The sequence below is a fragment of the Micrococcus sp. GPGPB33 genome (assembly GCF_037853785.1).
Taxonomy (GTDB): Bacteria; Actinomycetota; Actinomycetes; order Actinomycetales; family Micrococcaceae; genus Micrococcus; species Micrococcus luteus.
Map to the genome: position 1 here is coordinate 1017299 of NZ_JAQMWO010000002.1, position 57671 is coordinate 1074969.

The following is a 57671-nucleotide window of genomic DNA, read 5'->3' on the forward strand; positions in this document are numbered from 1 at the left end:
ACATGGTCGGCGCAGAAATGGCAAAAACATAGAGCCTTTTCAGCGGGGTCGGGATCAGGAGCGCCCGGCACGGAAGCCGGACAGAATGGGCGGATGACCGTTCCCTCCGGCTCCCCGGCCGCCCCCTCCGCCCCCGCTTCCCGACGACGGCGCCGCGCCGTGGCGGCGGCGCTGGTCGTCGCCGTCGTGGTGCAGCTGGTGGTGCTGTACCTGCCGGGCGAGCAGGTGCCGGAGGCCGGGTTCGCCGTGCCGGGGCTGGACAAGGCGATCCACGTGGCCGTGTTCGCGCTGCCCGCGTTCCTCGCCGTGGGGCGGGGGCGGAGCGCGTGGTGGGCCCTGCCGTTCGCGGTGCACGCGCCGGTGAGTGAGCTCGTGCAGCACGCGTGGGTGCCGCTGCGGACGGGGGACCCGGTGGACGTCGTCGCGGACCTGGCGGGGGTGGTGCTCGGCGTGGTCGCCGCGCGCAGCCGCCGGATTGGAGGATCGGGGGCGTCGGGCGTATGATGGTCCGGTGCGCTCCTGCGGGAGGGCATGACCTGGGGCTATAGCTCAGTTGGTAGAGCGTTTCGTTCGCAATGAAAAGGTCAGGGGTTCAATTCCCCTTAGCTCCACGGACCGTCCCGGTCCGCGATCCTCGTGGTCGCGGGCCGGGACTTTCTCGTGACGGGGGCGTGTGCGCCTTCCCCGCCCTCACCCGGGAGGGGGGTCGGCGCTTCCGGGGGGACCCCCGGGTGTCTACAGTGCCGGGGTACGTCAGCGCGGACGTGATGCGGCCGTCTCACCGCAGGTCAGTCGCGCTTCTGCCGCCCCGCACGGGGCCGTTCGGCCCGGCCCGGGCCGGGAAGGGGACGCCGATGCGCATCAGCGTGCTCACCCACATGCTCCACCCCATCCGTTCGCCCTACGAGGGCGGGCTGGAGATGCACACGGCCATGACCGTGGAGCACCTCGTGCGCCGGGGCCACGACGTCACCGTCTACGCGCGGGAGGGCACCCGGCTGCCGGGCGACGTCGTCGCCGTGCTGCCCGCCGAGGGCGCCGGCCCGGGCCGCGCGGGCGCCCGCGTGCGCGAGGCGGCCGCCCGCCGGGCCTGCGCGCTGATCCTCGACGACGACTCCGACGCCGTCCTGAACAACTCCCTCTCCCCGGCGCCGCTCGAGCTGCTGCGCGCCCGCCCCGTGGTCACCGTCCTGCACACGCCGGCCACGCTGGCGGAGGTGCTGGCCGTCGTCGACGCCCCGGGCTGGACGGCTCCCGACCACCACCGGTGGGCCTCGGTGTCCGCGTCGAACGCGCTGGCCTGGCAGCACCGGCTGCCGCGCGTGGACGTGGTGCCCAACGGGATCGAGCTGCACCACTGGGTCTCCGACGCCGTCCCCGTGCGCGGCCGCGCCGTGTGGTCGGGCCGGATCACGGCGGAGAAGGGCCTGCACGTGGCGATCGACGCCGCCCGGATCGCGGGCATGGAGCTGCACTTCGCCGGGCCGATCTCGGACGAGGAGTACCACGCCCGGGAGGTCGTGCCGCGGCTCGGTCCGGACACCGTCTACCACGGCCACCTCGACCATCACGCGCTGCCGCACATGCTGGCCACGGGCGAGGTCTTCCTGGCCACCCCGCTGTGGGCCGAGCCGTTCGGGCTCGCCGTGGTCGAGGCCATGGCGCTCGGCGTGCCGGTGGCCGCGCTGCTCAGCGGCGCGATGGGGGAGATCGTCGCCCCGCAGGCCGGCGCGCTGGCCGTGCACCACACGGCGCAGGAGCTCGCGGTCTCGATCCGTCACGCCCGCCGCAAGGACCGGGGACGCGTGCGTGCGTGGGCCTGCCGGTTCAGCGCGGAGACCATGGTGGAGGGCTACGTGGACCTGCTCGAGCAGGCCGCCGAGGACGCCCGTGACCTCGCCGCCGCCGAGGACGCGTATGGGTTCGACCCGCAGGGGGTCCCGCGCCCGTCCGCCGAGGCGGCGGACCTGGAGTCCCTCTGATGGCTCCGGCCCGCAGGCGGGTCCTCTACTACGCCCACCAGCACGGGGCGGGGCATCTGCGGCACGCCGCCGGCCTGGCGTCGACCGGGGCGTTCGACGTGACGGTCGTGACCGCCCATCCCCGGGCGGCCGCACTGCTGCCCGCGGACGTCCCCGTCATCCCGCTGCCCTCGGACCTCGTGCCCGGCCACGAGCAGCCGGCCCGCTCGCCCCTGCACTGGTCCCCGGTGGGGCCCGAGATCCGGGCGCGCTTCGACGCCCTCCACGCGGCGGCGCGGCGGGTGGACCCGGACGTGTGCGTGGTGGACGTGTCCGTGGAGGCCGCCCTGTTCCTGCGCCTGGCGGGCTGGCCCGTGCTGCACCGCCGCATGCACGGCGAGCGCACCGACCCCGCGCACGCCCTCGTCTACGCCGAGGCCGACGGCCTCTTCGCCCACTACGCCGCCGAGCTCGAGGTCCCCGCCTGGCGCGCCGCCCACGTCGGCCGGGTCACCTACCTCGGGGTCGCGGACGTCACCGGCCGGCTCGGCACCCGCGCCACGACGACGGCGTCCGCCGGCACCGCCCCGCGCGTCGCCGTGATCGCCGGGACGGGCGGCGGCGGGGTGCGGGCCGCGGACCTGGCCCGGGCGGCATCCGCCGTGCCGGAGGCGACGTGGGAGGTGTACGGCCCGATCGCCGGGGTGGGCGAGCCGGAGGCGCCGGGCGGGCTCGCGGCGGAGGCGATGCCCGCCACTGTGACGCTGCACGGCTGGGTCCAGGCGCCGGCCCGCCGGGCCGCGGACGCCGACGTCGTGGTGGTCTCGGCCGGGCACAACGCCGTGGTGGACGCCGCCCGCTCCGGCCGCCCCGTGGTGCTCGCCCCCGAGCCGCGGCCGTTCGACGAGCAGCGCGTGTTCGTCCGCGAGATCCACCGGGCCGCGGGCGTGCCGTGGTGCGCGTGGGAGGACCCGGACGCGGACTGGGCCGGCGCGGTGCGCGGCGCCCTCGCGGACCCGGCCGCCGCCGATCGGCTCGCGGGCCTGCTGCTCGTGGCGCCGGACGAGTACCGGCGGCGCTGGGAGGCGGCGATCGAGGGCGCCCTGGGCTGAGTCCGCCCCCGCCGCCCCCGGCCGTCACGGTGCTCAGTACGCGGCGTCGTCGCGGCGGGCGGCCGTCAGCTCCGCCTCCGTGGGGTGACGCAGCAGCTCGAGCCGCTCGCCCTCGGGGTCCCACGCGATCAGCCCCGCGTCCGCGAACGCGCGCAGCCACCCCTCCATGGCCCATCGGCCGTGCACCTGCCGGAAGCGGCGGGCGTTGACCAGGATGTCCTCGAGGTGGTGCAGCGGCGGGACCATCACCCCGTGGTGCTGGTGGAACGCCTCGGCGGGGCTGAACCGCAGCGTCAGGCCGGCGTCGCGGGCGCGGAAGGCCAGGTCCGTGTCCTCGGCGCCGTAGCCGGTGAAGCCCGCGTCGAAACCGCCGATGCGGGCCAGGTCCGCGCGGCGCAACGCCAGGATCAGCGTCCACACGAGGTGCCACTCGTCCGAAGGGCCGGCGGTCAGGTGCGCGCGCGCCCGGTGGGGCACGGAGAGGCGGCGCAGCAGGGCGTCGGCGCGGTGCGAGGTCAGATCGGCCTCCCCGACGTCGCGGGTCCAGCCCGGCCGCAGGTAGCGGGGCCGGCCCATCACCACGGACCCGGGGTGGGCCGCGACCTCGGTGGCCAGCACGCCGACGGTTTCGGCCGCCGGGATGCAGTCCACGTCGAGGAAGACGAGGATCTCGCCGGTGGCGAGCTCGGCCGCGCGGTTGCGGGCCTGCGCCAGCGGCAGGCCGGCCTCGGCGGACACGTGTCCCACCGTGATGGGCAGGTCCGTGGCCGGGACGCGGCCGTCCGGCTGGCCCATGAACACCACGACCACCTGGTCCGGGCGGCGGTGGGAGCGTTCCAGCCCGGCGATCACGCGGGCCAGGTGCTCGTCCCGGTGCCCCGTGATGACCAGCACGGACACGCCCGGCAACGCCCCGCGCGCCCGGGCGAGGGCCTCGCGGTAGACGGCCACGTGGGCGGCGGCCACGCGACGACGCTGCCGGGCCCGGGCGGCCGGGTCGGCGGGGGCCGTGCGCGCGCGGGCGCGCACCAGCGTCTCGAGCGCGTCGGCGAGGGAGTCGGGGTCCTCCGGGTCGAACGCGGCGAGCGAGTCGGGGGTCAACCAGGCGCCGGACTGGTCCGCGATGTGCCCGATGTCCGCGACGGCCACCGGCACCCCCAGGTCCCGGCACATCTCCACCCAGCCCGAGTGGGTGCCGATGCGGTACGGCAGCACGGACACGTCCACGTCGCGCAGCAGCGCGTGCAGGGCGGGGTCGTCGAGCCGGTCGTGCTGCCACAGCTCGAAGCCGTGGTGGGCACAGCCCGCGCGCAGCGCGGCCAGGGCGTCCTCGTCCTGCACGGTGTCCTGGACCTCCACGGTCACCCGCGCGTCGACACCGCGCTCGGCCAGCGTCCCGACGGCGGCGGCGAGCACCGGCAGCAGCGCCACCGGGGCCACCTGGGCGCGCAGGTCCTTGGCGTGCACCAGCAGGCGGGCGGGGGCGGCCGCGCCGTCGCCGTCGTCGGACGCGTCGGGGGGCAGCGCGCCGGGGGCGTCGTCGTCGCCCTGCGCCACGAGGTCCTCGAGCGGGACGATGTGCGGGTGGGGGACCACGAGGGCGCGCACGCCGTAGTCGCGGGCGAGGGTCGCCGCGGCGCCGGGGGTGAGCGTGAGCACGGCGTCCGCGCGGCCCAGCAGCACGGCCAGGCGGTCCCGGTGGGGGCCCTGGTCCGTCAGGTGCGGGTTCTCGAGGTCGTGCACGGTCACGACGACGGCGCCCCCGTGCGCGTGCTGCGCGTCCAGGGCGGCGGCCAGCTGGGCGGGGCTGAAGTGCTCGAAGCCGAAGTGCACGTGCAGCACGTCCGGGCGGTGCTCGGCCAGCCACTCCGCGTGCAGGGCCCGGGGCGGCCACCACTGGTGCGCGGGCGCGCCCGGCACCGGCGGGTCCGGCAGGAACTCCACGTCCGGCGCGGCGCCCGGGTCGAGGGGGCGGATCGCGCGGGTGTACGGGTGCTGCGCGGGCACGTGCTGGACGGTGATGCTCACGGGGGAGGGCCTCCTGACCTGGGGGATGCGATGCCGCGCGGGCGGCGTGTCCCCGTCCCGGGTCGGGGGTCGCGAAATCTAGTCTGTCAGGGCAGGATCGGAGAATCGGAGCAGCGGCATCCTGTCCGTTCCGGCGCGCCGCCGCGTCGAGGAGCGCCGCCGCAGGTGAAGGGGATCGTGGACGTGGACTCGCAGCCGCAGGGGCGTGTGCTGTACGTGACCGTGGGCGCGCCGGAGCACGGCGTGGTGCGCCATGGCCGGCAGACCGCCGCCGCCCTCCGTCGGGTGGGCGCCGAGGTGGAGCTGCTCACGGCGGAGGACGTCGCGGCGTTCCGGGGCCTCGTGCCCGTGCTGGAGGAGGCGCGCGCGCTGGGCGCCGCCGTGCACCTGGACGTCACGGACGCGCTGTTCGGCCCCACCGCGACCGCCGCTGCGGACCTGCTCGTCGACGTCCTGCCCGCGGGCACCACGCTCACCCTGCACGACATCCCGCAGCCCGCCGAGGGCGACGGCCGCTACCGCCGCCGCGGCGAGGCATACGCGCGGCTCGCCCAGGCGGTGGACGGCGTCGTGGTCTCCTCGCAGCACGAGCGGGCGCTGCTGGCGGACCTGGTGGACGTGGCCGCGGACGTGGTCCCGTTGCCCGTGGAGGACCGCCGGGCCGCGGCCGCCCGCGCCGAGCCGGTGGTGCCGGAGAGCATGGCCGGCCTCGACCGGGACCTCGTGCTCTTCGGCTTCGTCTACCCGGGCAAGGGGCACGCCCTCGCCCTGGAGGCCCTCACCGAGCTGCACCGCCAGTGGGGCCCGGATTCCGGGGCGCCGCGCCGGCTGACGGCGCTCGGACCCGTCAGCATCGGGCATGACGACCTCGTGGCGGAGCTGACCCGCGACGCCGAGGCGCGCGGCCTGGAGTTCCGCGTCACCGGGTTCGTGCCGGACGAGTTCGCGGACGCGGCCCTGCTCTCGGCGGGCATCCCGTTCGCGGCGCACCGCAACGTGTCCGCGTCCGGGTCCCTGGCGGCGTGGACCTCGGTGGGGCGGCGGGCGATCGCCTCCGCGGGCCGCTACACGGAGGAGATGGAGCGCCTGCGCCCGGGCACCCTGCGGCTCGTGCACCCGAACGGGTCGCCGGCCTTCGCGCTGGCCGAGGCGATCGCCGAGGCGGTCGAGGACCCCGAGCGCACGTGGCTCGACCCCGCCGTGGACCTCTCGCCCGGGGCCGAGGACTGCGCGCGGATGCTCTTCGACGTGCTCCGCCGCGTGCACAGGTGGACGTGAGCGCTGCCGTCTCCGTGGTGGTGCCCTACTACCGGGCCCAGGCGGACCTCGACCGGCTCACGGCCGCGCTCGCGGCCCAGCGCGGCCTGACCGGCGGGCTGCAGCTCGTGGTGGCCGACGACGGCTCGCCCGTCCCGCCCCGGGTGGACCCGGGCCTGCCGTTCGACGTGGTGACCGTGCGCCAGCGGGACCGCGGGTTCCGCGCCTCGGCGGCCCGGGCGCTCGGGGCGGAGGCGGCCGACGGCGACGTGCTCGCCTTCCTCGACGGGGACATGCTCCCCGAGCCCGGGTACCTCGCCGCGGCGCTGGCGGCGGTGGCCACGGCGCCCCGGGACGCCGCGGTGGTGGGTCGGCGGCGGCACCTGGCCGAGGCCTGGCTGGAGCGGGCCTGGGCGGACGGCTGGCGGCCCGGGGACGAGGTGCCGGAGAGCTCCCGCCTGGCTGAGCCGGCGTGGCTGGGTGACGGGTACCGCGCGACGGACGACCTGCGCCGCGCCGACTCCACCGGCTACCGGTACGTCATCTCGGCCGTGCTCACGATGGCGCGCGAGGTCTACGAGGACGCCGGCGGCTTCGACCCCGCGTTCGTGGGCTACGGCGGGGAGGACTGGGAGCTGGCGCACCGGCTGTGGCGCGTGGGGGCGGCCCTGCGCCACGCGCCGGACGCCGTGGCGTGGCAGGCCGGCGCCGACTTCGGCGGACGCGGCGACACCGCCGAGGCCGCCCGGGTGAAGGCCCGCGAGGCGCTCGTGCTCGCCTCGCGCATCCCCGCGACGACGGCCCGCGGCCACGGCCTGTCCCTGGCCGGCCCGCTGCGGGTCGAGGCGCGCGTGCGGGTGCCGGAGGGCGCGGACGGCGCGGCGGCGGCCGTGGTGGCGGTGGACGCCGTGCTGCGCGCGGCACCGGGGGCGCGGGTCGGCGTCGTGGGCGGCCTCGACGAGGCGGCGGCGCGGGCGCTCGGCGACCCCCGCGTGCGGCTGCTGGGCGAGCCCGACGGCGGCGCGGCGGCGTCCCAGGACCTGCCGCCGACGCCGGCGCGCGGCGACCTCGACGCCGTGCGGTCGGTGCCCGACTGGTCCGTGGACGTGCACGTGCCGCTGCGGCCCGCCGCGGCCGGAGCCCGGCCTGACGCGGACGCCGTCGCCGCGTGGCTGCTGCGCCTGGAACGGGCCGGCGTCGAGCGCGTGGAGGTGCTGGGCGAGCCGGGCGAGCGGGCCGAGCGCGACGTGCTCGCCGTGCTGACGTGCGCCCGGGCGCGGTGGCGGCGTCGGCGGGGCGGGACGGCGCGGGTGTGGCGGGTGCCCGCCTCCCGGCTGGGCTGGGCGCCCGTGGCCGCCGTGCCGGACCTCGAGGCGTGGTGGGGCGGCTGGGGCTGAGCGGGCCGGTGTCCGCGGGGCTGGCACAATCGCGGACAGGACGGAGCACGGGAGGACCGATGAGCGAGCTGGACGAACTGGACTTCGCGGCGCTCTCCGCGTTCCTGGCCTGGTGGTTCGGGACGGCGGGCGTCGGCTGGATCCGTCGCGAGGACGGCTGAGGAGAGAGGACGCAGGCGTGCACGAGGACGAGGGACGACGCCGGCACTACGGCCACTTCTACGGGCTCGAGGACCTGCCCGAGGGTGACCTGCTGCTGGTGTGGGGCAACTGCCAGGGCGAGTCGTACCGGCGGCTGCTCGGCGGGGAGCCCGGCACACCGCTGCACGGGGCGGACCTGGTGAGCGTCCGCGTGCCGCCCGCCTTCGAGGCCCAGCCGGACGAGGTCGAGCACCTGGAGCGGCTGCTGCCCCGCGTGAAGGCCCTCGTCACCCAGCCGATCCCGCACGACTACCGGGGCATGCCCATCGGCACGGACCAGCTCGTGGCCCGGTTGCCGAAGGACGCCGCCGTGGTGCGGATCCCCGTGGTGTACGACGTCTCGCGCTTTCCCTGGCAGGTCACCCTCCGCAACTGGAAGTTCGCGCCCGGGGCGGCCGAGCGGCCGGGGAGGACCCGCCCGTCGTGCCGTACCACGACCTGCGCGTGCTGGCCGAGGCGGCGACGGGCCGTCGTCGGGAGGTGGCGCCGGCGGCGATCCGTGAGGCCGCCGCCGCGTCCGTGCAGGCGCTGCGGGCGCGGGAGGAGGCGAAGGGGACGCTGTCCATGGCGGATCTGGTGGCGGCGGAGCGGGGCGTCGGCTTCTACACCGTGAACCACCCGACCAACACACTGCTGACCCGCGTGGCCGAGCGCGTGGCCGAGCGCCTGCCGGGCGACGTCGCCGTCCAGCCCGTGCCCGCCTCCCGCGTGCTCCTCGGCGGGGTGCGCGCGCCCCTCGAGGCGGTCGTGGTGGAGGCCCTCGACCTCGACGCCGAGCCGACCGAGGACTGGACCGTGGCCGGTCAGACCGTCCCGGCCGAGCAGCTGCGACAGACCCACCTGGACTGGTACGCGCAGAACCCGCAGGCCGTGGAGGTCGGGATGCGCAAGTACGCCGACCAGCTGCGGCTGCTGGGCCTTACGGGCTAGCGCCGGCCCCGGCCACCAGTGGAGGATGGGCGGCACGTCCCGTCTGCCGCGGAGCACGTCTGCGGGGGCGGTCGTACCGTTTCCTTGACCCCGTCACCCCACGGAGGACCACGTGACCGAGCAGTACGACATCCTGATCGTCGGCGGCGGCAACGCCGGCGTGTCCTTGGCCGCCGCACTGCGGCGGAAGCGGCAGGGTCGGGTCGCCATCGCCGACGGCCAACAGCTGCACCGCTACCGGCCGATGCTGAACTACGCGGCGGGCGGGCAGGCGGACATGGCCCGGTTCGAACGGCCGATGCGGGCCGTCATCCCGGACGGGGTCGAATGGATCCCGGACCACGTCGTGGCCGTGGACGCCGAGGAACGGACCGCGGTGACGACCACCGGGCTGACCGTGGGCTTCCGCCACCTCGTGCTCTGCCCGGGGCTGACCCCGTGGTGGGGTGCGATCGACGGGCTGCGTGAGGCCTACGCCGCCGGATGGGCGGCGAGTGCGCACGTGCCCGAGCACGTGGACGCCGCCCGGGCCCTGCTGTCGCGTGTGGCCGCGGGGGACCGTGTGGTGGCGAATGTGCCGGCTGAGCCCTCCTCGTGCGGCGGCACCGTGCTCAAGGCGCTGTTCCTGGCCTGCGCGGCATGGGAGCGCACGGGGATCCTGCCGGACGTGGACGTCCACCTGGTGACCCCCTACGGCCGGATCCTGGACCGGCAGACCATCGACCCCGCTCTGGCCGAGGCCGTGGCGAGGTACGGCATCCATGTGCACGCCGGCGCAGAGGTGAACGCCGTGGACCACGAGGCCCGCGAGGTGGTGCTCAACACCGGTGAGCGGATCACCGACGTCGCGGCCGCGTACATCACGCCCGTGGTGCGGGCCCCGGAGTTCATCGCCGAGGCAGGCCTGGCGGACGACGGCGAGGCCGGCCTGGCGGCCGTGGATCCCGCGACCCTGCGGCATCCCGTGCACCCGCACGTGTGGGCGCTGGGCGACGCCGCCGCCCTGGGCACACGGCCCTCCGGCGGAGCCCTGCGCCGGCAGGTCAAGATCCTGACCCAGAACATCCAGGCTGCGGACGCGGGGAAGCCGCTCCAGAAGTACGACGGCTATACCGTGATCCCCGTGATGGTCAGCCGGGACGAGCTGGTCCTGGACGAGCACGTCCGCGACGGCTCCGAGGACCGGTCGATCCCCGGCGTGGACCTGACGAAGCCGCGGAAGAGCACGGCGGCCTTCGACCGCTTCGGCCAGCCCCGGATCTACTGGCACCGACTGCTCAAGGGCAAGGTCTGAGCCCAGCGTTCTCGCTGCCGCGACACGTGCGGCGGACGTACTGTCCCTCGCGGGGCGCGCCCCGCCCGATCCGGATGACGGCGCCGGCCCGCCGAGCGTTTTCGTTCGGGAAACGGCGCCCTGCCGACGACGCCGGCCTCAGTCGTCGCGGCCCCGCACCGGGCGCTCCTCGAGCGTGGTCTGCACGACCCGCCCGCGCTCCCAGCTGTTCGCGCCCGGCACCACGTCCGGGACCGGGATGTCCGCGCGGTTGCGTCGCTGGGCCGCGGTGTCCACGCCCACGCGCTCGTCGCGGGCGCGCAGGAGGGCCTCGTCCACCTGGCCGTCGCCGGTGAGGCCCATCATCAGCTGGGGAATGCCGTACGGGAAGTCGTCCCGGTCGTACTGCCAGGTGTGGAACGTCTTTCCGTAGGTGTGGATGAGGTCTTCGAAGTAACTGTGCTCGGCCAGCTCGGGCACCCCGGGGGCGGTGAGGGCGCCGGAGCTCACCTCGTAGTGGTGGCTGTGCCACAGGCGCCGCTCCTCGTCGGGGAGGCTGCGGAACCGCTCCTCGCTGATGATGTACTCGATGCCGATCAGCCGTGCGTCCGGCGCGTTGCGGTCGAAGATCACGCACTGGTGCAGGTCGTGGCGCAGGTGGATGCAGAAGTGGCTGGCTTCGACCTGCCGGCCGAGGTCGTCGGCGTAGAAGTGCAGTCCGTTGAGGTAGGTGCTCATCGCGCCCATGGGGTACTTCGGCTGGACCAGGCCGGATGCCGCGTCCAGGAGGCGGTGCTTGAGCGGGTGGCCCTTCCCGACGGCGGCCATGAGGGCGATCCTGCGGGCTGCGGTGACAGCGGCCGCGGTGCCCAGTCCGGCGGCGAACCCGAGGGCGGTGGAGGACAGGCGATGGGTGCTCATGGCCCCACGCTAGGAGTGCGGGGCGGACTCTGCCAGGGTGGTGGAGCTGCCGGGGCTGCCGGGGCTGCTCAGGAGGCGGGGACGGCGGATCGTCTGCGCATCTGACCCTTCTGAGTGGGCGCGTGGTCGCCAGAAGGGCCAGAGATGAAGAAGATTCCGGGCAGGGGCGGACTCGGCCCATACGACACGCGACAATGCGCAAAATGCATTTGCGCTAATTGCCTATCGACTAAGGCTCACCCCTCTTGTGCTATTCGTGGGCCGGAGTAATCTCGATTCCAGCAGCACCGTCCCAGCCCGGGGCGGGCCCGAACCGGGAGGATCACGCCATGACCACCGCCGTCCGCACCTGCGCCGCCAGTGCCTGCGCCTTCAATGCCGAGACGTCCTGCAACGCCCTGGCCATCACCGTCGCCGGCTCCGACCGAACGCCCGGCTGCGGCACCTTCGTCCAGCTGGACGTCCGCCGCCCGGTGACCGAGGGCGCCTCGACCGTCGGTGCGTGCCACCGCCTCGAGTGCACCTACAACGTCGACCTCGCCTGCACCGCCGAGGGCATCGAGGTCACGGACGTGGCCACCTGCGCCACCTACACGATCGACTGACGCCGCCCCTCAGGGGTGGGCGACCCGCGCCGGAATCGCGTCCAGCAGTCGCCGCCAGGCGTGCCGGGGGCTGTGGTCGAGCCGGCCTGCACCGGGCAGGGCCACGTGCACCGCGGTGGTCTCGCCGTCGCGGACGCGCAGCAGGGTCACCCCGGCTTCGTCCACGTCGAGGGCGTGGGCGGGGGACTCGGACAGGGGTTCGGTGTCGACCTGCAACGGGGTGCTCTCGCCCGGCAGCAGGCCCAGGGCGACGGCGTCGGCCAGGTCCGCGAGCACCTCGGGGGCGGTGCCCAGCACGTCATCCGCCAGGTCTGCGAGCTCGGCCTGGTCGACGAGCCCGCGCGACGTGAGCGGCAGGGTGTGGCAGCAGAACACGGCGACGCCGTCGACGTCGTGCAGCAGGATCCGCTGGGTCTCGACGACGCCCACGCGCACCCGCGGGCCGACGTCGGCCACGAGGTCCGCGACGCGACCGCGCAGCTTCAGCTCCGCGACCTCGGCCGAGTCCCGGCACCAGCGCAGGGTGCCGAGCAGATGCACGGATGCCAGGCGGGTGGGGAGCGTGAGGTCCAGGGCGTCGCGCAGGACGTCCACGCGCACGTCGAGCGGCGCGAGCGTGTGGAACGCGCCGAGCGACCCGAGGAGGTTGGGGACGTGGGCGACCACGAGGCGGCCGTCCGCGCTCACGCCGTGGACGGCCGTCGTGAGCGTCTCGCCGGCGCGGAAGGCCGTGACCTCGACGGAGCCCTCGCCGCGGAGCAGCCGCTGGGCCAGCAGCAGGCGACGGGGCGCCACGGGCGGCAGCGGATGAGCGGGGTGCGTGGAGGCGTGGGCCATGGGGGTCCTTCCGGCGGGGGTCCGAGAACCAGTAAGGCACACCTCAGTGAGATACGCAAGGTGAGTGTTGTGTATTTGTCGTACGCGGGGCGGTGGGGGCGTGTGGTCCTGGGCTACGGTGACGGGACTCACATGCCGTCGTCGAGGGAGCCAGCCGATCATGACCTTCCGCCCTACCCACTACCGACTCACGACGGCGGCCCTCGGCGTCGCCCTGGCGCTCACCCTCACCTCCTGCGGCACGGCGCAGGATGCGGGCAGCTCATCGGAACCTGCCACCGCCACTGTCGTCGACTCCGCGCTCACACGCATCAAGGAGGCCGGCACGTTGCGCGTCTGCTCCACCGGTGACTATCCGCCCTTCACCGAGCAGACCGAGAGCGGCGACTGGAAGGGCATCGACGTGGACATGGCCCGCGACCTGGCCGAGACCATGGGCGTGGAGCCGGAGTTCGTGAAGACCAGCTGGAAGACGCTCATGGACGACTACACGTCGGGGGCGTGCGACGTCGCCGTCGGGGGCATCTCCCTGAACCCGGAACGCGCCGAGCAGGTGTACTTCACCGTGCCCACGCAGGAGGACGGCAAGACGCCGATCACCCGCTGCGAGGACGTCGAGAAGTACGACACCGTGGCGGAGATCAATCAGCCGGGTGTGCGGTCGATCTTCCCGGAGGGCGGCACCAACGAGAATGGGCTGACCCCGTTTCGTAGGTCCAGTCGTTATGAGAGTCGTCCTGTTGCCCGCGGTCGCGGGCAGGGAGACTGGTCAGATCATGACGAACAGCAGGAAGCGTCACACCCCCGAGCAGGTCGTCCGTAAGCTCGGGCAGGCCGACAGGATGCTCGCCGATGGTCAGGACGTCGCGGCGGTGTGCCGGGAGCTCGGGGTGTCCGAGCAGACGTACTACCGGTGGCGGAACCAGTACGGCGGCCTCAAGGCCGACGACGCAAAGCGCCTGAAGGAGCTGGAGAAGCAGAACGCGACCCTGAAGCGTCTGCTCGCGGAAGCGGAGCTGGAGAAGGCCGCGCTCAAGGAGCTGGCTGAGGGAAACTTCTAAGCCCGGACAGGCGCCGCGCCGCCGTCGATCACCTCAAGGGCAAGTTGCGGGTGAGCGAACGGATGGCGTGCCGTCTGGTCGGGCTGAGCCGCTCCGCGTACCGGCGACCGCTCAAGGGCGACACGGTCACGGACCCGGATCGGGCGCTCAGGAAGTGGCTGCGCGCCTGGGCGAAGGACCATCCCCGCTACGGGTATCGGCGGGCGTATCACGACGCCCGCGCCGAGGGGTGGGTGGTGAACCACAAGAAGATCCAACGCCTGTGGCGTGACGAAGGGCTCCGGGTCCCGCAGCGGCGTCGACGCAAGCGCGTCGGGTCCTCGACCGTCGACGCGCCGACGGCGGACGCGCCGAACGTGGTGTGGGCGGTGGACTTCCAGTTCGACGCCGACGAGCACGGACGACCGATCAAGATCTGCTCGATCGTCGACGAACACACCCGGGAGTGCATCGGCGGCCTCGTGGAGCGCTCGATTACCGCCGACCGACTCACCGCCCACCTCGAGGACCTCGTCGCCGCCCGGGGCGCCCCGGCGGTGCTCAGGTCGGACAACGGGCCGGAGTTCATCAGCGAGGCGATGGCCGACTGGGCCGGCACCCGCACCGGCCTGTCCTACATCCCTCCGGGCTCGCCGTGGCGCAACGGGTACGTCGAGTCGTTCAACAGCCGGATCCGCGACGAGTGCCTCAACATCAACAGCTTCTACTCGCTGCTGCACGCACAGGTCATCATCGGCGACTGGAAGGACGAGTACAACCACCACCGCCGGCACTCCTCGCTCGGCTACCTAACCCCAGCCGAGTACGCTCGGCAGTGCACCCATCAAATGGAAACCGACGACTCACAGAACGTCCGGACCGAATGAAGGGGGCGGCTCAAGAAGTTCGCGCGGGAGCACTACCCGCAGGGCGAGCTGCTGACGCACGACAACCTCACGGTGTTCGACGCTCTCGCGGCCGGCGAGGCGGACGTGATGACCACGGACCGCTCCGAGGTGCTCTACATCGACCACGAGTACCCCGAGCTGTGCGCCGCGAACCCGGACGAGCCCTTCGACTACTTCCAGAAGGGGTACATGCTCCCGCAGGGCGACGAGGTGTTCAAGCACTACGTGGACCAGTGGCTGGCCATCGCGCTCAAGGACGGGACGTACGAAGGATTCGCGGAGCCGTGGGTCGGGGACGTCGAGCTGAGCCTGGAGGACTGAGCCGCAAGGGCGATCCCGTCCCCGCTGGGTCGCCGCCCTTGTAGACGTCCGTGGCGGTGACGCGCTTCAGGTCCTCGAGTGCGGGAGTCGTCAACCGGTGACCTCGAGCTCGAGGCCGAGCACCTCCATGACGGAGAGCACTGACTTCAGGGTGCTCTTGCCGGTGCCGCGCTCGATCTGGCGGACGGTCGCATCCGAGACTCCTGCCAGGTCTGCGAGCTGCTGCTGGGTCAGCAGGAGCTCTTTACGCATGGCGCGGACGCGGTCGCTGATCTTCATCAGCGCCGCGGCGGAGGAGACTGCGCGTGTGGTGGCCACAGCCCCAGCGTGGCAGATGAGCAGCTGAAATCCGAAGGATTCGTCGGAATCGGTGACGTTCGACTGCTGCGGTGACGAGTCGACATGGGAAACCGAAGAAGACTTCGGATTCGAGCCTCCAGAGGTCGGTCGAAAAGGTGCCGGCCTCCTCATCCGAAGAATTCTTCGGAACCCGGCTCTCAGGCATCAGGCGTGCGACTTCTCAGTGCCAGAATGAGGCCGACTGCCACACCGCCGTGCTCCGAAAGGCTCCGCCACCATGCCCTCTCCCCAGAACCTCTCGAACTTCGTGTGGGGGATCGCGGATCAGCTCCGGGGCGTGTTCAAGCCGAATCAGTACGGCACGCTCGTCCTTCCGCTCACCATCCTGCGCCGCATGGAGGCGGTCATGGCCCCGCACCGGCTCGTTCTCGCGGGATCCCTCGTAGTGATCGAACAGGCTTGGCGGGATGGTCTCGACGGCGGCGAGCACCGACTCGACATCGTCCGGGGTGGGGGTGCGAGAAATCACGAGATGACCCCCTTCGCAGGGCTGCGAGCAGCACCCCTCCAGCCGCGGGCTGTGAAGTGCGGCTGTGGCAGGTGAAGTGGCCGTTCACCCTTCCGACGCGGAAACGCGACATGAGCATTCCTGCTCGACTCTCACATGTCCTCGGCGTGTCGCTCAATGGGTGCGTTGCTGTGCACAATATGCAGTTGAGGGCCTTCTCACCCTTCCTCGACAGACTCTCACTGGCACCCATTTCAGCCGCAAGAGCGCTTGGTTCGAGGCTCGCACATCAGTCACGGAGAGTTTTCTTATGCGCGCTCAGCGACTCCTCCTCTTCCTGCCCCTCCTGCTCGTGGCCACCGGCTGTTCCGGTCAGGAGGGACCGGGGCCGTCTAGCTCCCAATCCTCATTGTCCTCGTCTTCTTCGGCGGTGTCGCCGACGCCCGCCGCCTCGGAGAGCCCCATGCAGCTGACGGCCACCGAGACGTGCGAACAGCTGGCAGGCAACCGCGGTGGTCTTGCGTTAGACGTCCTGGACTTCAGCGTGGACTTCTACATGGAAGACCTCGTCATGAGCGATAGGGATCGTCGCGTGGCGGGGTTGGTGGAGCAGGGCGATCAGCTGCGCGCGGTCGCCCATCCCAAGTATCTCGACACCTTGGACCGTCTGATGGCCGAGCCTGAGGAGATCCAGCGCATTGTGAAGTCGGGCGGTGGCAGGTACACGATGCCAATGCAGGACATCGTGCAGTCTGTGACCGGTGCAGCCACCGACTGCTACCAGCCCGGTGAGGAACTCAACAGGTTCGTTGAGAACATGACGCCCATCATTAACCGCATCCCGGAGTATGCGGCGCTGGAGGTGGACGGCGCGTCCGAGGGCGCATCCTCCACGCCGGCTGCATCGTCGACCTCGACCCCTACTGCGGGGTCTGCTCCTGCATCGGAGCCCACGCCCACCCCTGAGCCCACGCCGACGCTCTCGGAGGAGACGGAAGCGGCAGCCGAGCATGAGGCCGGGGATGTGCCGATGGAGTACCAGTCGGCGCTTCGCAAGGCGTACAGCTACGAAGAGAACATGGACATGTCCAAGATGGGCATCTATGGCCAGCTGGTCTCCGAGTACGGTGAGCAGTTCTCACCAGAAGCGGCGCAGTACGCGATCGACAACATGACGGACGTGGACTGGAATGCCAATGCGCTGGCCAAAGCGAAGAGCTATCAGGAGATGATGGACATGTCGCCGTCTGCGATCTACGACCAACTGGTCTCGGAGTACGGTGAGGAGTTCACGCCCGACCAGGCGCAGTACGCGATCGACAACCTGTCCCAGTGACGCCCGGGCATGCCCCGCGCGTTGAATGAACGCGTCGGCAACGGTGTCGCCAGGTGGTCCACCCGCCGCCCGCATATTCTGGTCCTTCGCAGCCCGCGGAGGACCAGAATATGCGGGGCTGTGTTCCGCCTGACGCAGGGCCGGGGCGATCTCTATCAGCGGCGCCAGGTCTTAGTGTCCCGAGCGCCAGATCTTCGCCATCTTCTCCGCCGCCGCGGGGTCCACCGAGGCCCCCAGAAGCTGTCCATACGGGGTCGGGGCAAGCCGCCGTTCGCGGTGGAACAGCTCAGAGTGGTTGAAGTCCTGCACGCCGCGGTTCCACAGGTGCAGTTTAGACTCGTAGGTGAAGCTGCCCCTCATGGATGCCAGCCGCTGGGGGTCGGTGACCCAGGCGTACTTGGACAAGTCGTTGAGCTGGTGATCGACAGCGCGTGTGACGGCGGCGGCGACCCAGTCGGCGAACTGCACGTTGGAGCTCAGCGAACTGTCCACGTGCATGGGCGGTTCCACGATGCACCGCATCTCCGGAAAGTCGCCGGCTCGGCTGAAGATGTGGGCATACATCGATGCAACGCGTTCGACTCGCGTCTTCTCATTGATTTGATCGATGATCACCATGAGGTTATGTCCGTGATGGTGGGCATGGCGGGCCAGACGGTTCAGAGTCTCTCGCATGGCGTCGGCTTCGCGTTTCTCGACGTCGAGGCCGATCTGCTTGGGCGTCCCACGCTGCTTCTCGTCGGCGTAGTAGAACAGCTTGCCGGCGTGGTCGGCGACGACGGACCGCACGAGCGCATCGAACACGCGGAGCTGCTGCGGAAAGCGCGCGGGGGTATCCGGTCGGAACAGATTGGCCCCCTTGAACTCCCACCGTCCGGGGTGTTCCGCTCGGTCGATCTCCGAGGCGAACAGCTGACGCTTCAGCGCGGTGAACTTCGCCCCAAAGCCTCGTGCGGCAGACTCCGGCATGACGAATCCGGCATAACCGAAGGCTGGGCTTGTCCGGAAGCGAGGATGGTCCGGGCCGACGTAGGCGCCCGGCTCGCCGATCTCGTCGATGTACGCCAGCAGCATCTGACCATTGTGCAGGGCACAGCGGACACTGCAGACAAGCGCAGAGGCCCACGCAAGCGTGGGCCTCTCGAATTGGTGCTCGGGGCACTGTCTCAGCCCTAGCTACCACACGCGAGCGTACTCGCGCGCGCAGAGCATAGGCAAGTGTGGTTGTGTATGATCCGTCGCCCTGTCGGGTCGCTGCGGGGTCGGAATGGGTCCCGTCCAGCGGCCCGCCCCCACCATTCGAAGGACCCCATGACCACCCCCGCCACGCGCGGCGCTGCCTCGGCGCCCCACCGCTCTCCCCAGAACCTCTCGAACTTCGTGTGGGGGATCGCGGATCAGCTCCGGGGCGTATTCAAGCCGAACCAGTACGGCACCCTCGTCCTTCCGCTCACCATCCTGCGCCGCATGGAGGCGGTCATGGCCCCGCACCGGGAGTTCTTCGCTGAACTGGCGGCCAAGGGCCATCCAGACTTCATGCTGGACAACCTGGTGGAGTCGCGCACGGGCCTGACGTTCTACAACCTCAGCCCCTTCACCCTGGACCGCATCCTGCAGGAGCCGGACCTGCTCCGCACGAACCTGCTGGCCTACGTGGACGGGTTCTCCCAGAACGTGGCGGACCTGTTCACCTATTACGAGTTCGACAAGACGGTCGCCAAGCTGGACGAGCACGACCGCCTCTTCCTGGTCCTCCAGCAGTTCGCCTCCATCGACCTCTCCCCGGAGGTCGTCTCCAACGCGGAGATGGGCACCCTCTTCGAGGACCTGATCCGCCGCTTCGCCGCCGCCTCCAACGAGACCGCCGGTGAGCACTTCACCCCGCGCGACGCGGTGAAGCTCCTCGTGGACCTGCTCACCGCCAACGACGACGACGTCCTCACCGGCTACCCGGTCCGCACCGTCTATGACCCCACGGCCGGCACCGGCGGCATGCTCTCCGTGTTGGACGAGCGCCTGCGCCGCATGAACCCGAACGCGGAGGTCCGCCTGTTCGGGCAGGAGCTCAACGACCAGTCCTACGCGATCTGCAAGTCCGAGCTGCTCGGCAAGGGCCAGGCCGCGGATGGCATTGCCCGCGGGGACACCCTCAAGAACGACGCCCACCTGACCGAGCGCTTCGACTACGTCCTCTCCAACCCGCCCTACGGCGGCGACTGGAAGGCCTCCCGCACCGCGGTGGAGAAGGAGATCGCCGCCGGCGGCGCCACGAACCGCTTCCCGGGCGGCACCCCCGCCATCAGCGACGGCCAGATGCTGTTCCTCCAGCTCGTCGCCTCGAAGCTCCGCCCGGTCTCGGAGGGCGGGGGACGGGCCGGCATCGTCCTCAACGGCTCCCCGCTGTTCACGGGCGGGGCGGGCTCGGGCCCGTCCGAGATCCGCCGCTGGCTGCTGGAGTCAGACCTGGTGGACGCGATCGTCGCGCTGCCCACGGACATGTTCTACAACACCGGCATCGCCACCTACGTGTGGGTGCTGGACAACAACAAGCCGGCAGAGCGCCGCGGCAAGGTGCAGCTGATTGACGCCCGCACGTTCTTCACCAAGCTGCGCCGCAACGTGGGCTCGAAGAACAAGGAGCTGTCCACGGCGGACCGCCAGCGTGTGCTGGACATCTACCGGGACTTCGACGCCCAGCCCGAGGACAACGCCGAGTTCTCCAAGGTCCTCACCGCCCAGGACTTCGGCTACCGGGAGATCACCGTGGAGCGCCCGCTGCAGCTGCGCTTCGAGGTGGAGGACGCCACCATCGCGGCGGCGCTCGCCACCAAGCCGGTGGACAAGCTTCCCGACGACGGCCGCTCGGCTCTCGAGGCCGCCCTCGCCTCCCTGCGTGGCCGGGTCTGGGACCACCAGCCGACATTCCAGCTGGACCTGAAGAAGGCGCTGCAGGAGCACGGCGTGACCGCCGGTGCTCCACTGGTGAAGGCCCTGACCGGGGCCATTGGCGTGCACGACCCGGCAGCGGAGGTGGTGACGAACAAGAAGGGCGAGCCGGAGCCGGACACCGCGCTGCGGGACACCGAACTGGTGCCCTTCGGCCGGGACATCCACGAGTACTTCGAGGCCGAGGTGGCCCCGCACGTGCCCGGCGCCTGGATCGACGAGTCCAAGACCAAGATCGGTTACGAGATCCCCTTCACCCGGCTCTTCTACACGTACGTGCCGCCGCGTCCGCTCGAGGAGATCGACGCTGAGCTCAAGCAGCTCACGGCCGAGATCATCGAGCTGTTGAGCGAGGTGGAGCGGTGAGGTTTCAAGCTGTGGCGAACCCCATCGACGTCCGGAAAGGAACCAGGGACCTGCCTCTCTTGAGTGTCTCGCAGCATTCGGGAGTCCGACTTCGGAACGAACTCACTGACGAGCAGGAACGCGCGGAGGACCTCTCCAACTACAAGGTAGTTTCACCCGGAAACATCGTGGTCAACAGGATGAGCGCGTACCAGGGGGCTCTGGGGCTTTCGGCTCGTGATGGAGTTTGCAGTCCTGACTACATGGTTCTTCAACTGCGTGCCAATCAATATGGGCGCTTCTGGCACTACTACATGCGGTCGAGGACATTCGTCGCTGAGATGACAGCTCGCGTGCGTGGCATTGGCAACGTTGGTAACGGCGGTGTACGTACGCCTCGCATCTCGTATCAAGACATGAAGGCCATCAATGTGCCTAACTTCTCGCGATCGCGTCAACAGCTCATCGCGGAATACCTCGACCGCGAGACCGCCACGATCGACGCCCTGATCGAGAAACAGCGTGCCCTCGTGGGAGCTCTCCGCGAGCGGCGCAGCGCAGCTATCGAACATGCACTTGAAGCGGCTGCCGATCGAGGACTTCTGCTCAAGCGCCTTGTCTCACGAGTCGACCAAGGCATCTCGCCAGACACGAGCTCGGCTACTGGCCTGGAAGACATCTGGGTCTTGAAGTCGGGTGCCAGCAACGATGGATTCTTCAACGAGGAGGCATCGAAACCGGTGCCTGAGAGTGTCACGGTTCCCCTTGGGATTGAGCTCCATGAGGGTGACTTGGTGGTATCCCGTGCCAGTGGTAGTCCGAGGCTCGTAGGATCGGCGGCATTAGTCGGTCAGCTGTCACGCCGCCTCGTTCTTTCGGACAAGAACTTCAGGCTGGTGCCAAGTCAGAACGTGTGGGTCCGATACCTCTACTGGGCTCTGAACTCGCAGATCTATCGGGAGCAAGTCCTGCGGTCGATCAGCGGAGCCGAAGGGCTTGCGAACAACCTGCCGTTGTCGAAACTAATGAACTTCACGGTGCCCGTCCCACCCCTGGAAGAGCAGCGCGAAATCGCCGACCACCTCGACCGCGAGACCGCCAAGATCGACGCGCTCATCGCCAAGGCCGAGCAGTTCATCGAGCTTGCCCAGGAGCGCCGCGCCGCGCTGATCACTGCCGCCGTCACCGGCCAGATCGAGATCCCCACGGAGGACTGACCGCCATGGCCATCCACAACGAGAGCGAACTCGAGACCTACATCTGCGAGTACCTGGAGCAGCACGGCTGGCTCTACTCGCCCAACGATGCCGGCTACGACCGTAAGAACGCGATCTTCCCCGAGGACGTCCACGCCTGGCTGGCCGAGAATCAGCCGGAGGACTACGGGCGCATCGTGAAGGCCGATGCCCCGGCCTCTGCGCAGCAGGCACAGCGGGACCAGATCACCACCCGCCTGATCGACGTGCTGAACAAGCCGCAGGACACCGGCGTCGGCGGCACCCTCAACGTGCTCCGCAAGGGCTTCAAGGTCGGCACCTCCGCCACCCTGCGCATGGCCGAGCCGCGGCCAGCCACAAACCTCAACCCGGCCGCCGTCGCCTCCTACGAGCGCATGCGGCTGCGCGTGATGCGTCAGGTGCACTTCAACCCGGCCACCAACCAGTCCGTAGACCTGGTGCTGTTCGTCAACGGCCTGCCCGTGGCCACGATCGAGCTGAAGACCGACTCCACCCAGTCCATCGGCCACGCGAAGAAGCAATACCGCGAGCGCAACCCCAAGGCCACGCCGCTGTTCGGGTTCGGCACCCGCGCCGTGGTCCACTTCGCCGTCTCCAACCGCGAGGTCTGGATGACCACCAAGCTGGCTGGGAAGGGAACTTTCTTCCTGCCGTTCAACCAAGGCGACGACGGCCACGCCGGCAACCCGCTCAATCCGGACGGCGGTTCCTCGACCGCCTATCTGTGGGAACGGATCCTCCAGCGGGACACCTGGCTCGAGATCCTCCAGAAGTTCGTCTTCCTCAAGAAGGAGACCGTGGAGGACGAGCACGGCCGCTCGCGCCGGAAGTCCACGCTGATCTTCCCGCGCTTCCACCAGTGGGAGGCCGTCACCACGATGCTCGCCGCCGTCCGTGAGGAGGGCGCCGGCAAGTCCTACCTGATCGAGCACTCCGCGGGCTCCGGCAAGACCAACACCATCGCCTGGACCGCCCACCGCCTGCTCTCCACCTACGGGGCGGACGAGCAGCGGGTGTTCGACTCGGTCATCGTGGTCACCGACCGCACCGTGCTGGACGACCAGCTGCAGGAGGCCGTCCGGCAGATCGAGCGGACCTCCGGCACCGTGGTGGCCGTGGACCGCAAGAACCTCGGGGGAGAGGCCACCAGCAAGTCCGCCCTGGTGAAGCAGACCCTGCTGCAGGGCAACCGGATCATCGTGGTGACGCTGCAGACCTTCCCCGCCGTGCTCGAGCTCCTCAAAGGTGACTCGACGCTCGCCGGCCGCACCTACGCGGTGATCGCGGACGAGGCGCACTCCTCCCAGACCGGCTCCGCCGCAGCCAAGCTCAAGCGCGTGCTCACCCCGGACGAGCAGGCCGACCTCGACGACGGGGGAGAAGCGGATACCGAGTCCATCCTTGCCGCCGAGGTCGCCGCCACCGGACGCCCGGAGAACATCAGCTTCTTCGCCTTCACCGCCACCCCGAAGGACAAGACCCTGCAGATGTTCGGCCGCCCCTCCGGCGAATATGACGAGAAGGGCCAGGAGCTCCCGGCCTCCTTCCACCGGTACACCATGCGGCAGGCCATCGAGGAGGAGTTCATCCTCGACGTGCTGAAGAACTTCACCAACTACGACACCGCCTTCAAGCTGGCCCTGGCCGGACAGAAGGGCGAGTTCCGTCCGGAAGGCGACCGGGCCGCCGTCGGGAAGTCGACCACCGAAGTGGACCAGACCGAGGCGAGCAAGAAGCTCATGCGGTGGGTCAAGCTGCACCCGACGAACATCGCGCAGAAGGTCAAGATCATCGTGGAGCACTTCCGCGCCAACGTGGCCGGACTGCTCGACGGGCAGGCCAAGGCCATGGTGGTCACCGACTCCCGCGCCGCCGCCGTCCGGTACAAGCGCCAGATGGACCAGTACATCCAGGACATGGGATACACGGACGTGGGCACCCTGGTGGCCTTCTCCGGCGAGATCACCGACGACGAATTCGGGCTCGAGAAGGTCACCGAACGGTCCATGAACCCGTCCGTGACCGGCGACCTGGCGAAGGCGTTCGACGGGGACGGCTACCAGGTGATGATCGTGGCCAACAAGTACCAGACCGGCTTCGACCAGCCGAAGCTCTGCGCTCTGTACGTGGACAAGAAGCTCTCCGGCGTGCTGGCCGTGCAGACGCTGTCCCGGTTGAACCGTGCGGCGCCCGGCAAGGACACCACCTACGTGCTGGACTTCGTGAACTCCGAAGACGACATCCAGGCCGCCTTCGAGCCGTACTACGCCGGCGCGAAGCTGGAGACGGTGACGGACCCGAACCTGATCCACGACCTGGGGACGAAGCTCGACGCCGCGGGCGTGTACGACTGGGACGAGGTCGACGCATTCGCCGACGTGTGGGTGGCGTGGAAGCCGGGGAGCGGGCAGGAGGGCCTGCAGGCCGCGCTGGAGCCCGTGGCATACCGGTTCCGCAAGGAGCTGGCGCATGCGCGGATGAACCAGGACGAGACGCGCGTGAACGAGCTCGTGCTGACGCGCAAGGACATGCGGTCCTTCGTCAGCCTCTACGACTTCCTCTCCCAGATCTACGAGTTCGGGGACACCGAGCACTACAAGCGGGCGCTGTTCCTGCGGCACCTGGTGCAGCTCGTGGGCGATCAGCCCGGCGGTGAGGAACTGATCGACCTGAGCGATGTGCAGCTGGTGAGCATCCGGCAGAAGAAGACGTCCTCGGGGGACATCGGGCTGACCGGTGGGGTCGCGCTGAAGGGGACCACCGCTGTGGGAGGCGGGCGGGCGCGTGAGAAGCAGCGCGGGCCGTTGGAGGAGGTCATCGAGAAGATCAACGAGATCTTCGCCGGCGAAGGCGTGGATGCCTCCCCGTCCCAGCAGGAGGCGTGGGTCAGTGCCCTCGTGGCGCCGCTCATGGAGGACGAGAAGCTGCTGGGGCAGGCCGGAGCGAACTCGCTGGAGCAGTTCCTGGCGAGCCCGAACCTGGAACGGTCGGCGATGGGCGCCGTGTACGCGAACGAGGACGCCTTCGCGAAAATGACGGACATCGTGGGCAGGGGCGGGGATCCGTCCAAGATGATCGTCGCGGCGATCGGGGAGTACTTGTACTGGAAGGTGCGGAGCGAGGGGGCTGGGCCGGTGGACGTTGCTCATGGACGGTCCGCCGTTTTCGCTGACGAAACGGCCCCTTCGCAGGGCACTTCCGTCGATGAGAGGGCGAGTGCGACGCCGTCGCGCGTTCGGAAGGGGAGCTGAGATGGCACATCCCAAGACACTGCAGGTCTTCCTGATGGACGGTGCACCCACCGGTCGGCTGAAGTGCACCCTCGACAACTGGACGGGCCTCGTGTACGTGGTGCCACGCACCAGTCTCAACGCGGACGGGCACCCCGAGGCGTTCGAAGGCACCGGTGTGTACCTGCTGCTGGGGCAGGACGCCGATTCCGGCGACGACGTCGTCTACGTCGGGCAGGCCGTCGGGCGGGCCAACGGCAACGGCATGGTGGGCAGGATCCGGGAGCACGTCCGGAAAGAGGCGCACGACTTCTGGAACCGGGCCATACTCCTCTCCACCCTCGGGGACACCTTCGGCCCCACGGAGGTGACCTACCTGGAGCACTACTTCCACCAGGCGGCCACCACGGCCGGGCGCTTCACCGTGGACAATGCGGTGGCACCCTCCCAGGGCAACGTCACGCAGGAGAAGAAGGCGGAGCTGGAGGAGTACGCCGACAAGGCCAAGCTCCTGATCAGCGCCCTGGGGCACCGCGTCTTCGAGAGCGCCGACGGCTCACATGCCGCGGCCGCGGCGGGCCGGGCCACCCAGGCGCCCGAAGCGGCGCCGAAGCGCACCCTGTTCACCATGACGGTCAACGGCGTCAGAGCCCAGGGACACCCCACGCCGGACGGGTTCGTCGTCCTGCGGGGCAGCGGCCTCATGGAGGGGTTGCGGCCCAGCGCACCCCCCGGTGTCCGGGCGGGCCGGGAGCGCTTCGCCGACCACATCGGTGCCGATGGGGTGCTGACCGAGGACGTCTCCTTCACCAGCTCCTCGGCCGCGGCCGGATTCGTGGCCGGCGGGAGCATGAGCGGGCCGTCCTCATGGCGGGCGCCGGATGGGCGCACCCTCGGCGAGGTCGAGGCCGCCTCGGCCGCGCCGGAGCCCATGGAAGACGACGCCTGATGAGGACGCGGCCGACCGCTTTGGATGCCGCCGTCGACCATCCGCGGGGTGCCCAGAGCGACGCCCAAGGACCGGGGACGGGGCGCTCCGGGTCGTTGACCGCGAACGTCCTGACCGTCGCGGACGCACTGCGCGACCCTCGTCTCCGTATCCCCGAGTACCAGCGGCCCTATACGTGGTCCACGACGAACACGGGGCAGCTCGTCGAGGACATCCGTCGCTTCCGTGCGGCCGCGTCCTACCGGATCGGCACCATGATCGTGCACCTCGAGGACGGCTGGCTGGACATCGTCGACGGCCAGCAGCGGTACATGACCTTCGCCCTGATCGCGCTCGCACTGCAGGAGGTCCTGGGCGACACCGCCGAGCGCGCCGAGCACCAGCGTGCGGCCCTGGACCGCGCGGCGGCCATCGAGCTGCCGCCGGGCCGCCGGGACGTGTCGGAGCGCCACATCGTCGAGAACCACCGCCTCATCCTGCAGACATTCCGGTCCTGGGACAGCACCGAGGTCGAGGACTTCGCGGACTACTTCCTGGACCGTTGCACGCTGGTGCGCCTGATCGTCAGCGACCTCGACGCGGCCTTCCAGATGTTCGACTCGCAGAACACCCGCGGCCGGGCGCTCCTGCCCACCGACCTACTGAAGGCATACCACCTCCGCGCCTATGCAGAGGCCACATCGGACCGGGCGGCGATCCTCGCGGCCGTGCGGGAGTGGGAAGCTACCCCGCCGTTCGAGATCCACCATCTCTTCTCGCGTCTGCTCTATCCGATCCTCCGCTGGAGCGCCGGTGAGTCCCTGCCGCGCGACGGCTTCACCGCGTCCCGGATCGGAGCGTTCAAGGGGATCTCCGCGGGGCCGACGGGCCTCGGCCGACTGCCCTGGGCGCACGGGCTTCTCATGGCCAAGGCCCACGTGGACGACTACAACGGGCGAAACGCCACGCTGATCGCGCACGGTGCCCTTCCTCCGCTGGAATTCCCGTTCCAGCTGACCCAGCCCGTCATCGACGGTGAGATGTTCTTCCGCCTCGTGCGCCACTACACCCGGCTCGCGAGGGACCTCGGCGTCTCCGCGACGGACGCGGAGCAGACCGCCGAGGACGACGCCCGTCGTGGGAGGGAGAACAGGCGATTCCAGACGATCACCCGGCTCGTCCGGGCCACCGGTACCGGCGCTGGCTACCGCTACACACAGGAGCTCTACGGAGCGCTGCTGCTGGCCTACGCGGACCGGTTCGGCGACCACGACATCGAGCGCGCCGCTCTCGTGCTCGCACGGCATGCCTTCGCATTGAGAACGCGGTTGACGCGGGTCTACCCGCGCTCCGTGGAACTTCACGCGCTGGGCCAGCACGGGGCGCCGGACCTGGAGGACCGGGTCAACCTGTTCCGCCTGATGAGGAGCAGCCTGGACCCCGCCGCCGTCACCGGGCGCGTGGCGGCCCTCCCCGGGCCGTACGTGGACGATGCCTCCCCGGTGGAGCGTCTCTACTCGGACACGCCCTGGGACACGGAGGAAGCCCACGATGCAGACTGAGAAGCACTCGCCTGAGGCGCTGACGATCGAGGAGGTCTTCACCGCCGCCCGGCACTACCGGGTGCCGGTCTACCAGCGGGCCTACGCCTGGACGCAGGTCGAGATCGCGACACTCCTCGAGGACGTGCGCCGCGCTCGCCTCCGCTCGGAAAAGCCGGATACGCAGGGAGCCTCGTCCGACTACTACCTCGGCTCGCTGGTGGTGAACCGAGCCACGACTCCCGAGGGCGTGCCGATCGACGAGGTGGTCGACGGGCAGCAGCGCCTGACCACGCTGACGGTGCTGGCAGCCGTCGCGGAGCGTGTCATCCGTGCCGGTGTCCTCGACCCCCGGGCGTTGGCCGTCCTGGATTACGAAGGGCGCCCCGAGGCCGGGGAGGACCTCGCGACCCTCCGTCGTCGGGGCGCCCCCGCCGGGACGTCGTTCCAGGTGGACGCCATCGGGGTGGCCGTCGAGACGATCGCTGCGGCCTGCCGGCGGGCCTTGGAACGGCAAACCCCGGCAGACGATCAGGAGGTGATGTTCGACGGCGACGACCTCGCGTACCTCTGGAAGCATGTCCGGTTGCTGCGCACCGAACTTCCGAAGGGCACGGACCTCAACCACTATTTCGAGGTGATGAACACCCGCGGTGAGCAGCTCGCCAAGCACGAGATCCTGAAGGCCACATTGATGCGGCCTCTCCAGGACGCCACGGACCGGAAGGTGTTCGCGCACGTCTGGGACGCCTGCGCCGTTCTGGACCGCCACATCCAGCTCCAGTTCTCGACGGAGCGGCCGAAGGATGGCGGTGAGGCGGCAAGAGACGCCGTCTTCGGCGGGTCCTGGTCGGCCCTCCTCACGCGGGATTTCGCGTCGCTGCGGGCAGCTCTCGCGCCGAGCCAGACCGCGATGGCGTCGGGCGCCCGCACCATCATTGGGGTTCTGCTGGCCGCCGGGCAGACCGCCGTGGAGTCCGGGCCCTCGTCCGACCAATGCCAGGACGACGCCGATACTGGCGCCTACGGGACCATCGTCGACTTCCCGAACTTGCTGCTGCATGTGCTGCGCGTGATGCAGGAGAAGGGTGAGGGGGCCGAGCCAGGCCTGCCACGGTGGGGCCAGGACTCGACGGGGGCCGTGCGGCTCGAGGACGGCTCCCTGCTGGAGCAGTTCGCCCAGCACGGCCAAGGCGACGCGGCCTGGTCTCAGCGGTTCCTCGTGACGCTGCTCCGTATGCGCCTTCTGCTGGACACCTATGTGATCAGGACTCTGGCGACGACGGGAACACAGGCGGACGAGGAGAACTGGGTGCTCAGCCGAGCTCAGAAGCTCGAGACGGAGTCCGGCGAGCGCTCTCCGCGCCGGCGGCTGGGTGTGAAGAACACCTTCCAGGATCCGCAGGTCCAGGACGCCGTCCGGAACCTTCAGGCCATGTTCCAGGTCACCGACACGCGCCGCACGTCCAAGTACTTCCTGTACCGCATCCTGCGATGGCTGGATGCGCAGCCGGAGGACGGTGTGGACGGCGTGGCGTTCCAGCACATGCTGGAAGATCTGGCGCGGGAGCGCCTCCGCGCCTATGAGGCGGACAAGACCTGGGATGCCGGCGTCAACGTCCCCAACTTCGTCTTCAACGCCCTGGACTACATCCTCTGGGACGCAGGCCGGACATCGCCCATGGAACGGGAACATCTGCGGGAGCCCCTCAGCGATGTCGAACAGGAGGTGCTCCGCAGGCGCGCCGACGCCTTCCGGTTCCGGTACCGAACCTCGGTGGAGCACTTCTACCCCGTGGTTCCGGGTGAGGAGCAGGAGGCCTTGACCGCGGAGGACGTCAACCGTTTCGGGAACCTGTGCATCATGGGCCGACGCGAGAACTCCCAGCGGAACAACCTGATGCCCGTATCGAAGGTGAAGCAGTACTCTTCGGACGAGCAGAGCCTCAAGTTCCAGCTCATGGCCGGCATCCTTCACGCCGAGGGCGACTGGGACGTCCCTCAGATCAAGGAACACGGGAACAGCATGCGGCGGGTGATCCAGGAGTGGCAGGGCAAGCGGCCCTGACACCTCGGGACGATCTGGCCTCAGGGCCCCCGTTACGCTCGCCCCATGAAGATCGGTCTCCGCAAGCCCAGCCTGAAGAAGTCCATCAAGGCCCGCACCACGGGCCGCGCCAAGCGTGCGATCAAGCGCAAGGTCATCCCCGGCTACGGCCGCAAGGGGATGGGCTGGCTGCGCGATCCGAAGCGCGCCGCCTACAACGCCGTCTACCGGCGCACCACGGTCGGCCTGGGCGACGTCCTGAAGATGTTCAAGTGACCTCCACGCCCTCGCGGACCCGGCCGGGGTCGGCCCGCTGAACACGCGCCGCCGGCCTGGCCACTCACGGCCCGGGCTGTCGTCCGCCCCTCACCGGCCCGCGAACGCCTCCACCCGCCGCACGGCCTCCGGGTGCTCGGACGCCGCCGCGATCGACGCCGCCTCCTGCCGCACATGCGCGCGCAGCGCCTCGACGTCGGCCCCGCGCGCCAGCGCCTTCGTCGGCCCATAGGTGTGCGCCGGACCGGCCACCAGATCGTCCTCGAGCTCCGCCAGACGCGCCGCGAACGCGCCGCCGGCCACCGCCTCGGTCGCCAGGCCCCACGCGACGGCCTCGGTCCCGTTCAGGCGCCGCCCGCCGAGTAGCAGCTGCGTCGCGCGCACCGGCCCCAGCACCCGCGGCAGCCAGTAGGACACGCCCGTGTCCGGTGTCATCCCGAGCGCGGAGAACGCCGTCACCAGCTGCGCATCCTCGCGCACCAGCACGACGTCGCCGCCCAGCATGAGCCCGAGCCCCGCCCCGGCGGCCGTCCCGTTGACGCCGGCCAGCACCAGCAGGCGAGAGCCCGTCAGCGCCACCGCGACCTCGCCCGCCGCCTCGCCGAGCTCCTGGATCATCGCGCGCCGCTCCGGCCCGGCAGGCGCGGCGGCCATGGCCTGGACGTTCCCGCCGCCGCAGAAGATCCGTCCCGCGCCGGTCAGCGTGAGCACGTGCACGGACTCGTCCGCCTCGGCCGCGGCGATCGCCGCGAGCACCTCGCGCGCCATCGTCAGCCCGAGCGCGTTGCCCTTCGCGGGCCGGTTCAGCGTCAGCCGCACGACGCCGGGCCGCGTCTCGACGAGGACGGCGGGGGCGTCGTCGTGGGGGGAAGGGGTGGGTGCGGTGGTCATGTCAGCTCCTGGGGTCGGAAGGTGGGGGGCGGGTGCCGGGCACGAGAGCGGCCGGCCGGGGCTCACGCGAACGCGCTCATCCCGGTCAGGTCCCGGCCGAGGATCAACGCCTGCACGGACTCGGTGCCCTCGTAGGTGTGCAGCGCCTCGACGTCGGCGAAGTGCCGCATCACCCGGTGCTCGAGGAGGATGCCGTTGCCGCCGAGCATGTCCCGGGCGATCTGCGCCACCCGGCGCGCGCCCCGGGTGCAGGCGTACTTCAGCAGGGAGGCCTGCTCGTCGCGCAGTCGCCCGGCCGCCTGCAGGCGGGCCACGGCCACGCAGCGGGTCTGCATCGCGGTCACCTCGTCCAGCATCTGCGCCAGCCGTTCCTGCACCATCTGGTGCGCTCCCAGCGGCTTGCCGAACTGCTCGCGCTGCCGGGCGTAGGCCAGCGCGGCCTCGAACATGGCGGTCGCGTGGCCCAGCGCGGACCAGCCCACGTTCACGCGGGTGGCCACCAGCACGCGCGCGGCGTCCTTGAACGTCGCCACGCCCGGCAGCCGCGCGTCGTCGCCGACCCGCACGTCGGTCAGCGTGATCTCCGCCTGGTGGATGGCCCGCAGCGCGCCCTTGCCCGTGATCACCTCGGCCTCGTAGCCGGGCGTGGACTGCTCCACCACGAACCCCTTGACCTGGCCGTCCTCGGTGTCGCGCGCCCACACGATCGTGATGCCACCGGCGGCCCCGTTGCCGATCCACTTCTTGGCGCCGTTCAGCACCCAGCCGCCGGCGCCGTCGGGCCGCGCGGACGTCTCGAGGGACACCGAGTCCGAGCCGTGCAGCGGCTCCGTGAGCGCGAACCCGCCCGGCAGCGTGCCGCGCGCCACCGGCTCGAGGTACCGCTCCTTCTGCTCCGCACTGGCGCAGTGCACCAGGGCACGCAGCACGAGCCCGCCCTGCACCGCCGCCGCGGCCGCCATGGATCCGTCCGCCCGGGAGATCTCCATCGCCACCAGGCCCGCGGCCAGCGGGGACATCACCGCGTGCCCCGGCACCTCCAGCCCATCGGTGAGCAGGTCCAGCTCGCCCGCCCGCGCCACCAGGTCCAACGGGTATTCCGCCCGGTCCCAGTGCCCGTCGATCCGCTCGAGCACCTCCCGCCCGTAGGCGCGGGCGCGGTCCCAGTGCGCGCGGTCCTCGTCCGTGGCCTCACCGAACGCGTCCAGGTAGTCCACGTCCAGGGGCGTGACGACGTCGTAGGTCGGCTTCTGCCCGCGCGTCACCGGGCCTCCTGCGTCCGCTCGGCGCGCAGCGCGCGCTTGAGGAGCTTGCCCGACTGGTTCCGCGGCAGCTCCGCCACGAAGTCCACGCGCTTGGGCACCTTGAAGCCCGCCAGCCGCTCCTTCACGTGGGCGCGCACGGTCTCCGCGGTCAGCTCGGCCCCCTCCTTGAGCACGATGACGGCGGTCACCGCCTCGATCCACCGCTCGTCCGGCAGGCCGATGACGGCGACCTCGGCCACCTCGTCGAGCTCGTAGATCGCGTCCTCGACCTCGCGCGGGGCGACCAGCACGCCGCCCGTGTTGATGACGTCCTTGATGCGGTCCACCACCTGGATGTAGCCGGCCGCGTCCTGGGTGACCTGGTCGCCGGAGCGGAACCAGCCGTCGTCGGTGAACGCGTCCGCGGTGGCATCCGGGCGGTTCCAGTAGCCGGAGAGCAGCTGCGGCGAACGGTACTGGATCTCGCCGGGCTCGCCGGGCGCGGCGGGGGCGCCGTCGGCCGTCATCACCCGCGCCTCCACGTGGAACACGGGGCGGCCGCACGAGGCCGGCCGCGCGTCGTGCTCCTCGGGGCGCAGCACGGTGCACAGCGGGCCCAGCTCGGACTGGCCGAAGCAGTTGTAGAAGCCGATGCCCGGCTGGCTCTGGCGCAGGCGCTGCAGCACGGTCACCGGCATGATCGAGGCGCCGTACTGGGCCTTGCGCAGCGAGGAGAGGTCGCGCGTGGCCAGGTCCGGGTGGTTCGCCAGCGGCACCCAGACGGTGGGCGCCAGGAACAGGGAGCCGATGTGCTCGGTCTCCACGAGCTCGAGCATCCGGGGGATGTCCGGGGCGGGCAGCAGGCGCACCGTGGCGCCGAGGCTCAGGTAGGGGAGCAGGAACACGTGCATCGCGGCCGAGTGGTACAGCGGCATGGCCACGAGGGGGCGGTCCTCGGCCGTGAAGTCCAGCGCGATGATCGAGGAGAGGTACTCCGCCACGAGCGCCCGGTGGGACATCATGGCGCCCTTGGGGGTGGAGGTGGTGCCGGAGGTGTAGAGCAGCTGGGCCAGGTCGGTGGCCGACACCTCCGCCTCCGGGGCGGCGGCGTCCAACGTCTCGTCCTGGGCGGTCTCCAGCACGGAGGGCTCGGCGTGGCCGGCGGGGAGCATGGTCCACACGTGCCGCAGAGCCGACGCGCGGCCCTCGGCCCGGACCTGGTCGACCCGCTCGAGCATGCCGGCGTCGGCCACGAGCAGCTCCGCGCCGGAGTCCTCGAGGGCGTGGGCGAGCTCGCCGCCCTTGAGCGCGAAGTTCACGGGCACGTGCACGTAGCCGGCCGTGACGCAGGCGAGGAAGAGCAGCGCGTAGGCGTCCGAGTTGGTGGCATAGGCGGCCACCCGGGTGCCGGCCGGCAGGCCGGTGTCCTGGAGGCGGCGGGCCACGCGGTGCGCTCCGTCCCGGAGCTGGGCGTAGGTCCAGTCGCGGTCCTCGAAGCGCAGGGCGACGGCCTGCGGGGAACGGGCGACCGCGCGTGCGAACACGCGGCCGATCGTGTCCTCCGGGGCGGGGGAGAGGTGGCCGGCGTCGGTGGGGTGGGTGATCTGGCCTGGCATGGAAACCTCCGGGGGATGGGTCAGAGACGCTCGATCACGGTGACGTTGGCCTGGCCGCCGCCCTCGCACATGGTCTGCAGGCCATAGCGGCCGCCGCTGCGCTCGAGCTCGTGCAGCAGCGAGGTCATCAGGCGGGCGCCGGTGGCGCCGATGGGGTGGCCCAGGGCGATCGCCCCGCCGTTGACGTTGACCTTCGCCGGGTCCGCGCCGGTCTCGGTCAGCCAGGCCAGCACGACGGCGGCGAACGCCTCGTTGATCTCCACGAGGTCCATGTCGTCGATGGTCAGGCCCATGCGGTCGAGCGCGTACGCCGTCGCCGGGATCGGGGCGGAGAGCATCATGACGGGGTCGGCGCCGCGGGCGGAGAGGTGGTGGATGCGGGCTCGCGGGGTGAGGCCGTGGCGGCGCACGGCCTCCTCGGAGGCGAGCAGGAGGGCGGCCGCGCCGTCGGACATCTGGGAGGCGGTGGCGGCGGTGTGCAGCCCGCCGGGGACGATCGGGTCGAGCGAGGCGATCTTCGCGGCGTCCGGGGTGCGCGGCCCCTCGTCCGCGGTGAGGCCGGCGACGGGCAGGATCTCGCGGTCGAAGCGACCGTCGGTCTGCGCGGCGAGCGCGCGCTCGTGGGAGCGCACCGCGAACTCCTCCAGGGTGTCCCGGTCCAGGTTCCAGTGCCGGGCCATCATCTCGGCCCCGCGGAACTGGGAGATCTCCTCGTCCCCGTAGCGGGCGGCCCAGGACTCGGAGCCGGTGAACGGGTCGGGGAAGCCGAGCTCGCGGGCGGCCGTGTTGGACCGGGAGAGCGGGATCGCGCTCATGGACTGCACGCCACCGGCGACGACGAGGTCCGCCGTCCCGCTCATGACGGCCTGCGCGGCGTAGTGGACCGCCTGCTGGCCGGAGCCGCACTGGCGTTCGACCGTGGTGCCGGGGACGTCCTCGGAGAGCCCGGCCGCGAGCCAGGCGTTGCGCGCCACGTCCATGGCCTGCGGGCCGAGCTGGTCGATGCAGCCGAGGATGACCTCGTCGTACTCGGCCGAGTCGATGTTCTGGCGGGCAACGAGCTCGCGCAGCGGCGCGGCCGCCAGATCGAGGGGATGCACGCCGGCGAGCCCCTTCCCTCGGCGACCCACGGGGGTGCGGACGGCGTCGATGATGTAGGCCTCGGGCATGGGGGCTCCTCCGGACGGCGGGAACGTGACGCCGATCACGCTATTGCTTGGACGTCCAACGATCAAGAGTGTGACGGGATCCGTCGCGGCGGCGCGGGCGTGGCGGAGGGCGCCGTTTCGTCAACGAAAGCGGCTCGGGGCGCGCCGTTTCCGCCACGAAAGCGCTGGGGCGGGCGTCGCCTCGCCCTGGTCAGGACCCCCTGCCCCGGGCCTACCGTGAGGGCCAGCGGCGCGCACCCGTGCCGCTGAGACGAGAGGAGCCGGCCATGGCCACCCCGCACACCCCCGACCCCCAGGACGCCCGGCGCGCACGCGAGGCGACGGACGAGACCTCCGGCGTCGCGTTCGACGGCGACACGCCCCCAGCCGAGGGTGCGGGCGTCGGCCCGGACAACCCGGGCATGGACGTGGAGCAGACCGGCGAGCGCTCGGCGGGCAAGATCGTGCTCGGGCTGATCATCGCCCTCGTGGTCATCGGCGTCCTGCTGTTCATCCTGGGCCGCGTCGCCGGCCTCGGCTGAGCCGGGACGCAGACGCCTGGGGCACGCCACCGGCCCACCACGACCACGGGGCGGGCACCGATCCGTCGGTGCCCGCCCCGTGCCGTGTCCGCTCCGCGGTGATGGTGTTCAGCGGCGACTCCGCGCCCGCGCAGCGGTCAGAAGCCGCCGCCCACGGTCCGGCGTCCGCCCGCCGTGCGTCGGCTGGCGGCACCGGACCGGCCGCGGGAGGCGAGGGCCCCGCCGAGCAGCCCGCCCAGCAGGCCGGTGCCGAGGCTGCCCGTGGACCGGGCCGAGGGCCCGAAGCCGCCGCGGTACGCACCGGAGCTGCGCCCGCGCGTCGTGCCCCCGGCGCCGCGGCGCGAGAGCTCACGCAGCGCCAGACCGCCGAGCGTGCCCAGGAGGGCACCGCCCAGGCCGCTGGAGCGGCGTCGCTGAGAGCGGGCCTGCCGGCCGAAGCCGGGGGCCGGCCGACGTGCGCACCGATGGTGGGTCGGCTGGCGCGGCGGCCGCCGCCGAGAGTGCGGGTGAGGCTGGAGAGGATGCCCATGGTGTCCTCCTCGGACGTCGTGCCGGCCGCTCGGGCGTGGCCGGTCGGGTGCGCCTCAACCTAGGCGCCGGCCCCCGCGCGGTGTCCAGACCGGGCCTCCTCACGCATCGAGGCGGGATATCCACCCCACGGCCGCCCGCGGCAGCCGGATGGGGTCGATATCCCGCCTCGAAACGCGGGGGAGGGAGGGGCGTCAGTCCTGGAGCGGGGAGGTCTTCGGCTCGTCCCGCCAGAGGGCCACGTTCCGCGCCTCGGGCAGGTCGGAGATGTGGAAGCCCAGGTCCATGCCCGCCTTGAGCTTGCGCTCGTAGTCCCGGAGCAGCTTCACGGCCAGCCCGCCCAGCGGGATGATCGCCACGAGGTTGATGGTCGCCATGAGGGCCGCGAACGTGTCCGCGAGGTTCCACACCAGCGCCACGGAGCCGAGCGCGCCGCCGACCACGCACACCAGCACGAGCACGCGGAACACGGTGATGGCCGGGCCCGCGTGGCGACCGGCCAGGTACCGGATGTTGGCCTCGCCGTAGTAGGTGTTGCCCAGCACGGAGGACCAGGCCAGGAAGAAGATGATGACGGTCAGTGCCGGGCCGGCCCACGCGCCCACGGCCTGCTGGAGGGCGCCCTGGGTCACCTGCATGCCGAGCGCCTCCCCGCGCCCGTAGGCCGGGTTGGAGAGCAGGATGATGAACGCGGTGGCTGAGCACACGATCAGGGTGTCGAAGTAGACGCCCAGGGACTGCACGAAGCCCTGCTTGGCCGGGTGGGAGACGGCCGCGGTGGCGGCGGCGTTCGGGGCGGAGCCCATGCCGGCCTCGTTGGAGAACATGCCGCGGCGCACGCCCTGCATCACCATCGTCATGCCGACGGCGGCGCCCGCGACCTCGCGCAGGCCGAAGGCGTGGCCCACGATCAGCGCGATCATGCCCGGGACCTCGGTGATGTTGACGACCATCACGATCAGGGCCAGGAAGATGTAGAACGTGGCCATCACGGGGACCACCACGTTGGTCACGGCCGAGAGCCGGCGCACGCCGCCGAAGATCACGAGGCCGGTGAGGGCGGCCAGGCCCAGGCCCACGATCCACGCGGTGGTGGAGGACGCGCCCCAGTTGGCCTGCACGGACTCGGAGATCGAGTTGGACTGCACGGCGTTGAACACGAAGCCGTAGGTCACGGTGATGGCGACGGCGAACACGGCCGCCAGCCACTTGGCGCCCAGACCGTCGCGGATGTAGTACGCGGGCCCGCCGAAGTAGCCGTCCGCGCCCTTCTGCTTGTACAGCTGGGCCAGCGTGGACTCGACGAAGGCGGTGGCGCCGCCGAGGATGGCCAGCAGCCACATCCAGAAGACGGCGCCCGGGCCGCCGATCACGATCGCGATCGCCACGCCGGCCACGTTGCCGGTGCCCACGCGCGAGGCCGCCGAGATGGTGAAGGCGCGGAACGGGCTCACGCCGTCGTTCTCGAACCCGGTCTGGGACTTGGCCGTCACCGACCGCAGCATCTCCGGGAGCATGCGCACCTGCACACCCACGGTCCGGATGGTGAACCACACCCCGGCCACGAAGAGCAGCGCCATCACGACGTACCAGTACTTGTCGTTGAGGGCCGTGACGGCCGCTGTGATCTGTTCCACTGTCGCTTCCACAGCCCCACCCTAGAGGCTGGGGCGGAGGACGGGGAATCGGGGCCGGGGTCAGCCGGCGGAGGCGTCGTCCTCGACGCGGAGCTGGATCAGCTGCCCCATCCGCTCGGGCAGGTCCCCCTCGGGGGTGCCGACGCTGGCGTGGCGGGCGGCGGCCCGGGCGAGGTCGTCGGCCAGTTCGTTGCCGTGCACGCCCACGTGGCCCTTGACCCACGTGGTGTCCACTTGGACGTCCGCGGCCTGCGCCAGGTCGACGGCGGCCAGCAGACGGCGCAGGGTGCGGCGGATGCGCTCGCCCCGGGCGCCGCCGAGGGTGAGCCGCTCGCGGCGGGCGGCGTTGAGCATGGCCAGCGCGGCGCGCGAGTCCGAGTGGATGGTGACCCGGCCGCCGGGGGTGCCCGCCCACGCGCAGATCACGTGCCCCAGCACGAGCGCCTCGAGTTCCACCTCGAGCGGCATCGTGGCTCCGGGCACGGCCTGCACGGCCCACATGCTCGGCCCGGCGACGGCGGCCGCCCCGCCGATGCGGGAGCCGCGCAGCACGGAGCCGTCCACGTACACGTCCGTCACGTCCGCCTCGTCGGCGAACGTGAGGCTGTGGGTCACCCCGGGCAGGTTGCGGCGCAGGAAGCGGTCCGTGCGGCGGCGGGAGAGGAAGACGCCGGAGGAGCGGCGCAGCGCGTCCTCCTCCTCCTGGGCGGCCTCGATGGCCTCGAGCGGGATCCGGGCCGCGCCCGTCTGGGCGACCGTCTCCGGGTCCACGTCCGGCAGCAGGTAGCTGGAGCGCTGCGTGCCCACGGGGGACTCGTCGAGCCGGTAGGAGACCACGCGTGTGTCCACGGGGGCGAGGACCTCGAGCAGGGCGAGCAGCTCGGCGTCCCGGTCCGAGCGCAGCCGCACGATCACCGGTCGCTCCGGCGGCAGCTCGACCGTGACGGTGGACCAGAAGGCGCTCAGATGCGCCGTGCCGACCATCCCGGTGTAGACGTGGCCGCGGACGTCGTCGCCGAGCTCGCGCAGCTCGAGCTCGCGGGCCACGTAGACGATGCCCCCCGTCGTCGGGTGCAGGTCCAGGCGGAGGGCGGGGCCGTGGTCCACGCCGGGCAGCATGGCCAGCGGGCTGGCCACCACGCGGACGCCGTCCCGGCGGATCCGGGTGCGCGGCGGGGAGGGGCGGGGGACGACGGGGCCGGTGCGCGTGAGGTCGACGCCGTTCCGGTCCCGCGGGGTGCCCCGAGGCCGGCGGGCACGGACCACGCGCAGCGGGCGGTGCTGCTCCTCCGCCTTGGCGCCCGGGCCACGGAAGTCCCAGCCCACGTCGACGAGCGCCGCGGGGTGTGCGGGCTCGACGTCGTGATGCAGCGTCCGGTCCACGACCGTCCGCGGGTGGTTGATCCGTGCTCCCATGGCTTCGCCGGCTGTGTCGAAGGGGACCGCGCCGGAACTGTGAGCCGGGTCCGGCGGGCCATGCTGGTCCTGCGGCGGTCGGGCGGGATCGCCGTGGACGAAGGGGACGACCCGTCCCGACCTGTTCTGCTCTGGGCGACCTTACCGAGCGCACCTGTGAGGAGGCAGGTCTCCTCTCCTCGGCCTCCCGCGCGGCCGCGTCGGACGAGGCGTCAGAGCGGGTCCGTGCGGTGCCGCTGCACGTCCGGGCCGGTCGGCACGCCGAGCGCCTGCGCCTGCGCGCGCTGCTGCCGCAGGGACACGGTGCCCAGCAGCAGCGCCAGGGCCCGCTCCCCGTCCTCCGGGGTGTCCGCCGCCTCGGTGAGCAGACGGTGCAGGCCGAGGCCGCCCAGCCCGAGCGCGAGGGCGGAGAGCACCACGTCCGCCCCGTCCCGGTGCCGCAGCAGGGCGGCCTCCGCGGCCTCGGCGCGGCCCGCCAGGTCCGTGACGCGGCGGGCGCGCACGGTCTCCTCCGCCTCGGCGACGATCCGGTCCGCCACCCGCGCCAGCAGCGACTGCTTGTCCGGCACGTGCCAGTACAGCGCGGAGGCCTGCACGCCCAGCACCGCGGCCACGCGCCGCATGGACAGGTCGCCCATGCCGAAGTCCTGCAGGATCCCGACGGCGGCGTCCACCACGTCCTGGGCGGTCAGCCGGGGGCGGGGTGCGGGCGGGGTCATGCCTGAGAGGCTACCGCCGGGCCGTCCTCCTCCGCCGCGATGCGTCCCCCCGCGCCCAGGCGCACGGTGCGGTCGGCCATCACCGCGGCCTCCGCGAGGTCGTGGGTGACGACGACGCCGGTCGTCCCCGCCGCCCGCAGCACCGCCCGGATGTCCTCGGCCAGGCGCCGGCGCAGGTCCGCGTCGAGCGCGGACAGCGGCTCGTCCAGCAGGAGCACCCGCGGGGCCGGGGCCAGCGACCGGGCCAGCGCCACGCGCTGGGCCTGCCCGCCGGAGAGCCGCTGCACAGGCCGGTCCGTGAGCTCGGTCAGGCCCACCAGGTCCAGCAGCTCGGCCACGCGTGCCCGCCGCCGGGCCCGGTCCCAGCCGGCGGACTCGAGGCCGTACGCCACGTTCCGGCCCACGGTCCGGTGCGGGAACAGCTGCCCGTCCTGGAACACCATCCCCACGCCCCGGCGGTGCGTCGGCACCGCGGCCACGTCCCGCCCGTCGAGCTCCACCGTGCCCGCCACGACGTCCTCGAGCCCGGCGATCCCGCGCAGGATCGTGGACTTGCCCGAGCCGGAGGCGCCCACGAGCGCCACGATCTCCCCGGCGGCCACGTCCAGGTCCGTCCCCCGCACGGGGGTGGAGCCGTCCGGGTAGCGGATCGCCACATCCCGCAGCCGGAGGGAGGCCCCCGTCGTCGTCGGCGTCATCACAGACCTCCCGCCCCGGCCGGGCCCCGGGGCGCAGCCGCTCGCACACCAGCATGATCCCGGCGCTCAGCACGGCCAGCACCGTGGCCGCCGCGAGCGCCATCCCGTAGTTGTCCGCGCCCGGCCGGCCCAGCAGCCGGGCGATCAGCACCGGCAGGGTGGGCGCGGACGGGCTCGCCAGGAAGCTCGTGGCCCCGAACTCGCCCAGGGACACCGCGAAGGCGAAGCCCGCGGCCACGCCCACGCCGCGGGCGAGGAACGGGCCGTCCACGGTGGCCAGCACCCGCCACGGGCCCGCCCCGAGGGTGCGCGCGGCCTCCCGCAGCCGGGGGTCCACCGCCGCGAGCACGGGCACGAGCGCCCGCACCGCGAGCGGCAGCGCCACCACCGCCTGGGCCAGCGGCACGAGCACGCCCGAGGCCGCCAGCTCCGGGAACGCGGCCCGCAGGGACACGACGAAGCCGAAGCCCACGGTCACCGCGGACACGCCGAGCGGCAGGAGCAGGGCGCCGTCGAGGGCCCGCTGGGCCGCCAGCGCGGCGCGTGAGCGGAAGGGCCGGGTCAGCAGCAGGGCCAGCGGCACGGCCACCACGAGCGTCACGAGCGTGGCGTCCACGGCCACCCGCAGGGACTGTTCGAGCGCCTGCGCCGGCGTCGACCCGCCCACGAACCCGCTGCCCGCGCTCGTGGACAGCAGCCGATAGTTGCCCAGCCCCCAGCCGTGGCGGGTGTGGAAGGAGCGCAGCACGAGCGTGAGGATCGGGGCCACCACGAGCGCCACCACCGCGAGCATCACGGCCACCGGGGCCGCGTCCGCGCGCGTGAGCCGGGCCGGCGGCGTCTCCCGCAGGCGCAGCGCCCGCTGGGTGCGCGCCGCCGTCACGCCGGAGACCACGACGGCGGCCAGCACCACCGCGAACTGCAGCACGGAGAACACCGCCGCGGTCCGCAGGTCCAGGTAGACGGAGGTCTGCACCCAGATCTCCGACTCGAGCGTGCCGTAGCCGGGCCGGCCGAGCGTCTGGACGATGCCGAACGCGGACGCGCAGAACAGGAACACCAGGGCCGCGCTCGCGGCGATCGCCGGGGCGAGCTGGGGCAGCGTCACGGTGCGGAACGCCCGCCACGGCGAGGCGCCCAGGGTGCGGGCGGCCTCGGTCTGGCGCGGGTCCAGCGCGTTCCACAGCGCGCCCACCTGGCGCACCACCACGGACACGTTGAAGAAGACCATGGCCAGCACGACGGCGGTGGTCGTCTGGTCCAGCCCGGTGAAGCCCAGCGGTCCGCCGGGGGCGAGCAGGGCGCGGAACGCGACGCCGACCACCACCGTGGGCAGCACGAACGGCACGAGCACGAGGGCGCGGAGCACGGCCTGCCCCGGGACGCGACGCCGGTGCAGCACGAACGCGGTCGGCAGGCCGAGCGCCACCGAGACCACCGTGCCGGCGGCGGCCATCCCGAGCGTCTGGCCGAGGATGCGCCACGTGCGCTCGCGGGCGAGGGTCTCCCCGAAGGCGGTGAGGTCCACGGCGCCGGTGAACGCGTCGGCGTCGCCTCCGATCCCGCGCCAGAGCATGGCCGCCACGGGCCACGCGAAGAAGACGAGCAGGAAGGCGACCGGCAGGACGGCGGCCACCAGCCACCACGGGCCGAGCCCGTCCCCCCGGCCGCGGGCCCGCCGGCGCGGCAGGTCCGTGCCGGGGGCCGCGACCTCGGTGAGCGCGGACATCAGCGCCGGGAGGCCTCGGCCAGGGCGGTCCACTCCTTCAGCAGGTCCTCGCGGCGCTCGTCGATGCGGGCGGGGTCCGGGGTGATGGCGTCCTCGACGAGCGGCGCGTTCTGCGCCCACTCCTCGGGCAGCTGCACCGACTCGTCGATCGGGTACATGTACATCGACTCGGGCAGGGCGGACTGGACCTCCTCGGTGAGCATGAAGTCCACGAACGCCTGCGCGCCCTCGGGGTTCTTCGCGCCCTCGAGCACGCCGGCGTACTCGACCTGCGGGGTGCAGGAGTCCTCGATCACCTCGGTCTCGGGGGCGAACGCGGGGGAGGAGGAGTAGGAGAGCACCACCGGGAACTGGCCCTTGCCCTCGCCGCCGGAGAAGTCCGAGTTGTAGGCGTCGGACCAGCTGTCGGCGACCTTGCCGCCGTTCTCCATCAGGCCCCGCCACCAGTCCTGCCAGCCGTCGTCGCCGAACTTCTCCGTGGTGGCCGCGAGCAGCGCCAGGCCGGGGGAGGAGGCCACGGGGGAGGTGGCGACCGTCAGCTTCGCGTACTCGGGGTCGTCGAGCTGGTCGATCGAGGTGGGGGCCTCGACGTCGTGGGCCTCGAACCATGCCGGATCCGTGTTGAAGCACACCTGGCCCTGGTCCACCGGGGTCATGCGGTCCTCCACCATCCGGTCCTGTGCGGAGGCGGGCAGGTCCTGCGGGGTGTATTCGGCGACGACGCCCTCGCGGACGAGGCGGTGCGCCGAGTGGTCCTCCACGCCGTAGACGCCGTCCACGGTGGGCTCATCCTTGGCCAGCAGGAGCTGGTTCACCACGCTGCCGGCGTCGCCGGGGGCCGTCGTCTTCAGGGTGTAGCCGGACTCCTGCTCGAACTTCTGGACGAGCTCCTGGGGCAGGTTGAACGAGTCGTGCGTCATGATCGTCACCGTCGTCGGCTCGCCGCCGGCGCCGGCGGCGGACGACGACGCCCCGTCGCCGGACGAGCCGGACACCGAACAGCCGGTGAGGGCGAGGGCGGCCACTGAGAGGGCGGCGAGGGCGCGGTGCGGGGTGCGGGACATGGCGGTTCTCCTCTGGGACGGCAGAGGGGCCGGGACGAGGCCGCCACCGGAATCCCGGGACGACGTCGACCGGGAGACTCGACTTCCTTCGCCGGTGCGGACCGGAGCAGGTTCGAGGGTCTGCGGCGGACCGCACTCTCAGCGCCGCGCGGGCGCTCCCCTGTCGATGTGGACTGGTCCCGACCCTACCCCGTCCGGCCCGCGCATAGACTGCCCGCGTGAGCGCCGCACAGCCCGCGGGGGTGACCCCGCCGCCCGCCTCGTCCAGCCCCGCCTCCGACTGGGACATCCGCCGCCCCCACCGCATGTGGCCGCGCATGCTGGTGATCGTCCTGACGCTCGCGGGCCTGGTGCTGGTGGTGCAGTTCTTCCAGGGGATCGCCTCCATCGCGGCGCCCGTCTTCCTGGGGCTGAACCTCGTGATCGTGGCCTACCCCCTGCAGGCCTGGCTCATCCGCCGGGGCCTGCACCCCGTGCTCGGGGCCGCCACCACCGTCCTGCTGGTCGTCGCGGTGATGGCCGTGTTCGGGGGCATGATGGTGTGGTCCGGCCTCGAGCTGGTGGCGGAGCTGCCCAAGTACGCGGACCGCTTCCAGCAGATCGTCCTGGACGTCTCGCACTGGCTCAACGAGCGCGGCGTGACCCCGGACATGGTGTCCCAGCAGCTGGCCTCGATCGACATGAGCGCCGTCACCGGGACGGCCGTCAGCGCCATCACGAAGATCGCCACGAACGTCTACGCGGTCTTCGGCCTGCTCGTCACCGTGATCATGGGCATGTTCTTCCTCGCGATGGACTCGATGGACGTCGAACGCCGCGTCCGCCTGCTCAGCACCGCCCGCCACGAGTTCGGCCACGCCCTGGTCGAGTTCGCCCAGGGCGTGCGCCGCTACTGGGTGGTCACCACGGTGTTCGGCCTGATCGTGGCGGTGCTGGACGTGATCGCCCTCATGCTGATCGGCGTCCCGCTCGCGCTCGTGTGGGGCGTGCTCAGCTTCCTCACCAACTACATCCCGAACATCGGCTTCATCATCGGCCTGCTGCCGCCGGCCGTCCTGGGCCTGGCGGCGGGCGGCTGGTCCGACTTCCTGTGGGTGGTGGTCAGCTACTCGGTGCTGAACTTCGTGCTGCAGTCCGTGATCCAGCCCAAGGTGGCCGGCGACGCGATCGGCGTGATCCCCACCGTCAGCTTCCTCTCCCTGCTCTTCTGGGCCTGGGTCCTCGGCCCGCTCGGCGCCATCCTCGCGCTGCCCTGCACGCTGCTGGCCAAGGCCGTGCTGATCGACGCCGACCCGAACGCCCGCTGGATCAACGCGCTCATCGCCTCGGACCTGAAGGGGATGGAGCGCCGTCAGTCCTCGCTCCTGGAACGGCTGCGCCCGGCGGCCTGGCGCTCGGACGCGCACGGGGGAGACGAGGACCGCGCCCCGACGGACGGCGGGGACGACGACGGCCCCGCGACCGACGAGGTCACGGGCGGGGCTGGAGCAGCACCAGGTCGTTGAGCGCGCCGGCCAGCCGCAGCAGCGGCGGGGCGGGGAACGACAGCTGGGGCAGCCCCGGGTGCAGTGCCGCGCACGCGGCGGCCGCGGCCTCCTCGCCCGCGGCGTCCTCGAACGCCGGCCGCAGCACCGCAGCGCCCAGCGGCAGCGTGTCCAGGAGGGAGCGGGGGCCCCGCTCGGCCGGGTCGTACGCGGCGGGCTGCGCCGCCCCGGTCACCGTGCGCACGCGCAGGGGCCGGCCGGCGGCGTCGTCGGCGCCCTGCAGGAAGCGCAGCGCCGCCGCCGCGTAGGGGTGCTCGGGGTGGAACCGGTCGCCGCGCCAGTGCACGGCGGCCTCGCCGTCGCCCCCCAGCCGCACCCACGAGGCCAGGTGGCCGGGCCCGCCCCACGGCCCGGTGTCCGGCCGCGGTGCCGGCGGCACCCACAGCACCCGGGTGATCCCCAGCAGGGCGGCGAACTCGGCGGCCACCTGGCCGGGGGTCCACGCGCCGTTGATCCGCCCGTCCAGCACGGGGTCCGCGGCCACCACGGCCGTCCCCTCGCCGTCGCTCACCCAGGCCCCGCGCGGGGCGCACAGCAGGGGGGTGAGCAGCGGCAGTCCCGCCGCCTCCGCCACGGCCGTCGCGGCCGCGCCGTCGAGCGGCCCGGTCCCGGTCAGGCCCGCGGCGCTGCGCCAGGCGACGGCGGCCAGGCCCTCGGGGCGGCGGACGAAGCTCGGCCCGGTGCGGCCCAGCAGCGGTGAGCCCACCGGCGCGCGCAGCAGGTCCACCTCCGGGGGCACCAGCCGCGCCGCCCCGGCGTCGCGCGGGTGGGCGAGCACGGTGACCGGCAGCACGGCGGCGAGCGTCTCGGCCAGGCCCACGACGGCGTCCCGCGTCTCCTCCAGCAGCGTCGGCACCGGGTGGCGGTGGGGCAGGACGAGCCAGGCCCGCTCGGGCGGATCCTCGGGTCCGGGCACGGGCACGACGACGTCCCGGCGCTCCCGCGCGTCGGTGGGGGCGGGGTCGACGGCGGCCATGGCGGACGGGCTCCTGGGAAGACGGCGGCGACGCGCGGGCGCGTCGAGGGGATGTCCATCGAGCATAGGCGTCGAACAGGAAGCCGCGGCGGTTTGACCTGTGACCCGGAACACGTGCAGAGTGCGGCCATGACCGCGATGTTCTCCGCCCAGGACCACGACGATCTCGACCGGGTCCTCGGCGCGACCGGCGGGATCCCCGACCCCGCCGACCTGCACGCCCTCGCCGACGACGCCGTCGCGCAGGTGCGGCGTTGGCTCGCCGAGTCCCGCGACCATGAGGCCGACTTCGCGGCCCGCCAGCTGGCGGGCGCCTTGAAGGAGCCGGGCGGCCTCGACTTCATCGTGCGCTTCGTGGACCACGTGGTCCGCCCCGAGGACCCCGCGATCGCCGCTCGGGCGCTGCGGGAGCTCGCCGGCCGCGCCCCCGGCTTCCTGCCCCCGGCACTGCGCGCCGTCCTCGGCGTCGGCGGCCGCGCGGCCCCGCTCGTGCCGCGCATCGCCGTCCCCACGGCCCGCCGCGTGCTGCGGCACATGGTCTCCCACCTGATCGTCGACGCGCGGGACCGGCAGCTCGGCAAGGCCATCGCGGCCCTGCGCGACGAGCACACCCGGCTGAACATCAACCTGCTGGGCGAGGCGATCCTCGGTCAGGGCGAGGCGGACCGCCGGCTCGAGGGCATCGCCGCGCTGATCCGCCGCGACGACGTCGACTACGTGTCCGTGAAGGTCTCCGCCGCCACCGCCCCGCACGCGCCCTACGCGTTCGACGAGGCCGTCGCGGACATCACCGAGCGGCTCACCCCGCTGTTCGAGCTCGCCCGGGACCGGGACACCTTCATCAACCTGGACATGGAGGAGTACCGCGACCTCGACCTCACGCTCAACGTGTTCACCGCCCTGCTCGAGCAGCCGGGCCTGCGCGACTACGAGGCCGGCATCGTGCTGCAGGCCTACCTGCCGGACGCGCTCGCGGCCATGGTGCGCCTGCAGGAGTGGGCCGCGCGCCGCGTCGCCGCCGGCGGCGCCCCGGTCAAGGTGCGCGTGGTCAAGGGCGCCAACCTGCCCATGGAGCGGATGCAGGCCTCCCTCACGGGCTGGCCGCTGGCCACGGTGGGCTCGAAGCAGGAGGCGGACACCAACTACAAGCGCGTGCTCAACTACGCGCTCACCCCGGAGCATCTGGCCCACGTGCGCATCGGCGTGGCCGGGCACAACCTCTTCGACGTCGCCCTCGCCCACCGGCTGATCGAGCACCGCGGCCTCGACCCGGCCGCGGTGGAGTTCGAGATGCTGCTCGGCATGGCCACCGGCCAGGCCGCCGCCGTCCGGGCCGACGTCGGCGCCCTGCTGCTCTACACGCCCGTGGTGCGGCCCGAGGAGTTCGACGTGGCGATCTCCTACCTCGTGCGCCGCCTCGAGGAGGGCGCCTCCCCGGAGAACTTCATGTCCGCCGTGTTCGACCTGGACGCGGACGCGGACCTGTTCGCCCGCGAGGAGGAGCGCTTCCGCGCCTCGCTGCGCCACCTGGACGCGGCCGTGCCCCGTCCGAACCGCCTCCAGGACCGGTCCCGCGGGGAGGACGGGCCGACCCCCGCCCCCGTGGACGGCTTCGCCAACACCCCGGACACGGATCCCGCGCTGCCCGGCAACCGGGGGTGGGCCCGCCGGATCCTCGCGGCCGTCCCGGGCTCGGACCTCGGGACGGACACCGTCCGCGCCCACCGCGCCACCACGGCCGACGACGCCCGCGCCGCCATCGCCGCCACCACCGACCCCGGCGCCCGCTGGGGCTCGCTCACCGGCCTCGAGCGCGCCGACGCGCTGGACGCCGTCGGACGGGCCCTGCACGCCGGCCGGGCCCGCCTGCTGGAGGTGGCCGCCGCCGAGACCGGCAAGACCCTGGACCAGGGCGACCCCGAGGTCTCCGAGGCCGTGGACTTCGCGCACTACTACGCGCGCCTGGCCCGCGGCCTGGACGCGGTGGAGGGCGCTCGCGCCGTGCCCGTCCGCCTGACCGTGGTGATCCCGCCGTGGAACTTCCCCGTGGCCATCCCGGTCGGGGGCGTCCTCGCCGCGCTCGGGGCCGGCTCGCCCGTGGTGTTCAAGCCGGCCCCGCAGTCCGAGCGGACGGGCGCGGTCGCGTGGGAGCTGATCGTGGCCGGGCTGCGGGACTCGGGGCTGTTCGACGACCGCGGCCCGCTCGCCGGGCACGACCCCGCGGACCTCGTGCGCCTGGTGACGCTGGCGGACGAGGACGAGGCGGAGGTCGGCGCGGCGCTCGTGACCGACCCGGCCGTCGAGCGGCTCATCCTCACCGGCAGCTGGGACACCGCACGGCTGTTCAAGGGGATGCGCCCCGACCTGCACCTGCTCGCCGAGACCTCCGGCAAGAACGCCGTGATCGTGACCCCGTCCGCGGATCTGGACCTGGCCACGAAGGACGTGGTCCAGTCCGCTTTCGGTCACGCCGGCCAGAAGTGCTCGGCGTCCTCCCTCGTGGTGCTCGTCGGCTCCGTGGCCACCTCCGAGCGCTTCCACCGGCAGCTGCTGGACGCCGCCTCGTCCCTGCACGTGGCGCACCCCGCGGACCCGCGCGCCGAGATGGGCCCCGTGATCGAGGCCCCCGGCGAGAAGCTGCGCCGCGGGCTCACCGAGCTCGGCCCGGGGGAGCGGTGGGCCCTGCGCCCGCGGCCGCTGGACGAGACGGGTCGCCTGTGGAGCCCGGGCATCCGCTCCGGCGTCCGCCCCGGCGCCGACGCCCACCTCACCGAGTACTTCGGCCCCGTGCTGGCCGTGATGACGGCCGAGACGCTCGAGGAGGCGATCGGGATCGTGAACGCCGTGGACTACGGCCTCACCTCCGGGCTGCACTCGCTGGACCGGGAGGAGATCGACGTGTGGCTGCGCGGCGTGCGCGCCGGCAACCTCTACGTGAACCGCGGCATCACCGGGGCCATCGTGCGCCGCCAGCCCTTCGGCGGCTGGAAGCGTTCCGTCGTCGGCCCCACCACGAAGGCCGGCGGGCCGCACTACCTGCATGGCCTCGTGGACTGGGAGGACGCGCCCACGTGGGCCGGGGGAGAGGGACGGCCCGGGGCCGAGGCCGACGGTGCGGGCGCATCCTGGCTCGAGACCGCCCGCGCCCTCGACACCCACGCGTGGACCACCGTGTTCGGGGTGGCCACGGACGTCTCCGCGCTCGAGGCCGAGCGGAACGTGCTGCGTCACGTCCCCACCCCGGTCCTCGTGCGCCGGCACTCGGGGCCCGCCGACCACCTGCTGCGCATCGTCTCCGCCGGCCTGCGCGCCGGGGCGCCCATGACCGTGAGCCTGCGCCCGACCCCCACCGCGGAGGGGCCCGACGCGGACGGGCTCTCGGCCGAGGCCGTGCGCGGCCGGGTGGAGGAGCTGGTCCGGTCCGTCCGCACGGAGGGTGCCGGCACGTCCGCGCCGGTGGACGTCGTCGTCGAGGACGACGCCGCGTTCCACGACCGCGCCCGGCGGCTGGCCCTCATCCCGCCCGCAGCGGAGGGCGGCGGCGACGCACGGATCCGGCTCGTCGCCGACTGGACCGGCGACCGGGAGGCGGCCGAGGCGGCGCGGCGCGCGCTGCACGCGGCGCTCGGCGACACCCCCGACGTGGCGGTCTACGCTGGCCCCGTGGTGAGCGCCGGCGAGGTGGAGCTGCTGCCGTTCCTGCACGAACAGGCCGTGTCCGTGACCGCCCACCGGTTCGGCACGCCGGACCATCTGACCGAGGGGGTCCTGTGACCCCGAGGAGGAACCTCCGATGCATCTGATCCCCCGCACGATCTGGGTCGTCGCCCGCGCCCGCCGCCGCCCGCGCGCCGGACTCTGGGAGCCGACGACGCTGCCGATGCGCGCCCTGCCCACGGACGTGGACATGGCCCTGCACGTCAACAACGGCCAGTACTTCGGGCTGTTCGACCTCGGCCGCTTCGACGCGATGGTCCGCACCGGCCTGTGGGACGAGATCCGCCGTCGCGGCTGGACGCCCGTGGTGCAGGCCGAGCAGATTGCGTTCCGCCGCTCGGTGACCCTGGGGCAGCGGTTCGACGTGGAGACGCGGATGATCGGCCTGGATGAGCGCGCAGTGTGGTTCGAGCAGCGCGTGGTGGTCGACGGCGACGTCGCGGTGCGCGCGTACATCTGCACGCGCCTGCGCAAGAAGGACGGCCGCCCCGTGGAGAACGACGAGGTCCGGGCGATCGCGGCGGCGGCCGGCCACGACCTCGCGGGGGAGCCGACGCTGCCGGAGTGGCTGCACGAGTGGCGGCGCAGCGTGGCCCTGCCGTCGGCCCGGACGCCCCTGCCCCACACGTGGGACCTCGACACAGTGCGGCGAGGATGAACGTTCGAGTGATATGGGGCACGATGGTCGGGTGAACAACAGACTCCTGATCGTCGCGACCCTCTCGCTGGCCGCGCTCGTCGTCGTGCTGGTGGCCGCCATCGGCGGCGGCGCGTGGTGGGTGCTGGCGGTGCTCCTGGTGGCGCTGCTCGTGCTCGCCGTGTGGGACATGACCCAGAAGCGGCACGCGATCCTCCGCAACTACCCCGTGCTCGGCCACATGCGGTATCTGCTGGAGTCGATCCGCCCCGAGATCCAGCAGTACTTCATCGAGCGCAACTTCGACGGCAAGCCGTTCGACCGGGACACCCGCTCGATCGTCTACGCCCGTGCGAAGGGCCTGGACAGCCACAAGGCGTTCGGCACCGAGCGGGACACCTCGGAGATCGGCTACGAGTTCCTGTTGCACTCCACCGCCCCGGTCAACCCGCCGGAGGAGCCCCCCACGGTGCGGATCGGCGGCCCGGACTGCCGCCGGCCCGTGGACATCTCGCTGATGAACATCTCGTCCATGTCCTTCGGCTCCCTCTCCGCCAACGCCGTGATCGCCATGAACAAGGGCGCCGGCCTGGGCGGGTTCATCCACGAGACCGGCGAGGGCGGCCTCACCAAGTACCACCGCGGCAACGGCGCGGACCTGTTCTGGGAGATCGGCTCCGGCTACTTCGGCTGCCGCAACGAGGACGGCACCTTCAGCCCGGAGAAGTTCGCCGAGAAGGCGCTGCTGCCCGAGGTCAAGGGCATCACCATCAAGATCTCCCAGGGCGCGAAGCCCGGCCTGGGCGGCATGCTGCCCAAGGAGAAGATCTCCCCCGAGATCGCCGAGGCCCGTGAGATCCCGATGGACAAGGACTGCCTGTCCCCGGCGTCCCACTCCGCGTTCCGCACCCCGCGCGAGATGGTCAGGTTCATCGAGCAGCTCCGTGAGCTCTCGGACGGCAAGCCGATCGGCATCAAGTTCTGCGTGGGCTCCCGCGTGGACGTGCTGGCCATGACCAAGGCCATCTGGGAGGAGCGGATCGCCCCCGACTTCATCATCGTGGACGGCTCCGAGGGCGGCACCGGCGCCGCCCCGCTCGAGTACTCGGACCGCGTGGGCACCCCGCTGACCGAGGGCCTCATGCTCGTGCACAACGCGCTCGTGGGCACCGGCCTGCGCCACATGATCAAGCTCGGCGCGGCCGGCAAGGTCGCCACCGGTTCGGACATCGTCAAGCGTCTGATCCAGGGCGCGGACTTCACCATGTCCGCCCGCGCGATGATGATGGCCACCGGGTGCATCCAGGCGCAGAAGTGCCACACGAACGAGTGCCCCGTGGGGGTGGCCACGCAGGACCCGCGTCTGATGCGCGCCCTCGACGTGGAGGACAAGGGCAACCGCGTCTTCAACTACCACCGCCTGACCGTGCGCGAGGCCGTGCAGATCATGGCGTCCATGGGCCTGACGCATCCGTCCCAGCTGAACACCCGCATGCTGCGCCGCCGCGTGGACCACCTGAGCACCCGCTCGTACGCGTCCATCTACCACTGGCTGCGCACGGACGAGCTGCTCAACGACCCGCCCGCCGGCTGGGCCATGGACTGGGAGGAGGCGGACGCGGACCACTTCGGCGAGCACGCCCGCGTGGACTACCTCACCGAGCGCGACCCCCAGTGGCGCTCCGAGCTGCTGATCCCGGGCCGCAAGGCGGCCGGCGCCCCCGTGCAGGGCTCCCCCATCTCCGGGACGGGCTCCACGCTCGTCGACGCCCGGCAGACCGAGTCCGTGCCGCTGACGACGTCGCCGATGCCGCGCGTCAGCTCGTTGGGTGAGGGTGAGTCGCTGTCCCCGCACGGCGGCCGTCGTCGGGCCCCGCAGGATCCGGCACCCGCCGCCACCGCCGGCGAGACGCCCACCGACGAGAACGAGGGCCTGCCGGCGGAGGCCGGCGAGCGGCCCGAGCGCCAGGACGGCGAGGAGGTCACCCAGCGGGGGACCACCGGCCGCGTCGAGGGCGAGCACCGCGGCGAGGGCCGCGTCGGCTGACCCACCCCCGCAGTCACCCCCGCTTTCGAGGCGGGAAATCCACCTCACACGACGCCCCCGGGCGCCCATGAGATAGATTTCCCGCCTCGTCGCGTGAGGGGTCGTAGCCTGGGGCCGTGACCCTGCCCGCCCCCGCCGCTCGCCGCCCCTCCGCGGCCCTGCTGTGGGTGCTGCTGGCGGCGATGGGCGCCGGGCCCCTGTTCAACTACGGCGTCTCCGCCTCCTCCACGGTCGTGATGGAGCGGCTCGACGTCACCTCGGGCCAGCTCGGCACCGTGATGACGGTCGTGTTCGCGGCGGCCGCCGTCACCTCGCTCGGCCTCGGCCGGGCCGCCGACCGCCTGTCCGCCCGCGCACAGCTGAGCATCATCTTCGGCGGCACCGCCGCGGCGCTCGTGCTCGGCGCCGTCGCCCCGTCCCTGCCCGTGCTGTACGCGGCGGCCGCCGTGGCGGGCGTCACGCAGGCCATCTCCAACCCCACCACGAACCGGATCATCCGGACCGTGGTGCCGCCGGAGAGGCGCATCGGGTGGGTCGGGGTGAAGCAGTCCGGCGTGCAGGCGGCCCAGCTGGTCGGCGGCCTGTTCTTCCCGGCCGCGTCCCTCGCCCTCGGCTGGACGGGCGCCGCGCTGGGGGCCGCGGTGCTCATCGGGGCGCTCTGGGTGCTCGCCCTGGTCGCCGCCCCGCCGCTGCCCGGGGCGCCGCCGCCGGCCACCGGCCCCGTCGGCGGGCGACGACGGCGGGACACCTCGCCCCTGCCGGCCACGGTCTGGTTCTTCGCGGCGATCGCGTTCCTCACCGGCCTGGGCATGCAGGCCACGAACACCTACCTGCCGCTTTTCGCGGTCGAGACGCTGGGAATGACGCTCGTGGCCGGCGGCGCCGCGGCGGCCGTGTCCGGGGTGGTGGGGGTGCTCTCCCGGATCGGGTGGAGCCGGCGGATGAGCTCCGGAGACCGGCCCACCACCCTGCTGGCCGTGATCTGCCTGGGTGCGGTGGCCGGCGTCGCGGTGTTCCTCGCCGCGGACCTGCTGGACCTGCCGGCCCTGCTGTGGGTGGGCGCCGCGGTGCACGGCCTGACGGTGCTGGGCGCCAACGTGGTGATCAACGCGGGCCTGTTGAGCGAGGTGCCGGCCGAGCGGCTGGGCCGTGCGACCGGGGCGAACTCGATGGGCATGTACGCCGGCTTCGCCCTGGGCCCGCTGCTGATGGGCCTGCTACGCGACGTCACGGGCGACTACCGGGCCGGCTTCGCGGTCGTCGCGGCCGGGTATCTGCTGGCCCTGGGCGTGGTGCTGCTGTTGCGTCGCCACGTGGGTCGGCGGGGCGCGGCCTGACGCGCAGGGCCAGGACGAGGCCCACCCCGGAGGACCGCGCCTCAGCGACATCACCGCAGTGCAGCCCTGCGGTGGTGTCGCAGCGCCGCGGTCGAACGGGCGTACGGCGGAGTGCGGCGCAGTGCGCGGCGGGGCGTGCGGAAGCGCACACGACGACGCCCCCGGTCCGTGCGGACCGGGGGCGTCGGAAGCCGTGCGTCAGGCGAAGATCAGAGCTTCGTCACGTTGGCGGCCTGGAGGCCCTTGGGGCCGTCCTGGGTCTCGAACTCGACGCGGTCGTTCTCCTGGAGCTCCTTGAAGCCCCCGCCCTGGATGGCGGAGAAGTGCACGAACACGTCCGCGGAGTTGTCCTCGGGGGCGATGAAGCCGTAGCCCTTCTCAGCGTTGAACCACTTGACAGTACCGACAGCCATGATGGTGTCCTTTCGATGTGCCCCCGCGGTGCGGTGGCGGTGTTGGACCGCGGCCCGGATGTGGGACGCGGGTGAAGCGGCGAGACTGAACCGCTTGCCCAACACTCATCGACGCCGGCGATGCCGGGCTGACGAGCAGTGAAGATGGCGGGATACAGCTTGATCAACTTCAGGCTCCATCATTGCACGGATCTCGCCGACCGGGAACCAGGGGCCCGATTGTTCACCTAGAGTTCGCTCAGAGCGCGCGCAGGCCGTGGAAGAGATTGCGGTGCAGGGCGGCCGGGGGAGCGGCGTCCGTGTGATCCGCGAAGGCCGTCACCTCCAGCAGCACCACCGTGTGGTCGCCCGCCGGGACCTCGGCGTGCACCCGCGTCTCGAGCCAGAGCGAGGAGCCCCCGATCAGCAGGGCGTCGTGCGGGCTGCGGTGCACGTCGAGACCGGCGAAGCGGTCGCCCTCGCGGGAGGCCAGCTGGCGGCACAGCGGCGTCTGGTCCGCCGCGAGCAGGGAGACGCCGATCGCCCCGGCCCGGCGCAGGCGCGGCCAGGTGCGGGAGCTGTTCTGCGCGGAGAAGGACACGAGGGCCGGCTCCCAGGAGATGCCCACGCCGAAGGAGGAGGAGACCATCACCTCGGGGACGCCGTCGGCGAGGCCTGCCAGCGCGACGACCCCGGTGGGGAAGGCCGAGAGGCCGGAGCGGAGGTTGCCGAGGGACAGGTCGGTGTCCCACGTGGCGGTGTGGGGTTCGTGGGTCAGGGTCATGGCGCGCGTCCTCTTCCGATGACTGGCGCGGCTCCGCAGAAGGCGGGAACGCGGATCGCCCGGATCCGCGGAGGCGCGGTACTTGCCCGTCGGGGTGTCCGAGGGGCCGAATCATCACCTGGAGCACCCCACTACTGCGTGAGAGGGTTGCCGTCCCGCCGGCCAGGGCCGTGAATGACGGGAACTCGTGATTCTGGGGTCAGCCTACGGAGGGGTCCGTGGGGTGGTCAAAGCGCGGCGGTCGCGCGGCGTCATCCGAGCTGCCCGATGTGATGCTTGACACACCGCGCATCGCCGGCCAGGATCAAGCCACTCGAGAGGGGGGAGCTCGAGACCGCGGCCTCCGGCCCCCGCAGACGGTTCTCTGAGAGGGATCAGATCATGCGGATGGACATCGAGAAGAACCGTGCGGCATTGTCGGCCGCCGTGGTCGTCGCGGCTCTCCTCGGTACCGCCATCTCGGGATGCTCCGCTTCCCCGGGCAGCGTCTCCTCCACCGCGAAGGCATCCACCGCTGCGGCGTCCTCCGTCACCGTGACGTCAGCGGCCCCCTCGGCAACCCGGTCGGCCTCCGCCACCGGTTCGTCCGCGTCGTCACCCGCCGGTGAAGAAGCACTCCCCGCCGCGCTGTTCGAGGAGGACGGGATGACGTTGGTCGAGTACACGCGCCGGCATCCGGATGCGGGCTATCTCGACCCGGAGAAGGAGTCCGTCCTGGAGGAGGCGGTCGGGACGGGCACACAGCAGATCACCGTGGACGCTCAACAGGGTGCGGTCCTTCGGGTCATCGTGCTGTGTCCTTCGGATGCCACCGGTGAGACGGAGATCCTGACCTCACGGGGTGGCGGGGGAACGAAGACCTGGATGGCCGGATCGGAGGCGCTGTGCGGCGGCTGGTCGGCGGCGACTCCCCCCGTGGATGAGGCGGGGCCGATGACGTTCACCGTCACGGTGGACAACGACAAGTCGTTCCGGATGGTGCTGACCGCACCCTCCGCATGAGGCCGCCATCACGACGGCGGATGACGGCGCGGGGAGGACGGAGACGCTCAGCGTCGGTCGCGGCCGCGCAGCGCGTCCAGCTGCCGGCGGTCCCGTTTGGTGGGCCGGCCCGCGCCCCGCTCGCGGTACGGCACCGCGAGCAGCTCACGCGGCATGGGCGGCGGGGAGTGGTCCACGTACTGCTGCCGGGCCACGGGGGCGCCCACCCGCTTGGCGATCAGCCCCGTGACCTCGAGGATCCGCTCACCTCCGTCCTGGCGCACCCGCACCCGGTTCCCGACGACGACGGGCGTCGCCGCCTTCACGGGCTCGCCGTCGATGCGCACGTGGCCTGCGCGCACGGCCGCCGTGGCCGCGGACCGGGTCTTGTACAGCCGCACGGCCCACAGCCACGCGTCGATGCGGACGCCGCTCACGCCCGCCCCCTCACGCGAAGCGGGCGCGGATCGCGGCGCCGTGCGCGGGCAGGCGCTCGTCCTCGGCCAGCACGCCGATCCCGTCCGCGACCTCCTTGAGCCCGGTCTCCGTGTAGCGGATGCGCTGCTGCAGGCGCAGGAACGTCACCGTGTTCAGACCGGAGGAGTGCCGGGCCGTCCCCGAGGTGGGGAGCACATGGTTGGACCCGGCCGAGTAGTCGCCCAGCGGCACGGGGGCGTGCGGGCCCACGAACACGGCGCCGGCGTTGCGGATGCGCCCCACGAGGTCCTCGGGGTCGCGCGTCTGGATCTCGAGGTGCTCGGTGGCGTAGCGGTCGGAGACCTCCACGGCCTGGTCCATGTCCCGCACCAGCAGCACGCCGGACTGGGGGCCGGTGAGGGCCTCGCGGATCTGGTCCTCGTGGAACGCCCCGGGCACCTGCGCCTCGATCGCCGCCAGCACGTCCCGGAGCAGGTCCTCGGAGTCCGTGATGAGCACGGAGGCGGCCAGCGGGTCGTGCTCGGACTGGCTGATCAGGTCCGCGGCCACCCAGTCGGCGCGGGCGGTGCCGTCCGCGATCACGGCGATCTCGCTCGGCCCGGCCTCGGCGTCCACGCCGATCACGCCCTGCAGGGCGCGCTTCGCGGCGGCCACGTACACGTTGCCGGGCCCCGTCACCAGGTCGACGGGCGCGCAGAGCCACCCGCCGTCGTCGTCCTGGATGCCGTGCGCCAGCATGGCGACGGCCTGGGCGCCGCCGGCCGCGTAGACCTCGTCCACGCCCAGCAGCGCGCACGCGGCGAGCACGGTGGGGTGGGGCAGGCCGCCGTGGTCCCGCTGCGGGGGCGAGGTCACCGCGAGGCTCCCCACGCCGGCCGCCTGCGCGGGCACCACGTTCATCACCACCGAGGAGGGGTACACGGCGCGGCCGCCGGGCACGTACAGGCCCACGCGGCCCACGGGGGTCCAGTGGTTCTCCACGACGGCGCCCTCGCCGAGCTCGACCGTGGAGTCCTGGGGGTGCTGGGCGTCGTGCACGAGCCGGGCCCGGCGGATCGACTCCTCCAGGGCGGCGCGCACCCGCGGGTCGAGCCCGGCCAGGGCGGCCTCGAGCGCCTCCGCGGGCACGCGCAGGGCCGGCGGACGGACACCGTCGAACCGCTCGGCCAGGTCCAACAGGGTCTGCTCGCCGCCGTGGCGGACCTGCTCGATGATCGGGGCGACCACCGGCACCACGGAGGACACGTCCACGTTCGCCCGCGGGATGATGCGGGACAGGTCCGCGGTGGCGGTGTCGAGCGGGCGCAGGTCGGTGACGGAGAGCACGGATTCCTCCAGGGGGGCGGCGGCGGGCCGGCGGGACGGGGCGCGACGACGGCCGGGCCCGGACCGCGCGGACGGTCAGGCTCCATTGTGCTCTTCTCCGGGGTGCGTCCGGGGGCGGGTGTCAGACTGTCGTCATGGTCTTCCCCGCGCTGCCCGCCCTCGCGACCCCGCCCCTGCTGACCGCCCTGGACCGCCTCCTGGCGGGCGAGACCGTGCCGTCCGGGGTGGAGGGGGACATCCAGGACGGGGCGGCCGCCACCACCCGGGCCTTCGGCGTGGAATGGGGGACGCTGCTGACCGTGCTGATGGCGTTCGCGATCGGCGCGGCGGTCGTGTACCTGGCCCTGCAGGTGGCACGCGTCGTGCTCGTGCGCCGCCCCGCGTTCCAGCACGGCGCCGCGCGGCTGAGCCTGCCGGCCGCCGTCGCCGCCGGCCTGCTGGCCTCCCGGATCTGGCTCGGGGTCATGGCCGAGGAGCAGACCTGGTACCGGCCGGCGTCGTTCCTGATGCTCATCGCCGTGGCCGCGGCGGGCGCGTGGGCCGCGTGGCGCCTGGTCGGCGTGATCGAGGCGGGGATCCTCGGCCGCTACCAGGAGACCCGCGTCGAGCACCGCCGCGAGCGACGCATCCGCACGCAGACCATCCTGATCCGGCGCATCCTCAACGCGGTGATCGTGGTGGTGGCCGTCGCCGTGGTCCTGCTGGGGGTGCCCGAGGTGCGCTCGCTCGGGGCCGGCCTGCTCGCCTCCGCCGGTGTGATCTCGGTGATCGCCG

47 protein-coding genes, 1 tRNA gene, 2 pseudogenes and 2 riboswitches (1 of these 52 cut by a window edge) are annotated in these 57671 nt (G+C 72.3%); of the genes and pseudogenes, 30 read left to right on the plus strand and 20 right to left on the minus strand.

Features of this window, described 5'->3' with window-relative positions:
- Positions 1-93: 93 nt before the first annotated feature.
- From POD19_RS04910 to POD19_RS04925, 4 genes are all read left to right on the plus strand, one after another.
- Positions 94-504, plus strand: a complete 411-nt coding sequence (locus POD19_RS04910) for a VanZ family protein (RefSeq protein ID WP_043278591.1) — start codon at positions 94-96, stop codon at positions 502-504.
- Between the two features lie 34 nt (positions 505-538).
- Positions 539-611, plus strand: a tRNA-Ala gene (locus tag POD19_RS04915).
- 243 nt (positions 612-854) lie between these two features.
- Complete coding sequence (locus POD19_RS04920) at positions 855-1982, plus strand: glycosyltransferase (RefSeq protein WP_144818988.1); 1128 nt, start codon at positions 855-857, stop codon at positions 1980-1982.
- Positions 1982-3073: a glycosyl transferase gene (locus tag POD19_RS04925; RefSeq protein ID WP_144818990.1), complete on the plus strand. Its 1092-nt coding sequence runs from the start codon at positions 1982-1984 to the stop codon at positions 3071-3073. Before POD19_RS04920 ends, POD19_RS04925 begins: the two co-directional genes overlap by 1 nt.
- 33 nt (positions 3074-3106) lie before the next feature.
- Here POD19_RS04925 and POD19_RS04930 read toward each other — a convergent pair whose 3' ends face one another.
- Positions 3107-5101 (minus strand): glycosyltransferase, encoded by a 1995-nt coding sequence (locus tag POD19_RS04930; RefSeq protein WP_144818992.1) that lies wholly within the window; start codon positions 5099-5101, stop codon positions 3107-3109.
- A 165-nt stretch (positions 5102-5266) separates the two neighbouring features.
- Here POD19_RS04930 and POD19_RS04935 point away from each other — a divergent pair, with 165 nt between their 5' ends.
- From POD19_RS04935 to POD19_RS04955, 5 genes and pseudogenes are all read left to right on the plus strand, one after another.
- Positions 5267-6379, plus strand: a complete 1113-nt coding sequence (locus tag POD19_RS04935) for a glycosyltransferase family 4 protein (protein WP_144818995.1) — start codon at positions 5267-5269, stop codon at positions 6377-6379.
- Positions 6376-7755 (plus strand): glycosyltransferase, encoded by a 1380-nt coding sequence (locus POD19_RS04940; RefSeq protein WP_260849725.1) that lies wholly within the window; start codon positions 6376-6378, stop codon positions 7753-7755. Before POD19_RS04935 ends, POD19_RS04940 begins: the two co-directional genes overlap by 4 nt.
- 259 nt (positions 7756-8014) lie before the next feature.
- Positions 8015-8242: pseudogene (locus POD19_RS04945) on the plus strand (WcbI family polysaccharide biosynthesis putative acetyltransferase); the annotation flags it as partial.
- A gap of 86 nt (positions 8243-8328) precedes the next feature.
- On the plus strand, positions 8329-8886 hold the full coding sequence (locus POD19_RS04950; protein WP_340309501.1) for a WcbI family polysaccharide biosynthesis putative acetyltransferase: 558 nt from the start codon (positions 8329-8331) through the stop codon (positions 8884-8886).
- Positions 8887-8998: 112 nt separating this feature from the next.
- Positions 8999-10180 carry an NAD(P)/FAD-dependent oxidoreductase gene (locus POD19_RS04955; RefSeq protein ID WP_100058397.1) on the plus strand — a complete coding sequence of 394 codons (1182 nt, stop codon included), beginning with the start codon at positions 8999-9001 and terminating at the stop codon, positions 10178-10180.
- A gap of 138 nt (positions 10181-10318) precedes the next feature.
- On the opposite strand, the gene POD19_RS04960 is transcribed toward POD19_RS04955, so the two are convergent.
- On the minus strand, positions 10319-11080 hold the full coding sequence (locus POD19_RS04960) for an OBAP family protein (protein WP_122054665.1): 762 nt from the start codon (positions 11078-11080) through the stop codon (positions 10319-10321).
- Between the two features lie 329 nt (positions 11081-11409).
- Here POD19_RS04960 and POD19_RS04965 point away from each other — a divergent pair, with 329 nt between their 5' ends.
- Positions 11410-11685 (plus strand): DUF1540 domain-containing protein, encoded by a 276-nt coding sequence (locus POD19_RS04965; RefSeq protein WP_100058396.1) that lies wholly within the window; start codon positions 11410-11412, stop codon positions 11683-11685.
- A gap of 9 nt (positions 11686-11694) precedes the next feature.
- Here the strand turns inward: POD19_RS04965 and POD19_RS04970 are convergent, their stop codons facing one another.
- A complete protein-coding gene (locus POD19_RS04970; RefSeq protein ID WP_100058395.1) occupies positions 11695-12522 on the minus strand; it encodes a hypothetical protein in 828 nt (275 codons plus the stop codon).
- A 160-nt stretch (positions 12523-12682) separates the two neighbouring features.
- On the opposite strand from POD19_RS04970, the gene POD19_RS04975 reads away from it, so the two are divergent.
- The 3 genes from POD19_RS04975 (at position 12683) to POD19_RS04985 (ending at position 14791) form a co-directional block, all read left to right on the plus strand.
- The gene (locus POD19_RS04975; RefSeq protein WP_340309354.1) at positions 12683-13345 is read left to right on the plus strand and encodes a transporter substrate-binding domain-containing protein; all 663 of its coding nucleotides are present in this window, start codon (positions 12683-12685) and stop codon (positions 13343-13345) included.
- Positions 13299-14449 (plus strand): IS3 family transposase gene (locus POD19_RS04980; protein ID WP_340309355.1). Its coding sequence is split into 2 segments (ribosomal slippage): positions 13299-13569 and positions 13569-14449, totalling 1152 coding nucleotides; the frame shifts between segments, so codons are not numbered across the junction. Before POD19_RS04975 ends, POD19_RS04980 begins: the two co-directional genes overlap by 47 nt.
- 72 nt (positions 14450-14521) lie before the next feature.
- A complete protein-coding gene (locus POD19_RS04985) occupies positions 14522-14791 on the plus strand; it encodes a hypothetical protein (protein WP_391510052.1) in 270 nt (89 codons plus the stop codon).
- 90 nt (positions 14792-14881) lie between these two features.
- Here the strand turns inward: POD19_RS04985 and POD19_RS04990 are convergent, their stop codons facing one another.
- Positions 14882-15109 (minus strand): helix-turn-helix domain-containing protein, encoded by a 228-nt coding sequence (locus POD19_RS04990; protein ID WP_223247472.1) that lies wholly within the window; start codon positions 15107-15109, stop codon positions 14882-14884.
- Positions 15110-15368: 259 nt separating this feature from the next.
- Here POD19_RS04990 and POD19_RS04995 point away from each other — a divergent pair, with 259 nt between their 5' ends.
- The gene (locus POD19_RS04995) at positions 15369-15695 is read left to right on the plus strand and encodes a type I restriction-modification system subunit M N-terminal domain-containing protein (protein WP_100056552.1); all 327 of its coding nucleotides are present in this window, start codon (positions 15369-15371) and stop codon (positions 15693-15695) included.
- Between the two features lie 367 nt (positions 15696-16062).
- Positions 16063-16935: an Ltp family lipoprotein gene (locus POD19_RS05000; protein WP_223247471.1), complete on the plus strand. Its 873-nt coding sequence runs from the start codon at positions 16063-16065 to the stop codon at positions 16933-16935.
- Positions 16936-17106: 171 nt separating this feature from the next.
- Here the strand turns inward: POD19_RS05000 and POD19_RS05005 are convergent, their stop codons facing one another.
- Positions 17107-18009, minus strand: coding sequence for a DUF3800 domain-containing protein (locus tag POD19_RS05005; RefSeq protein ID WP_020625669.1), 903 nt, complete (start codon positions 18007-18009; stop codon positions 17107-17109).
- Positions 18010-18246: 237 nt separating this feature from the next.
- On the opposite strand from POD19_RS05005, the gene POD19_RS05010 reads away from it, so the two are divergent.
- The 7 genes from POD19_RS05010 to POD19_RS05040 all read left to right on the plus strand — a co-directional run bounded on the left by POD19_RS05010 (position 18247) and on the right by POD19_RS05040 (position 29486).
- On the plus strand, positions 18247-20247 hold the full coding sequence (locus POD19_RS05010) for a type I restriction-modification system subunit M (RefSeq protein ID WP_144818541.1): 2001 nt from the start codon (positions 18247-18249) through the stop codon (positions 20245-20247).
- Positions 20248-20258: 11 nt separating this feature from the next.
- Entirely contained in the window at positions 20259-21443 is a 1185-nt protein-coding gene (locus tag POD19_RS05015; RefSeq protein WP_144818539.1) for a restriction endonuclease subunit S, read from the plus strand.
- 5 nt (positions 21444-21448) lie between these two features.
- Positions 21449-24715, plus strand: a complete 3267-nt coding sequence (locus POD19_RS05020; RefSeq protein ID WP_144818537.1) for a type I restriction endonuclease subunit R — start codon at positions 21449-21451, stop codon at positions 24713-24715.
- 1 nt (position 24716) lies between these two features.
- Positions 24717-25643: a GIY-YIG nuclease family protein gene (locus POD19_RS05025; RefSeq protein WP_060973626.1), complete on the plus strand. Its 927-nt coding sequence runs from the start codon at positions 24717-24719 to the stop codon at positions 25641-25643.
- A 95-nt stretch (positions 25644-25738) separates the two neighbouring features.
- Positions 25739-27184: a DUF262 domain-containing protein gene (locus tag POD19_RS05030; RefSeq protein ID WP_170748087.1), complete on the plus strand. Its 1446-nt coding sequence runs from the start codon at positions 25739-25741 to the stop codon at positions 27182-27184.
- Positions 27174-29231, plus strand: coding sequence for a GmrSD restriction endonuclease domain-containing protein (locus POD19_RS05035; RefSeq protein ID WP_060973628.1), 2058 nt, complete (start codon positions 27174-27176; stop codon positions 29229-29231). The genes POD19_RS05030 and POD19_RS05035 overlap by 11 nt, the downstream gene beginning before the upstream one ends.
- 45 nt (positions 29232-29276) lie before the next feature.
- Positions 29277-29486, plus strand: coding sequence for a hypothetical protein (locus POD19_RS05040; RefSeq protein WP_002857973.1), 210 nt, complete (start codon positions 29277-29279; stop codon positions 29484-29486).
- A gap of 90 nt (positions 29487-29576) precedes the next feature.
- Here POD19_RS05040 and POD19_RS05045 read toward each other — a convergent pair whose 3' ends face one another.
- The 4 genes from POD19_RS05045 to POD19_RS05060 form a co-directional block, all read right to left on the minus strand.
- Positions 29577-30377, minus strand: a complete 801-nt coding sequence (locus POD19_RS05045) for an enoyl-CoA hydratase/isomerase family protein (protein WP_069941412.1) — start codon at positions 30375-30377, stop codon at positions 29577-29579.
- A gap of 62 nt (positions 30378-30439) precedes the next feature.
- A complete protein-coding gene (locus POD19_RS05050) occupies positions 30440-31642 on the minus strand; it encodes an acyl-CoA dehydrogenase family protein (RefSeq protein WP_100057877.1) in 1203 nt (400 codons plus the stop codon).
- The gene (locus POD19_RS05055) at positions 31639-33237 is read right to left on the minus strand and encodes a fatty acyl-CoA synthetase (RefSeq protein WP_102708527.1); all 1599 of its coding nucleotides are present in this window, start codon (positions 33235-33237) and stop codon (positions 31639-31641) included. The genes POD19_RS05050 and POD19_RS05055 overlap by 4 nt, the downstream gene beginning before the upstream one ends.
- Positions 33238-33257: 20 nt before the next feature.
- A complete protein-coding gene (locus tag POD19_RS05060; protein ID WP_101966114.1) occupies positions 33258-34406 on the minus strand; it encodes an acetyl-CoA C-acetyltransferase in 1149 nt (382 codons plus the stop codon).
- Between the two features lie 266 nt (positions 34407-34672).
- On the opposite strand from POD19_RS05060, the gene POD19_RS05065 reads away from it, so the two are divergent.
- Positions 34673-34927, plus strand: coding sequence for a DUF6480 family protein (locus tag POD19_RS05065; protein ID WP_010080161.1), 255 nt, complete (start codon positions 34673-34675; stop codon positions 34925-34927).
- A 722-nt stretch (positions 34928-35649) separates the two neighbouring features.
- Here POD19_RS05065 and POD19_RS05070 read toward each other — a convergent pair.
- The 6 genes and pseudogenes from POD19_RS05070 to POD19_RS05095 form a co-directional block, all read right to left on the minus strand.
- Entirely contained in the window at positions 35650-37092 is a 1443-nt protein-coding gene (locus POD19_RS05070) for an alanine/glycine:cation symporter family protein (protein WP_102708528.1), read from the minus strand.
- Between the two features lie 60 nt (positions 37093-37152).
- Entirely contained in the window at positions 37153-38508 is a 1356-nt protein-coding gene (locus POD19_RS05075) for an RNase H family protein (RefSeq protein WP_102708529.1), read from the minus strand.
- Positions 38509-38720: 212 nt separating this feature from the next.
- Positions 38721-39227: a TetR family transcriptional regulator gene (locus tag POD19_RS05080; protein ID WP_010080165.1), complete on the minus strand. Its 507-nt coding sequence runs from the start codon at positions 39225-39227 to the stop codon at positions 38721-38723.
- Complete coding sequence (locus tag POD19_RS05085; protein ID WP_036316162.1) at positions 39224-39925, minus strand: ABC transporter ATP-binding protein; 702 nt, start codon at positions 39923-39925, stop codon at positions 39224-39226. Before POD19_RS05085 ends, POD19_RS05080 begins: the two co-directional genes overlap by 4 nt.
- Before the next feature lie 946 nt (positions 39926-40871).
- Positions 40872-41654 (minus strand): annotated as a pseudogene (locus POD19_RS05090) (ABC transporter permease); the annotation flags it as partial.
- Positions 41654-42718 (minus strand): thiamine ABC transporter substrate-binding protein, encoded by a 1065-nt coding sequence (locus POD19_RS05095; protein ID WP_070709257.1) that lies wholly within the window; start codon positions 42716-42718, stop codon positions 41654-41656. The pseudogene POD19_RS05090 and the gene POD19_RS05095, both read right to left, overlap by 1 nt.
- A 66-nt stretch (positions 42719-42784) precedes the next feature.
- A riboswitch (TPP riboswitch) is annotated at positions 42785-42890 on the minus strand.
- Between the two features lie 46 nt (positions 42891-42936).
- On the opposite strand from POD19_RS05095, the gene POD19_RS05100 reads away from it, so the two are divergent.
- Positions 42937-44223, plus strand: a complete 1287-nt coding sequence (locus tag POD19_RS05100; RefSeq protein ID WP_070709259.1) for an AI-2E family transporter — start codon at positions 42937-42939, stop codon at positions 44221-44223.
- Here POD19_RS05100 and POD19_RS05105 read toward each other — a convergent pair.
- Entirely contained in the window at positions 44189-45238 is a 1050-nt protein-coding gene (locus tag POD19_RS05105; protein ID WP_144818535.1) for an agmatine deiminase family protein, read from the minus strand. The genes POD19_RS05100 and POD19_RS05105 overlap by 35 nt on opposite strands.
- 129 nt (positions 45239-45367) lie before the next feature.
- Between POD19_RS05105 and POD19_RS05110 the strand changes: the two genes are divergently transcribed.
- The 4 genes from POD19_RS05110 to POD19_RS05125 all read left to right on the plus strand — a co-directional run bounded on the left by POD19_RS05110 (position 45368) and on the right by POD19_RS05125 (position 52976).
- Complete coding sequence (locus POD19_RS05110) at positions 45368-49012, plus strand: bifunctional proline dehydrogenase/L-glutamate gamma-semialdehyde dehydrogenase (RefSeq protein ID WP_144818534.1); 3645 nt, start codon at positions 45368-45370, stop codon at positions 49010-49012.
- A 19-nt stretch (positions 49013-49031) separates the two neighbouring features.
- Positions 49032-49613, plus strand: coding sequence for an acyl-CoA thioesterase (locus POD19_RS05115; protein WP_036316171.1), 582 nt, complete (start codon positions 49032-49034; stop codon positions 49611-49613).
- A gap of 13 nt (positions 49614-49626) precedes the next feature.
- Positions 49627-51639 (plus strand): FMN-binding glutamate synthase family protein, encoded by a 2013-nt coding sequence (locus tag POD19_RS05120; protein WP_070709275.1) that lies wholly within the window; start codon positions 49627-49629, stop codon positions 51637-51639.
- 116 nt (positions 51640-51755) lie between these two features.
- Positions 51756-52976, plus strand: coding sequence for an MFS transporter (locus tag POD19_RS05125; RefSeq protein ID WP_041102662.1), 1221 nt, complete (start codon positions 51756-51758; stop codon positions 52974-52976).
- A 209-nt stretch (positions 52977-53185) separates the two neighbouring features.
- On the opposite strand, the gene POD19_RS05130 is transcribed toward POD19_RS05125, so the two are convergent.
- Together POD19_RS05130 and POD19_RS05135 are read right to left on the minus strand one after the other, a co-directional pair.
- A complete protein-coding gene (locus POD19_RS05130; protein WP_020628179.1) occupies positions 53186-53389 on the minus strand; it encodes a cold-shock protein in 204 nt (67 codons plus the stop codon).
- Positions 53390-53627: 238 nt separating this feature from the next.
- Entirely contained in the window at positions 53628-54152 is a 525-nt protein-coding gene (locus POD19_RS05135) for a flavin reductase family protein (protein WP_020628180.1), read from the minus strand.
- Positions 54153-54225: 73 nt separating this feature from the next.
- Positions 54226-54345: riboswitch (SAM riboswitch) on the minus strand.
- A 194-nt stretch (positions 54346-54539) separates the two neighbouring features.
- Between POD19_RS05135 and POD19_RS05140 the strand changes: the two genes are divergently transcribed.
- A complete protein-coding gene (locus POD19_RS05140; RefSeq protein WP_340309356.1) occupies positions 54540-55154 on the plus strand; it encodes a hypothetical protein in 615 nt (204 codons plus the stop codon).
- A gap of 47 nt (positions 55155-55201) precedes the next feature.
- Here the strand turns inward: POD19_RS05140 and POD19_RS05145 are convergent, their stop codons facing one another.
- Complete coding sequence (locus POD19_RS05145; protein WP_095354083.1) at positions 55202-55570, minus strand: RNA-binding S4 domain-containing protein; 369 nt, start codon at positions 55568-55570, stop codon at positions 55202-55204.
- Between the two features lie 10 nt (positions 55571-55580).
- Positions 55581-56897, minus strand: coding sequence for a histidinol dehydrogenase (gene hisD, locus POD19_RS05150; protein ID WP_144818532.1), 1317 nt, complete (start codon positions 56895-56897; stop codon positions 55581-55583).
- 134 nt (positions 56898-57031) lie between these two features.
- Between hisD and POD19_RS05155 the strand changes: the two genes are divergently transcribed.
- Positions 57032-57671: the start of a mechanosensitive ion channel family protein gene (locus POD19_RS05155; protein WP_236601300.1), read on the plus strand. Its footprint extends 938 nt past the window's final position; 640 of the gene's 1578 nt are visible here — the first part of the coding sequence; it begins with the start codon at positions 57032-57034; its stop codon lies beyond the right edge, outside the window.

Excerpts from the sequence above, each read along its gene's own strand:
- POD19_RS04910 (WP_043278591.1), top strand. The coding sequence starts at position 94 with ATGACCGTTCCCTCCGGCTCCCCGGCCGCCCCCTCCGCCCCCGCTTCC.
- POD19_RS04920 (WP_144818988.1), top strand. The coding sequence starts at position 855 with ATGCGCATCAGCGTGCTCACCCACATGCTCCACCCCATCCGTTCGCCC.
- POD19_RS04925 (WP_144818990.1), top strand. The coding sequence starts at position 1,982 with ATGGCTCCGGCCCGCAGGCGGGTCCTCTACTACGCCCACCAGCACGGG.
- POD19_RS04960 (WP_122054665.1), bottom strand. The coding sequence starts at position 11,080 with ATGAGCACCCATCGCCTGTCCTCCACCGCCCTCGGGTTCGCCGCCGGA.
- POD19_RS04965 (WP_100058396.1), top strand. The coding sequence starts at position 11,410 with ATGACCACCGCCGTCCGCACCTGCGCCGCCAGTGCCTGCGCCTTCAAT.
- POD19_RS04970 (WP_100058395.1), bottom strand. The coding sequence starts at position 12,522 with ATGGCCCACGCCTCCACGCACCCCGCTCATCCGCTGCCGCCCGTGGCG.
- POD19_RS04975 (WP_340309354.1), top strand. The coding sequence starts at position 12,683 with ATGACCTTCCGCCCTACCCACTACCGACTCACGACGGCGGCCCTCGGC.
- POD19_RS04995 (WP_100056552.1), top strand. The coding sequence starts at position 15,369 with ATGCCCTCTCCCCAGAACCTCTCGAACTTCGTGTGGGGGATCGCGGAT.
- POD19_RS05000 (WP_223247471.1), top strand. The coding sequence starts at position 16,063 with ATGCAGCTGACGGCCACCGAGACGTGCGAACAGCTGGCAGGCAACCGC.
- POD19_RS05005 (WP_020625669.1), bottom strand. The coding sequence starts at position 18,009 with ATGCTGCTGGCGTACATCGACGAGATCGGCGAGCCGGGCGCCTACGTC.
- POD19_RS05010 (WP_144818541.1), top strand. The coding sequence starts at position 18,247 with ATGACCACCCCCGCCACGCGCGGCGCTGCCTCGGCGCCCCACCGCTCT.
- POD19_RS05020 (WP_144818537.1), top strand. The coding sequence starts at position 21,449 with ATGGCCATCCACAACGAGAGCGAACTCGAGACCTACATCTGCGAGTAC.
- POD19_RS05025 (WP_060973626.1), top strand. The coding sequence starts at position 24,717 with ATGGCACATCCCAAGACACTGCAGGTCTTCCTGATGGACGGTGCACCC.
- POD19_RS05035 (WP_060973628.1), top strand. The coding sequence starts at position 27,174 with ATGCAGACTGAGAAGCACTCGCCTGAGGCGCTGACGATCGAGGAGGTC.
- POD19_RS05040 (WP_002857973.1), top strand. The coding sequence starts at position 29,277 with ATGAAGATCGGTCTCCGCAAGCCCAGCCTGAAGAAGTCCATCAAGGCC.
- POD19_RS05045 (WP_069941412.1), bottom strand. The coding sequence starts at position 30,377 with ATGACCACCGCACCCACCCCTTCCCCCCACGACGACGCCCCCGCCGTC.
- POD19_RS05055 (WP_102708527.1), bottom strand. The coding sequence starts at position 33,237 with ATGCCAGGCCAGATCACCCACCCCACCGACGCCGGCCACCTCTCCCCC.
- POD19_RS05060 (WP_101966114.1), bottom strand. The coding sequence starts at position 34,406 with ATGCCCGAGGCCTACATCATCGACGCCGTCCGCACCCCCGTGGGTCGC.
- POD19_RS05065 (WP_010080161.1), top strand. The coding sequence starts at position 34,673 with ATGGCCACCCCGCACACCCCCGACCCCCAGGACGCCCGGCGCGCACGC.
- POD19_RS05075 (WP_102708529.1), bottom strand. The coding sequence starts at position 38,508 with ATGGGAGCACGGATCAACCACCCGCGGACGGTCGTGGACCGGACGCTG.
- POD19_RS05080 (WP_010080165.1), bottom strand. The coding sequence starts at position 39,227 with ATGACCCCGCCCGCACCCCGCCCCCGGCTGACCGCCCAGGACGTGGTG.
- POD19_RS05085 (WP_036316162.1), bottom strand. The coding sequence starts at position 39,925 with ATGACGCCGACGACGACGGGGGCCTCCCTCCGGCTGCGGGATGTGGCG.
- POD19_RS05095 (WP_070709257.1), bottom strand. The coding sequence starts at position 42,718 with ATGTCCCGCACCCCGCACCGCGCCCTCGCCGCCCTCTCAGTGGCCGCC.
- POD19_RS05105 (WP_144818535.1), bottom strand. The coding sequence starts at position 45,238 with ATGGCCGCCGTCGACCCCGCCCCCACCGACGCGCGGGAGCGCCGGGAC.
- POD19_RS05110 (WP_144818534.1), top strand. The coding sequence starts at position 45,368 with ATGACCGCGATGTTCTCCGCCCAGGACCACGACGATCTCGACCGGGTC.
- POD19_RS05115 (WP_036316171.1), top strand. The coding sequence starts at position 49,032 with ATGCATCTGATCCCCCGCACGATCTGGGTCGTCGCCCGCGCCCGCCGC.
- POD19_RS05120 (WP_070709275.1), top strand. The coding sequence starts at position 49,627 with ATGGGGCACGATGGTCGGGTGAACAACAGACTCCTGATCGTCGCGACC.
- POD19_RS05130 (WP_020628179.1), bottom strand. The coding sequence starts at position 53,389 with ATGGCTGTCGGTACTGTCAAGTGGTTCAACGCTGAGAAGGGCTACGGC.
- POD19_RS05135 (WP_020628180.1), bottom strand. The coding sequence starts at position 54,152 with ATGACCCTGACCCACGAACCCCACACCGCCACGTGGGACACCGACCTG.
- POD19_RS05140 (WP_340309356.1), top strand. The coding sequence starts at position 54,540 with ATGGACATCGAGAAGAACCGTGCGGCATTGTCGGCCGCCGTGGTCGTC.